This window comes from Bradyrhizobium sp. 61, assembly GCF_023073075.1.
Lineage (GTDB): Bacteria > Pseudomonadota > Alphaproteobacteria > Rhizobiales > Xanthobacteraceae > Bradyrhizobium > Bradyrhizobium barranii.
This window is the reverse complement of sequence record NZ_JADPIU010000093.1, coordinates 1-56,941: the sequence shown is the minus strand read 5'-3', so window position 1 is coordinate 56,941 and position 56,941 is coordinate 1. Positions and strand designations below refer to the sequence as shown.

General features: G+C 61.1%; 54 protein-coding genes and 1 pseudogene (1 of these 55 cut by a window edge). 16 read left to right on the top strand and 39 right to left on the bottom strand.

Annotation, left to right across the window (positions count from 1 at the left end; all coding sequences use genetic code 11):
* Together IVB46_RS38230 and IVB46_RS38225 are read right to left on the bottom strand one after the other, a co-directional pair.
* Nucleotides 1–210: the beginning of a CBS domain-containing protein gene (locus IVB46_RS38230; RefSeq protein WP_247345042.1), read on the bottom strand. 234 nt of this gene lie to the left of the window's left edge; 210 of the gene's 444 nt are visible here — the first part of the coding sequence; it begins with the start codon at nt 208–210; its stop codon lies off the left edge, out of view.
* Nucleotides 211–616: 406 nt separating this feature from the next.
* On the bottom strand, nt 617–1,597 hold the full coding sequence (locus IVB46_RS38225) for a catalase family peroxidase (protein WP_247345039.1): 981 nt from the start codon (nt 1,595–1,597) through the stop codon (nt 617–619).
* Between the two features lie 1,371 nt (nt 1,598–2,968).
* On the opposite strand from IVB46_RS38225, the gene IVB46_RS38220 reads away from it, so the two are divergent.
* Entirely contained in the window at nt 2,969–3,499 is a 531-nt protein-coding gene (locus tag IVB46_RS38220) for a hypothetical protein (RefSeq protein ID WP_135178336.1), read from the top strand.
* A 14-nt stretch (nt 3,500–3,513) separates the two neighbouring features.
* Here the strand turns inward: IVB46_RS38220 and IVB46_RS38215 are convergent, their stop codons facing one another.
* The 6 genes from IVB46_RS38215 to IVB46_RS38190 form a co-directional block, all read right to left on the bottom strand.
* Nucleotides 3,514–3,666 (bottom strand): DUF6745 domain-containing protein, encoded by a 153-nt coding sequence (locus IVB46_RS38215; protein ID WP_208088302.1) that lies wholly within the window; start codon nt 3,664–3,666, stop codon nt 3,514–3,516.
* A 534-nt stretch (nt 3,667–4,200) separates the two neighbouring features.
* Entirely contained in the window at nt 4,201–4,587 is a 387-nt protein-coding gene (locus IVB46_RS38210) for a hypothetical protein (protein WP_247345035.1), read from the bottom strand.
* 30 nt (nt 4,588–4,617) lie between these two features.
* Nucleotides 4,618–4,962, bottom strand: a complete 345-nt coding sequence (locus IVB46_RS38205; RefSeq protein WP_247345032.1) for a hypothetical protein — start codon at nt 4,960–4,962, stop codon at nt 4,618–4,620.
* A gap of 74 nt (nt 4,963–5,036) precedes the next feature.
* Nucleotides 5,037–6,431, bottom strand: a complete 1,395-nt coding sequence (locus tag IVB46_RS38200) for an ammonium transporter (protein ID WP_276010588.1) — start codon at nt 6,429–6,431, stop codon at nt 5,037–5,039.
* 398 nt (nt 6,432–6,829) lie between these two features.
* Entirely contained in the window at nt 6,830–7,333 is a 504-nt protein-coding gene (locus IVB46_RS38195) for an amidase family protein (protein WP_247345029.1), read from the bottom strand.
* Nucleotides 7,334–7,414: 81 nt separating this feature from the next.
* On the bottom strand, nt 7,415–7,789 hold the full coding sequence (locus IVB46_RS38190; protein ID WP_247345026.1) for a hypothetical protein: 375 nt from the start codon (nt 7,787–7,789) through the stop codon (nt 7,415–7,417).
* Nucleotides 7,790–7,969: 180 nt separating this feature from the next.
* On the opposite strand from IVB46_RS38190, the gene IVB46_RS38185 reads away from it, so the two are divergent.
* Nucleotides 7,970–8,716: a C13 family peptidase gene (locus IVB46_RS38185; RefSeq protein WP_247345023.1), complete on the top strand. Its 747-nt coding sequence runs from the start codon at nt 7,970–7,972 to the stop codon at nt 8,714–8,716.
* A 359-nt stretch (nt 8,717–9,075) separates the two neighbouring features.
* A complete protein-coding gene (locus IVB46_RS38180; RefSeq protein ID WP_247345020.1) occupies nt 9,076–10,191 on the top strand; it encodes a serine hydrolase in 1,116 nt (371 codons plus the stop codon).
* Between the two features lie 176 nt (nt 10,192–10,367).
* Here IVB46_RS38180 and IVB46_RS38175 read toward each other — a convergent pair whose 3' ends face one another.
* From IVB46_RS38175 to IVB46_RS38165, 3 genes are all read right to left on the bottom strand, one after another.
* Nucleotides 10,368–11,621, bottom strand: a complete 1,254-nt coding sequence (locus IVB46_RS38175; RefSeq protein WP_247345017.1) for an MFS transporter — start codon at nt 11,619–11,621, stop codon at nt 10,368–10,370.
* Nucleotides 11,622–11,951: 330 nt separating this feature from the next.
* Nucleotides 11,952–12,533 carry a TetR/AcrR family transcriptional regulator gene (locus IVB46_RS38170; protein WP_247345014.1) on the bottom strand — a complete coding sequence of 194 codons (582 nt, stop codon included), beginning with the start codon at nt 12,531–12,533 and terminating at the stop codon, nt 11,952–11,954.
* Between the two features lie 146 nt (nt 12,534–12,679).
* Nucleotides 12,680–14,146 (bottom strand): amidase family protein, encoded by a 1,467-nt coding sequence (locus IVB46_RS38165; RefSeq protein ID WP_247345011.1) that lies wholly within the window; start codon nt 14,144–14,146, stop codon nt 12,680–12,682.
* Nucleotides 14,147–14,409: 263 nt separating this feature from the next.
* On the opposite strand from IVB46_RS38165, the gene IVB46_RS38160 reads away from it, so the two are divergent.
* Nucleotides 14,410–15,474, top strand: a complete 1,065-nt coding sequence (locus IVB46_RS38160; RefSeq protein ID WP_247345008.1) for an IS110-like element ISBj4 family transposase — start codon at nt 14,410–14,412, stop codon at nt 15,472–15,474.
* A gap of 554 nt (nt 15,475–16,028) precedes the next feature.
* On the opposite strand, the gene IVB46_RS38155 is transcribed toward IVB46_RS38160, so the two are convergent.
* The 13 genes from IVB46_RS38155 to IVB46_RS38095 all read right to left on the bottom strand — a co-directional run bounded on the left by IVB46_RS38155 (nt 16,029) and on the right by IVB46_RS38095 (nt 29,206).
* The gene (locus tag IVB46_RS38155; protein WP_247345005.1) at nt 16,029–16,991 is read right to left on the bottom strand and encodes an alpha/beta hydrolase; all 963 of its coding nucleotides are present in this window, start codon (nt 16,989–16,991) and stop codon (nt 16,029–16,031) included.
* A gap of 335 nt (nt 16,992–17,326) precedes the next feature.
* Nucleotides 17,327–18,835: a tetratricopeptide repeat protein gene (locus tag IVB46_RS38150; protein ID WP_247345000.1), complete on the bottom strand. Its 1,509-nt coding sequence runs from the start codon at nt 18,833–18,835 to the stop codon at nt 17,327–17,329.
* A 247-nt stretch (nt 18,836–19,082) separates the two neighbouring features.
* The gene (locus tag IVB46_RS38145) at nt 19,083–19,502 is read right to left on the bottom strand and encodes a hypothetical protein (protein WP_256468696.1); all 420 of its coding nucleotides are present in this window, start codon (nt 19,500–19,502) and stop codon (nt 19,083–19,085) included.
* 226 nt (nt 19,503–19,728) lie between these two features.
* Nucleotides 19,729–20,241 (bottom strand): Phasin protein, encoded by a 513-nt coding sequence (locus tag IVB46_RS38140; RefSeq protein ID WP_247344994.1) that lies wholly within the window; start codon nt 20,239–20,241, stop codon nt 19,729–19,731.
* 170 nt (nt 20,242–20,411) lie between these two features.
* Nucleotides 20,412–21,602, bottom strand: a complete 1,191-nt coding sequence (locus tag IVB46_RS38135; RefSeq protein ID WP_247344991.1) for a PHB depolymerase family esterase — start codon at nt 21,600–21,602, stop codon at nt 20,412–20,414.
* Nucleotides 21,603–21,605: 3 nt separating this feature from the next.
* Nucleotides 21,606–22,025, bottom strand: a complete 420-nt coding sequence (locus IVB46_RS38130) for a CopG family transcriptional regulator (RefSeq protein ID WP_247344989.1) — start codon at nt 22,023–22,025, stop codon at nt 21,606–21,608.
* Nucleotides 22,026–22,485: 460 nt separating this feature from the next.
* On the bottom strand, nt 22,486–23,283 hold the full coding sequence (gene hisN, locus IVB46_RS38125) for a histidinol-phosphatase (protein ID WP_247344986.1): 798 nt from the start codon (nt 23,281–23,283) through the stop codon (nt 22,486–22,488).
* Between the two features lie 309 nt (nt 23,284–23,592).
* Complete coding sequence (locus tag IVB46_RS38120; RefSeq protein WP_247344983.1) at nt 23,593–24,318, bottom strand: energy transducer TonB; 726 nt, start codon at nt 24,316–24,318, stop codon at nt 23,593–23,595.
* On the bottom strand, nt 24,315–24,749 hold the full coding sequence (gene exbD, locus IVB46_RS38115) for a TonB system transport protein ExbD (RefSeq protein ID WP_247344980.1): 435 nt from the start codon (nt 24,747–24,749) through the stop codon (nt 24,315–24,317). Before exbD ends, IVB46_RS38120 begins: the two co-directional genes overlap by 4 nt.
* A gap of 5 nt (nt 24,750–24,754) precedes the next feature.
* Complete coding sequence (exbB, locus tag IVB46_RS38110; RefSeq protein WP_247344976.1) at nt 24,755–25,522, bottom strand: tonB-system energizer ExbB; 768 nt, start codon at nt 25,520–25,522, stop codon at nt 24,755–24,757.
* 78 nt (nt 25,523–25,600) lie between these two features.
* On the bottom strand, nt 25,601–27,997 hold the full coding sequence (locus tag IVB46_RS38105) for a TonB-dependent receptor (RefSeq protein ID WP_247344973.1): 2,397 nt from the start codon (nt 27,995–27,997) through the stop codon (nt 25,601–25,603).
* A 140-nt stretch (nt 27,998–28,137) separates the two neighbouring features.
* Nucleotides 28,138–28,515, bottom strand: a complete 378-nt coding sequence (locus tag IVB46_RS38100) for a DUF2946 domain-containing protein (protein WP_247344970.1) — start codon at nt 28,513–28,515, stop codon at nt 28,138–28,140.
* A gap of 316 nt (nt 28,516–28,831) precedes the next feature.
* The gene (locus tag IVB46_RS38095; RefSeq protein WP_247344967.1) at nt 28,832–29,206 is read right to left on the bottom strand and encodes a hypothetical protein; all 375 of its coding nucleotides are present in this window, start codon (nt 29,204–29,206) and stop codon (nt 28,832–28,834) included.
* 501 nt (nt 29,207–29,707) lie between these two features.
* On the opposite strand from IVB46_RS38095, the gene IVB46_RS38090 reads away from it, so the two are divergent.
* Nucleotides 29,708–30,490, top strand: a complete 783-nt coding sequence (locus tag IVB46_RS38090) for an ankyrin repeat domain-containing protein (protein ID WP_247344965.1) — start codon at nt 29,708–29,710, stop codon at nt 30,488–30,490.
* A 134-nt stretch (nt 30,491–30,624) separates the two neighbouring features.
* On the opposite strand, the gene IVB46_RS38085 is transcribed toward IVB46_RS38090, so the two are convergent.
* Together IVB46_RS38085 and IVB46_RS38080 are read right to left on the bottom strand one after the other, a co-directional pair.
* Nucleotides 30,625–31,182 (bottom strand): cytochrome c4, encoded by a 558-nt coding sequence (locus tag IVB46_RS38085; RefSeq protein ID WP_247345247.1) that lies wholly within the window; start codon nt 31,180–31,182, stop codon nt 30,625–30,627.
* Nucleotides 31,183–31,270: 88 nt separating this feature from the next.
* Nucleotides 31,271–32,983 carry a PQQ-binding-like beta-propeller repeat protein gene (locus IVB46_RS38080; RefSeq protein ID WP_247344962.1) on the bottom strand — a complete coding sequence of 571 codons (1,713 nt, stop codon included), beginning with the start codon at nt 32,981–32,983 and terminating at the stop codon, nt 31,271–31,273.
* An 803-nt stretch (nt 32,984–33,786) separates the two neighbouring features.
* Between IVB46_RS38080 and IVB46_RS38075 the strand changes: the two genes are divergently transcribed.
* Nucleotides 33,787–33,987 carry a DUF6494 family protein gene (locus IVB46_RS38075; protein WP_027548237.1) on the top strand — a complete coding sequence of 67 codons (201 nt, stop codon included), beginning with the start codon at nt 33,787–33,789 and terminating at the stop codon, nt 33,985–33,987.
* A 353-nt stretch (nt 33,988–34,340) separates the two neighbouring features.
* Here the strand turns inward: IVB46_RS38075 and IVB46_RS38070 are convergent, their stop codons facing one another.
* Complete coding sequence (locus tag IVB46_RS38070; RefSeq protein ID WP_247344959.1) at nt 34,341–34,727, bottom strand: cysteine rich repeat-containing protein; 387 nt, start codon at nt 34,725–34,727, stop codon at nt 34,341–34,343.
* Nucleotides 34,728–35,119: 392 nt separating this feature from the next.
* Between IVB46_RS38070 and IVB46_RS38065 the strand changes: the two genes are divergently transcribed.
* From IVB46_RS38065 to IVB46_RS38055, 3 genes are all read left to right on the top strand, one after another.
* A complete protein-coding gene (locus IVB46_RS38065; protein WP_247344956.1) occupies nt 35,120–35,452 on the top strand; it encodes a GYD domain-containing protein in 333 nt (110 codons plus the stop codon).
* 198 nt (nt 35,453–35,650) lie between these two features.
* Entirely contained in the window at nt 35,651–36,454 is an 804-nt protein-coding gene (locus tag IVB46_RS38060) for a protein-L-isoaspartate(D-aspartate) O-methyltransferase (RefSeq protein ID WP_247344953.1), read from the top strand.
* A gap of 416 nt (nt 36,455–36,870) precedes the next feature.
* The gene (locus IVB46_RS38055; protein WP_247344949.1) at nt 36,871–37,080 is read left to right on the top strand and encodes a hypothetical protein; all 210 of its coding nucleotides are present in this window, start codon (nt 36,871–36,873) and stop codon (nt 37,078–37,080) included.
* A 51-nt stretch (nt 37,081–37,131) separates the two neighbouring features.
* Here IVB46_RS38055 and IVB46_RS38050 read toward each other — a convergent pair whose 3' ends face one another.
* The 3 genes from IVB46_RS38050 to IVB46_RS38040 all read right to left on the bottom strand — a co-directional run bounded on the left by IVB46_RS38050 (nt 37,132) and on the right by IVB46_RS38040 (nt 39,553).
* Complete coding sequence (locus IVB46_RS38050) at nt 37,132–37,428, bottom strand: hypothetical protein (protein ID WP_247344944.1); 297 nt, start codon at nt 37,426–37,428, stop codon at nt 37,132–37,134.
* A 444-nt stretch (nt 37,429–37,872) separates the two neighbouring features.
* Entirely contained in the window at nt 37,873–38,982 is a 1,110-nt protein-coding gene (locus IVB46_RS38045; RefSeq protein ID WP_247344940.1) for a hypothetical protein, read from the bottom strand.
* A gap of 283 nt (nt 38,983–39,265) precedes the next feature.
* Complete coding sequence (locus IVB46_RS38040; protein WP_247344938.1) at nt 39,266–39,553, bottom strand: hypothetical protein; 288 nt, start codon at nt 39,551–39,553, stop codon at nt 39,266–39,268.
* A gap of 284 nt (nt 39,554–39,837) precedes the next feature.
* Between IVB46_RS38040 and IVB46_RS38035 the strand changes: the two are divergent.
* The 3 genes and pseudogenes from IVB46_RS38035 to IVB46_RS38025 all read left to right on the top strand — a co-directional run.
* Nucleotides 39,838–40,070 (top strand): annotated as a pseudogene (locus tag IVB46_RS38035) (SOS response-associated peptidase family protein); the annotation flags it as partial.
* Nucleotides 40,071–40,081: 11 nt separating this feature from the next.
* Entirely contained in the window at nt 40,082–40,882 is an 801-nt protein-coding gene (locus tag IVB46_RS38030; RefSeq protein ID WP_247345244.1) for an arginine deiminase family protein, read from the top strand.
* On the top strand, nt 40,879–41,307 hold the full coding sequence (locus IVB46_RS38025) for a hypothetical protein (RefSeq protein WP_247344935.1): 429 nt from the start codon (nt 40,879–40,881) through the stop codon (nt 41,305–41,307). The genes IVB46_RS38030 and IVB46_RS38025 overlap by 4 nt, the downstream gene beginning before the upstream one ends.
* On the opposite strand, the gene IVB46_RS38020 is transcribed toward IVB46_RS38025, so the two are convergent.
* From IVB46_RS38020 to IVB46_RS38010, 3 genes are read right to left on the bottom strand one after another with little or no spacing between them, the layout of a single operon-like run.
* On the bottom strand, nt 41,279–42,313 hold the full coding sequence (locus tag IVB46_RS38020; protein ID WP_247344932.1) for a tripartite tricarboxylate transporter substrate binding protein: 1,035 nt from the start codon (nt 42,311–42,313) through the stop codon (nt 41,279–41,281). The genes IVB46_RS38025 and IVB46_RS38020 overlap by 29 nt on opposite strands.
* Nucleotides 42,314–42,335: 22 nt before the next feature.
* On the bottom strand, nt 42,336–44,423 hold the full coding sequence (locus tag IVB46_RS38015) for an acetate--CoA ligase family protein (RefSeq protein WP_247344929.1): 2,088 nt from the start codon (nt 44,421–44,423) through the stop codon (nt 42,336–42,338).
* 3 nt (nt 44,424–44,426) lie between these two features.
* Nucleotides 44,427–45,218 (bottom strand): enoyl-CoA hydratase/isomerase family protein, encoded by a 792-nt coding sequence (locus tag IVB46_RS38010; protein WP_247344925.1) that lies wholly within the window; start codon nt 45,216–45,218, stop codon nt 44,427–44,429.
* Nucleotides 45,219–45,324: 106 nt separating this feature from the next.
* Between IVB46_RS38010 and IVB46_RS38005 the strand changes: the two genes are divergently transcribed.
* Entirely contained in the window at nt 45,325–46,110 is a 786-nt protein-coding gene (locus tag IVB46_RS38005; protein ID WP_247344921.1) for a helix-turn-helix domain-containing protein, read from the top strand.
* A 100-nt stretch (nt 46,111–46,210) separates the two neighbouring features.
* Here IVB46_RS38005 and IVB46_RS38000 read toward each other — a convergent pair whose 3' ends face one another.
* Both IVB46_RS38000 and IVB46_RS37995 read right to left on the bottom strand, forming a co-directional pair.
* Entirely contained in the window at nt 46,211–47,821 is a 1,611-nt protein-coding gene (locus tag IVB46_RS38000; protein WP_247344917.1) for a gamma-glutamyltransferase, read from the bottom strand.
* 20 nt (nt 47,822–47,841) lie between these two features.
* Nucleotides 47,842–49,152, bottom strand: a complete 1,311-nt coding sequence (locus IVB46_RS37995; protein WP_247344915.1) for an aspartate aminotransferase family protein — start codon at nt 49,150–49,152, stop codon at nt 47,842–47,844.
* 99 nt (nt 49,153–49,251) lie between these two features.
* Between IVB46_RS37995 and IVB46_RS37990 the strand changes: the two genes are divergently transcribed.
* Complete coding sequence (locus IVB46_RS37990) at nt 49,252–50,115, top strand: LysR substrate-binding domain-containing protein (RefSeq protein ID WP_247344912.1); 864 nt, start codon at nt 49,252–49,254, stop codon at nt 50,113–50,115.
* Between the two features lie 99 nt (nt 50,116–50,214).
* Nucleotides 50,215–50,562 (top strand): hypothetical protein, encoded by a 348-nt coding sequence (locus IVB46_RS37985; protein ID WP_247344909.1) that lies wholly within the window; start codon nt 50,215–50,217, stop codon nt 50,560–50,562.
* Between the two features lie 553 nt (nt 50,563–51,115).
* Here the strand turns inward: IVB46_RS37985 and IVB46_RS37980 are convergent.
* From IVB46_RS37980 to IVB46_RS37970, 3 genes are all read right to left on the bottom strand, one after another.
* Entirely contained in the window at nt 51,116–51,838 is a 723-nt protein-coding gene (locus IVB46_RS37980; protein ID WP_247344907.1) for a hypothetical protein, read from the bottom strand.
* 1 nt (nt 51,839) lies between these two features.
* On the bottom strand, nt 51,840–52,664 hold the full coding sequence (locus IVB46_RS37975; protein WP_247344904.1) for an alpha/beta hydrolase: 825 nt from the start codon (nt 52,662–52,664) through the stop codon (nt 51,840–51,842).
* A gap of 62 nt (nt 52,665–52,726) precedes the next feature.
* Complete coding sequence (locus IVB46_RS37970) at nt 52,727–53,746, bottom strand: alcohol dehydrogenase (RefSeq protein ID WP_247344901.1); 1,020 nt, start codon at nt 53,744–53,746, stop codon at nt 52,727–52,729.
* 148 nt (nt 53,747–53,894) lie between these two features.
* Between IVB46_RS37970 and IVB46_RS37965 the strand changes: the two genes are divergently transcribed.
* Nucleotides 53,895–54,836, top strand: coding sequence for a GlxA family transcriptional regulator (locus IVB46_RS37965; RefSeq protein WP_247344898.1), 942 nt, complete (start codon nt 53,895–53,897; stop codon nt 54,834–54,836).
* 208 nt (nt 54,837–55,044) lie between these two features.
* Here the strand turns inward: IVB46_RS37965 and IVB46_RS37960 are convergent, their stop codons facing one another.
* Nucleotides 55,045–55,764: a hypothetical protein gene (locus IVB46_RS37960; protein WP_247344895.1), complete on the bottom strand. Its 720-nt coding sequence runs from the start codon at nt 55,762–55,764 to the stop codon at nt 55,045–55,047.
* Nucleotides 55,765–56,941 lie beyond the last annotated feature (1,177 nt).

Sequence of the window (56,941 nt, the reverse complement as noted above, 5' to 3'; positions counted from 1 at the left end):
CGTCTGCTTCGCATCGAGCCCGGGCAGCAGCACTTTGATGGCGCAGTCACCCTGGGTCACGATACCGACCAGCACGTCATCGTCGATGACCAGCACCGACCGAACCCGGTTGTCGCGCATCTGGCGCAAGGCTTCGATGACCATGTCGCCGGAACGAACATGGATCAGGATGCCACTCTTCTGGGCCAGAGCATTTTTTACTGTGCTCATCGATTTCCTCTCGTGGGCCCTGTCCCGCCCCCCTCGATGGTGAGCATTGAAGGATAGTCGAAATATCTTGCCGCGTCAGCACCGCGCCGATGTCGCCGGCTGCTACGGCTCAAAAGCGGCCCGGTGCTAACCCGCGGCGCCAGGTCTGGTTTCAGATCGCAAGCGGACCTCTGGGCTCCCGCTTGGTGCCCGCCTCCACAGTAAGCAGCACGCCGCAGCAAATCAGCAATGGCAACCTGCTGTCGGCCAGATCAGGGCGGCATCTGCTGTCACGCCGGTGCGTGAGAATTTTTGGTAGCGAAGGTCCGACTCCGTCAAATTCCCTCCCCCAAATCCCTGCCGTTTTCAGTGTTCGCGGCCAAACCAACTTAGCATTCTGAGATAACCTGGTGACTAACCGTGACCGTCAGGGATTGCGCCGCGAGAACGAGATGGCATAGGCGCCGTTGCGGACATCGATCATCGGATCGTCGGACTGCTCGATCCCGTCGGTGAGTTGGCCCGGCAGGAACAGGAGCTTCTTCTGCGCCTCGTCACTATTCGTCACAGCCTTGTCGATCGTCAGCACGCCAAGCTCGACCAGCTTGCGATCATCAGGCCAGGGCTTTGATGGATCCTTGGTGGAGTCACCGGCGGCAGCGAGTTGCGCCTTGAAGCGGAAGGTCACCGGCCCCTGCTTCAATCGTGCGGGCAGCTCCTCCATCAGGAAGTCCGGCGTCTTCTTCGCGGCCTCCGCCTTGTCCAGGTGCACGACCTTCTCGGGGATCATCTGGTAACGGACGGCCTGTCGCTCACCCGCCTTGTTGACGAACACGAACGCATTGATGCCGAAATAGGCCTCGTTGGCAAAACTGTCCGGCGTGGCGACCGTGGCGAAGGCAGCCGGGATGGTGGAGTGGCTTGCCACGAACTGCTCGAACTTCGTCGGCTTGGCCGCGTCCGGCGGGCTCTGCGCGATCGCGACGAGCAGGTCGCGAAACTCCTCGCTGGTCGAGACGGGAAAGAATTTCAGCGAATTAATCACGATGTCCATGTCGCTGCCGTCGGGCAGGTGAAACTTCACCGCCATCCCATGCGGATTAGCGTCGTCGGAGCCGTCGGGCAGATTCGGCACTCCCGTGGAGTCCGAGAACCGCACCGTCGCCGGAACCTCAGTGCCACCGAACAGCACCGCCTTGCTCAAGCCGGCGGCTTCTGGAGAGGCCTTGAACTTCCCCTCGGCCACGACGCCCTTTGCGTGATTGGCGCGGAATCCGGCGTGGACACCGAACACCTTGTTCATCTGGTTGACGATCTGCTCCTCGACCGGCGCGTCCTGCGCGCGGGTGACGGCGGGCAAGGCCAGGCCAAACGCAACCAGCGCGGCGACGAGCTTGCGGTTCATCATCAGCGGCTCCTCCTGTCATGGGCATCGCAGCATAGCAGCATAAATTGACGCATGAGCGACTTTCGTGACGTTCACGGCGGACGCGCGGTAACTCCCTGCTCATGCCGGCCCCTCGACAGGTTGACCGAGTCCGCACATCCTCCGGAAGCGGACGGTTGCGACCGAGACCGGTAGGTCCGCAATGGGCCAATACCGGAAGTAGATGCGGGCGCTGAACGTCGGCGAGCGATGCCCGCTCCGGGCATCAATCTTCCGCACGCCAAGGTGACTACCTATTCAAATGCCGCGATTGCAAGCACAACGGCGGCGAGGATCGGACCTGCATCGGCGACAAGCGGGCCATCATGTGCGCTGACTGCGCCTGCGCACTGCCCGATGATCACAAACCTAGAAATATCGCCACGGACAAGCACGCGCAATCTGTGCGTTAGGAACTTTGTTCAATCTCATGATCGTTCTAATATTTGCACTGCCGCAGACAGGACAGAAGAACCAAGACTCACTTGCGATTACCTTCGGACCCGGACTGGGATTGTAACCGCACATCGTTCGATGACATTGAAAACCGTCGCAAGCATCATAACCCATGAATGCAATTTCAGGGGCGGGATAACCTGAACAATACACTTTCGTTCCAGTCCAGCATTTGCCACCGTCCCCTTCTGAATTACTCTTCACGTATGTCATTCCCAGATCAGTGCAGTCTGCTGGCGACCCAAGGCAAAATGGGGCTGTCCCAATCCACATCCCTGGCTCCGCAAATGCATCCCTGCTTAGCAAGATAGCGATTACTGCGAAGGCTATCCTGAATAGGATCATAGAAGCCTCCCTGTGACAGATGTGGGGGGACTCCAGGGTGGATACCCAGACCCACCGCAGAAGATATTTGAGCAACACCAGACACGCCTGTAAAGAAAGATCCCCATGTCGCATGACTTACCAATGGTCAGTCGCGCGCATTGCTTTCCTTCCTTCATGATCTCGCGGAGAGACTTCGGCCGCGGAGGTGACCCGTAGCGGCCCTCCCACTGGGCCGCGATCACGCCCTCGAAGGGAGCTTCCCCGGAGTGCAGCTCGGCATTCCGCTATCGGTTCTGCCTAGCGTTCGCCGCGCCAGGCCCTGCCACCGAAATGCCCATGCCGATCCAGGTGCTAAATCGAAATGACCATCATACGCTGGATGCGAAGGACCACGACGGGTCGATGTCGCATTTGGGTCGGAAGCGGCCCATCACGACCAGGCAGCGCGACGTCCGCTCTAGACTCCCAAGCGGCCGCACATAAGGACAAACCCCTAGGCCACCTGCAGCACCGACGGGGCCCTCGCGACCCCGTTTTTAATTGCGGCCGATGGTCGTAGCCTCCACGTCCATGATCGCAGCCTTGGACGAGGGACATGTCGGTGGCTATTCGGTCGCTTATGGCCGCGACGATACTTATTTCCCGGTCTACGTCACGGCGGCGCTGGCCGCGATCTTCTGCACGGCCGCGCTTCTCACCGGCGCGCTCTACTGGCTTGCGCTCGCGGCGCTCGCGGCCGGGTTTACCTACTACAACATTCCGCTGCTCGAGACCGGCCGGCCCACGATCGGCGCGAACCAATACGGCATCTTCATCCAGGCCTTCGGCCTGATCCGGTGGCGCGCCATCGAGCGCATCGATCTTGTCGAGATCGCCGAGCGCGCCATGACGGTGCATGAACTCCAGATCGTGCTGAACGCACCGCTCACCAGCGCGCTGGTGGCCGACTGGCGCAAGCAGCCGTTCTGGCGCTGGTTGATGCGCCTGCCCTGGCGGATGAGCCACACCAACATGGTGCGGATCAATGTCGAGCCGTTCGATCAGCCGCCGGACATGATCCATCGCACCTTCCTGCGGATGTGGCGCTACTACCGCAGCTAGCGACCACGCATGCATCACGTCCTCAGCACGAGGTGTGCGTAGGCCTCTGCCCTCATGCCGTAGGTCCATGCGACCGCTTCGCGCGCCGTGCGCAGATTGGCCGGCACCTGGAGGAAGAAATGCCTGCGCGTGCCGTCCGGCTCGGGCGTGGCGTTGACGACCTCCACGGCCGCCCAAGGCGTCCGCGGCGAGCCAGTTGCGGCGCCACAGGATTCCGGTCTCGTCCTCGGCCACACAGGTGGCGCCGCCGAGCGCGACGTAACGTTCCGGCGTCATGATCTCGATCATGCAGCGGCGGACCTGGACGTCGACTTGCTCGTCGATCGCAGCGAGCGTGATCCGGTCCCGATGTTCTATGATCCAGCGGGGCACCTCCACCCCGCGCCAGGCCCAGATCGACCAGCCGTCGGGATAACGCAGTGCCGGACCGCTGGCGTGATGCAGCCGGTCGCGCGCGTCACTCACATGAGGTTCGGTCGCTCCGCGGGCCAGCAGGTGTACTCGTGCGGCTGTAGCCAGCCCACGCTCGTCGCGAGCTGCATCAGGCCGCGCAGCGGCTCCGCCTCTGCGTGCAGACCAAGGACCTCGCGGAGATAGTCATAAGCGCCAAGCCACGACAGATCGTGCGGCCCCGCTGCGCAGGTCGAAAAGCCCCGCGGAGCAGAGAGCGCCTGTAACACGCCGGAGAACGACAGGCCGGTTCAGCGCAGCTGGCCCAGCATGGACAGATTTTGCTCCGGCACGCTGCGTATCACCGCGTCGGCCGCAGCGGCGACCAGCAGGTCGGCGGGATTGACTGCGCTGTCGACTGCGGCAAGCACCTTCCGGTGAACCCGCGCTTCAACCTGCGAAGCTATGCGCCGGCGCAGGCGATCGAGGAGACGAAAGCGCACATTGCCGCCGTCGCCCTGCGACATCCGGCCGGCAAGCCCGGACAGCGCCAGCGGGCTGTCGCACCATACGATGCGGGCCGGCGGCTCCAGTCCTGCGGCCTCATAGGCAAGACGCACGCCCTGCTCCGCGGTGTCGCGATCGGCAGGCGCCGTCGAGCGTCGGATGGCTCTCCACCGCGCGCGGTAATCGCCCAACGCCGCCATCTGCCCGCAGACAGCGCCTGCTCAGTCGGCGAGGACGCGCGCATCCCGAGGCCCCAGTTCACGCTGGCGGCGCACCCCATAGGTCCCTCGCGGCAGCGTCAGCGGCGCATGCTCCTGATGCGTCACCCGCGCATAGGCCGAGGCGATCTGGAGATGCCCGAGATAGAGCCCGGCCGGAATGTCGCGCGCCAGATCGTCGTCGCGAAACAGCGTCACGCGCTCGCGGATCGCATGACAATGTCCCGTGGCCTCACCCTCCAGCAGGACCAGAGGCGCACCTTCGGCGATTTCGGCGAGCGTTCCCGATGGCGCTACATCGGGTACCCGCTCGATCAGCAGGTCACCTTGCGCAAAAATCTCGGTCATCGGGCCTTCTCCCGTGCCGGCGCATCCGCGGGGAACGCGGATGGCCGGATTCGTTCAACATTGCCGTCGGCGATCTAGTGCACGACCTCGCCATGCAGTGCGAGGTCGAGACCGTCGCGCTCCATATCTTCCGACACCCGCAAACCGATAAACAGCTTGATCACGTACAGGATGATCAGGCTGACGACGGCATCGTAGACAAAGACCGTGGCGACGCCGATGCACTGGTTGATGAACTGGCCCGGGTTTCCCTCCAGAGCCCCCGCGGTGCCGCCATATTGCTCGACGGCGAAGACGCCGGTGAGCAATGCGCCGACGATGCCGCCGACGGCGTGGACGCCGAAGCAATCGAGCGCGTCGTCATAGCTGAACATGTTCTTGAGCCCGGTGCATCCCCAGTAGCAGAGGACGCCGGCCGCGATGCCGATCACGAAGGCGCCGATCGGGCCGACGAAACCGGACGCGGGCGTGATGGCGACGAGGCCTGCCACCGCGCCCGAGCAGATGCCGACGACCGTCGGCTTGCCCTTGAGCGACCACTCGACCAGCATCCAGGTGAAGCTGGCGACCGCGGTCGCGATCTGCGTCACCAGCATCGCCATGCCGGCCTGCATGCCTGCCGTCACCGCGGAGCCCGCGTTGAAGCCGAACCAGCCGACCCACAGCAGCGAGGCGCCGATGAAGGTCAGCACCATGTTGTGGGCCGGTCCCGCCTCCTTGCGCTTGCCGAGCATGATGGCGCACATCAGGCCTGCCACGCCGGCATTGATATGCACGACAGTCCCGCCGGCGAAGTCGAGCACCTTGACCCAGGCGGCGTCGTTGCCGGAGGCGAAGATGCCGTCAGGGCCCCACACCCAATGCGCGACCGGCGCGTAGACGAAGATCGCCCACAGGCCGATGAACCAGAGCATCGCGGAGAACTTCATCCGCTCGGCGAAGGCCCCTGCAATCAGCGCGGGCGTGATGATCGCGAACGTCATCTGGAAGCAGATGTAGACGCTTTCGGGGATCGTCGCCGCGAGCGGATTGGGATTGCCGATCCCGCCCTTGCCGATGTCGCTGAGGATGTCCTTCAGGAACATGCGGTCCAGCCCGCCGATGAACGGCGTGCCGGCGCGGAAGGCCAGGCTATAGGTCAGGATCGCGAACAGAATCGTAACTAGGCAAGTCACCGCAAAACTCGTCATCACGGTGTCGCCCACGTTCTTCTTGCGCACCATACCGCCATAGAACAGTCCGAGCCCCGGGACCGTCATCATCAGCACCAGCGCAACGGAGGTGAGCATCCAGGCGGTGTCGCCGGGATTGGGCGTGCACTTCTCGAGGATGTTGCCGCCGCAGGCTGGCGGGCCCGCATCCTCCGCGAGCGCAACGTCGCCGAGGGCGAGGTAGAGCAGTGCAATTCCCAGCAACGCGACCACCAATGTCACGAGCCTTTGGCGGGTGGATGTTCTTGATTCCATCATCGTCCTCCCAAGTCGCAAGAGATGTCTTCTGGGCCCTGTTTGAGTGGAACCGCAGAGACGATCATGCGCGCCGGCGCGACGACGCCAGCGAGATCAGCTCGGATTTTCGGGACACAATGAGCGCGGCTCGGCGCGATGAGGTCGTCGAGCGTCGATGGCTGGAGACTGGCACCGACCAGCCTCATGGCTTATCGGCCTTTCCCTTGTCGCCAGATCGGAAAGCGTCAGAGACGGTTCCAATTCTTGGTCAAAGGACGTGCAAGATTCGCACCAGCGACACGATTCATTCAAGCTACTGAATGCGCTTCGATTCCAGTTTGCTGCTTTGCGGCAACCGCGCCACGCGCTGCTTCACGCAGCAGCCCATCGCCCAACGAATGAGCAGTGGCTGACGATGCCTATGCGGTTCGCATCAAGGGCGGCGCGGTCGGCTTGATCAGCGCAAACGCGATCTCGACGATGCCGGCGGCGAGCCCCACCGCCACGCCGATGCGCCAGGCCATGTTGTAGGAACCGAGCGCGTCGTAGATCAGCCCGCCGCCATAGGTGTAGTCGACCGGCCGCCGCTGCCGCTCCGTCGCCGGGTCGAGCGGGTCTTTGGCCGCCAGCACGTTCAACAGCATCGCCGCGTCGCGCACCGTCCGCGTCATCGGCCCTGCAGTGTCCTGGCTGTGCGCGATCGGCACGATCCCGGCCCGGCTGACCAGCCCAACGGTCGGCTTCACGGTGACGAGGCCGTTTTGGCTCGCGGGATACAGCAGCGAGCCCGACGTCTCGGTGCCGATCGAGGCTGCGCACAGGCCGGCCGCCACCGCGACAGCCGAGCCCGCGCTCGATCCGCCCGGCGGCACGACCGGGATGCCGCGATCATCCATCAGCGCCGGCGCGCAAGGGTTCTTCACTTGACCGCCCATTGCGTGGCACTACGCCAACTGAAGCGATGGGCCAACTGCAGACATGCTCGAGTATGCAAGGTTGGCTAACTACTCGGGCAATCCGGCCGTCTGCAATGCCGCGCCGAGCTTCGTGGCGAGCGCCGGCGCGCAGTCAACATCGCCAAACTGCTGACTGATCCTAAAATTGGGCTGCAATTCAATTACGCGCGCAGCGGCTGCCTTCGCCTCGTCGAACCGGCGGAGCGTGACCAGGGGCCCGATCAGGATGACATAGTTGATGCTGTGCCCTGAATTGGACTGCACCGCCCGGTAAGCCGCCTTTGCCGCCTCATCCGGTCGCTCCAAAAGAAAGTGTCCGAGCGCCTGCGAGCCAAACGCCGCGAACGACCAGGAATCGAACGGTGACAGCCGCAGCGCGCGCTCGCCCCACGCAATTGCCGGTTCCGCTTCGGCGGCCCACATGAGCACATGCCTTCCGGGATATCCCTGAATGCGGACATCGCTCGGTGCAGTTGGCATGTCTCGGACGGGCCATATCCGGACCAATACCCGTGCCGTTTCGAAGGATGAAAATTCACTGGCTTTCGGCTATTTTGCGTTGAGCCGCAGTTCTGTGGCGGCGATCTCGAATCGAGGTTCGCCATGACCTCCAGGTCCTCGATCAGGCGGCTCGTCGCGCCGCTCGTCGCTTTTTTTCTGACCATCTGGCCGTTGGTTTCGCCGGTACATGCTGTTGAGGACACCGGCAAGGTTGGCGTGGTGTCCTTTGGCCTGTTCGGCAATCAAGGCGTGTTTAGATCCGAGGCGACCGGCGCAGCTCAGGTCGTAGCCGGCCGTTTCGAGACTGGCCCGATCAACGTGGAGTACAATTCCAAGAAAGGCGGAAATGCAACGATCGAAGCTCTGACCAGGTCGTTGCAGGCGGCAGCCAACCGCTTGCATACCGAGAAGGATGTTCTCTTTTTGATTCTCACCTCGCATGGCTCTCCTGACGGCCTTGCAATCAAGGCGGGGCGGCTCACAGAAACGCTCACGCCATCTCGTCTCGGCGACATGCTCGCGAAAACAGGTGTGCGGCACAAGGTGGTGGTCATCTCGGCTTGTTATTCGGGGGTTTTTATCCCGCGTCTGGCGAATCCCGACGTGCTGGTCATCACCGCGGCCGATGCCAACCATCCGTCGTTCGGCTGTCAGGACAAGGCCAAGTGGACCTATTTCGGCGACGCTTTTTTCAATGTCGCGCTCCGGAAAGCCGTTAGTCTGAAGGATGCGTTTCTGGATGCGCGCTCAATCGTCCGGAAGCGAGAATTGCGGGAGCATTTCGAGCCGTCGAATCCCCTCATGGCAGGCGGCGCAGACGTGCTGCCATTGCTTGTCGCACGCCCTTGAACAACCGGCCGCGAGCGCAGAGGCTATTGCTCGCGGGCGCATCGCCGTTTCCGGTCTACCCCGATAAGCAGACTGTTTGGCGGCCCGCTTAGACTTCGCATTCGGGCCACTTTCGGACATGTGGCAAGAAATTTGCGTGGCGATTTGCACCGGAGCGTGGTTGGTTTCGAACGTGCCTGACCCACACGCACATGGGCTGAAGTGAGGCATGTTGCGGTGCCTTACTGGGCAGGTCTGGATGAAGCGACAACAACGGTTGGTGGTGAAAGCTGAAGCCGGTAAGAGCTGAGCACACGGCCGGCCAACCGTGCAAATAGCGCAATTGGTGAATAGCGCGGATCAAAATAGAAAAGGTCAGGATGATACTCAAGCCTGCAAGCTTCCTGAAGCCCACAGGGGCCATAGCGAATATCGTAGTCTTATCGTTCGCGACTTTTCTAGGAGCGGCCCACTCTGCTTCCGAGCAGAAGGCGGGTGACGGTGATGTCCGAGAAGTGAGTTCATCACCGCGGTCAAAGATATCAGCGACCATCGCGGAGCAATACCCCTCCGTACGAGCGTTAGCTCTGGTTCAAGGAAACTGCGTCGTTTTCGAATACTATCGCAAAGATATTGACGCCGAGACGCCATCGCCAGTCCACTCAGTGACGAAGAGCGTACTCTCCATCTTGGTAGGTATTGCCATTGACGAGGGTTTTCTGCGCCTCGATGAAAAACTGTCCGAAGTCTTTCCCAAAGAATTTGACGAGAAAGTTGATCCGCTCGCGCGCGACATCACGGTGCGCGATCTCCTGACCAAGACAGAGGGCTTTGAGGAAGGTGACGTCCCTTTCAAAATAGGTGCTGAGGTCAAGGTAGGTGCCGGGGTTTCCGGAAAGTCGGAAATTTGGCGATGGATGCTCAATCGCAGGGTCAAGTATCCGGGCGGCGCTCACTTCCGTTACGATTTAATAGGGTCTCATCTTCTTTCGATCGTGCTGTCCACCGCGATCAAGCAGAGCGCCGCGGACTTTGCGAAGCAAAAACTTTTCGGCCCCCTGCAGATTGACAACTACACTTGGCTTTCCGATGAGGAGGGGTACTTGTATGGTGAAAACGGTCTCTATTTGACCGTGCGCGATATGGCGAAGATCGCTACCCTGTATCTTCAACATGGCCGATGGGGAGATGTGCAGGTCGTGTCGGATGCATATGTGCGGGACTCGACGACCAAGCACAACGACGGCGGACCTCCGGCCAAATCGGCCTACGGCTACCAATGGTGGATAAACGACACCGGTACAGACCCTGCGGCATTTTTTGCGGCGGGGTACAAGGGCCAACTGATCTACGTCGTCCCAAATCGAGATTTGGCTTTTTCTGTTGCGGCAGACTCTATCCCGGGCGGAAGCCGAAAGTTCATCAACAATGTTGTTTTGCCAGCCGCGATCGGGCTGTCTCAACCAGTACAATGCGTGGCACCTGGGGCACAATAGCGCCGTCGCGATGTCTCATTTGGGTCAAAAGCTGCGGTCAGCCCAACGATCGTGTGACGTCCGCTTTCCCGTAGACAGCCGACATCGCGACGCCTCTTGCGCTGGTCAGTTCAGGGCCAGAAGCCGACATCCCGGCTCGCAACGTGTACGTCAGCTTTGCTCTATAAAAGCGGGCCTTACTCGAGTTCTTCGCGAAGTCGGGCATCTATGGGAGGGCCAAGCGGATCGTGCGCGAGCGGCGATGCCTGCGGCGCCAGGATCTCGAATGTTCGTTCCTGGTGTATTGGCGGCGTCGCTAGCAAGCGACGGGCTATGGCCATGAAAGACAGCAACAGGCTGACGGCAGCCATAAAATAGAACAGGCCATCGATGCTGAAGCGCGCCATCACAATTGTGCCGATCAGCGGACCGAGGATCGAGCCCAACCCGCTGACCAATATGAGCTGCCCGCTTACTGCAACAACCTGATCAGCTGGCATTTGGTCGTGCGCGTTGGCGACGCAGACCGGGTAAAGGGTCGACATGAAACCGCCGAGCACGGCGGCGGCGGTCAAGATCACCGGACGAGAGTGTGGTAAATTGACCACCGCGATCGCGGTGGCTGCAAAGCCGAAGCTCAGCATCGATAGCACGACGCGCCGATCGAACCGATCCGAGAACCTGCCGATCGGGACCTGGAACGCGAGCCCGCCGAGCACGGCGATCAGCATGAAGATCGCGATCGTCTCGCGTGCGATGTCTTCATCCTGCATCCACGCAGGAACGAGCGAATAGAAACTGGCGCTGACGAGCCCGCTCACCATGCAGCCGGCAACAGCGACAGGCGCCGCACGCGGCAATCGGCCGAACGGCAGAGTTGTGGACGCGGCCGCGCGGGGCGGTTCGGCCCGTGTCGTGCTCACGATGACGAGCGCCACAGCAAACAGGACGGCGATCCCATTGAAGGGTTCCGCCGTTTCAACCTTCGCCTTGCCGATGAGGAGCTGCCCCAGCGCCAGAGCGAGGAACGTGCCCAGCATGTAGACCGAGAATATCCGCCCGCGCTCTATTGGATCCGCCTTCGCGTTGAGCCAACTCTCTGTGGCGATGAAAAGGCCAGAGCAGCCAAAACCGATGATCGCTCGCAGGGTCAACCAAGCCAGCGGCTCCGGCAGCAGCGGCATCGTCGCGGTCGCGGCGACGACCATTCCTGCAAAAGCGGCATAGGCGCGAATGTGTCCGACCCGTCCGATGATCCGTTCGCAGCGCAATGCGCCCAATGTGAAGCCGGCAAAATAGCTGCTGAGCACCAGACCAGATGTGGTCGCCCCGAAGTCCTCAATGGCGACACGCAAGGATATGAATGTGCCGAAGAACCCGTTGGCGAGCTGTATGATACTCGTCGCGAGTACCAGCACCCCGATCTGCGCTCGCGGCGACTTCGATCGCATGGGCCATCTCCATTGCAACTACTTGATGATTTACGCGGCTGGCGTGAAACCCGACGAGCCTCCCAGGCAAATTGGCCCCGTCGTGATACGCTGGTGGAACCTGGATTGCAGATCACAGCGGCAACGACTTGAGCGTCACAGCAAAAGTTGGTCGTTGAATGTCCGCCTCGGGTCAATCGCGTCGATTTGGCCACGTCTCAGCCATGTCCGAACTCGCCCCGACTGCCGACGTACGGCTGGCCGTCGCGATCTTCGACTTCGGGCCAGAAGCTGACCTCGGATTTTTGGCGGATGACGATCTCCAGGCTGAGCCTCTCCCGGCTTCCTAGTCTAGGAAGATGCATCTCGTGCCAAGTGCAAGGCGGCCTCAACGCCGCCTTCCAAGATCTGCTCTGCCTGCGTAGCATTGGGCATAGCCCGCGCGAACTGAAGGGTGCCCACCATGAGGCCGAAGATGGCGGTCGCGCGGCGGCGGCTCGCTGCTGCATCTGCGTCAGGAAGCAGCGCGGCCAATGTCGCAATGTAGCTTCGCAGCCCTTTCTCGTAGTCTTTCCTGGTGGACAGGGGCTGTCGGGCGATTTCGGGGAGCAACGCTGCCGAGGGGCACCCGCCCGTCGGGTCTTCGAGGTGAGCGCGGTTCAGGTATCTCCGAATCGCGCCCTCAAGGTCCAGGCCCCTCCGCTGATCCTCATCGAGGCGATGTTGCTGGTCGCTGAGCGCGCTTGCCAACACCTCGCGAACGAGCGCGTCTTTGGACTCGAAGTGCGGAGAGAATGCGCCTTTGGTCAGGCCGGCCTCGTCCATGATCCCGGCGATCCCGGTGGCGGAGATGCCGTTCCGGCGCATGCACTTCGACGCCACATCGATGATGTGCCGTCGCGTCGCCGCCTTATGACCTTTCTCGAAGCGCATCTTCTCTCCTCTCCACCAATATCCCGCGGCCCTTACGCTGCGGCCGCTTCCAGCAAAGCTTGGAGGTCGCGATCAAGTTGCTAGGCCACTGGATCGACATCATCGCGGCCAAACCGACTGAAAACGGATGCTGGTCGATCACGACGTTAGATCGCACTCGACTCTGCGCCCAAGATGCCCTCGATGCCGCGGGCAAGGTTTAGAAGCCCTCGGTCGCTCCCTAAGGGGGCATCCAGCTCAAGCCCAATCGGCAGCCCCGCGCGAGACAAGCCAACAGGAAGGCTGACACCGGGCAACCCCACGCTGCTTGCCGACACGGTGTGGTTCGCCAAAGCGAGGTAGCTAACTTCCTGCCCCCCGATATGGACGGTCGCCTGCTCCTCGATCAAAGGCGCCGTGCAGGGCGTGGTCGGTTGCAGAATGACCAGCGCCCCATGAGAGACGAACGCCGTGTTGAGTCGGCGCTGGATTTCCGGCCGGCTCACGTCGAGCGCAGTCTGATAGGCCTCTGCCGAGGTAGCACCTGCGCCACCCGGCAGCACGATGTGCCCCCACGCCTGCCGAAGTTGGGGCTTAAGGCCCTCATAAATGGCCTCGAACGTGGTCGGAATGTCATGGCGGCGAAGAAATTCCGAAATTTCGCCCATCGTCTCATGAGCGAAGATGCCCCATGTTGCGGTTTGGACGAGGGAATTGAAATCGTCGCCAAGATCTACTTCAACGATCTCGGCGCCGGCGTCCTGCAAGCGCCGAACCACCTCGCGGAAGCGGGTCTCGACTTCCGAGTCCACCAGATCCAGGAACTGTCGCGGCGCGAAGGCCAGCCGGACTCCCTTCAGGTCGTAGCCGCCGTTGGAGAACTCCGCAGCTTGTTCACCGGTCACGACCTGATCCACCAAAATGCAGTCCTCGACGTTTCGGGCGAACACGCCCGTCGTATCGAGCGTATGGGAGATCGGCGCAACGCCGTCGCGTGGCCAACGTCCAGTGGTTGGCTTAAATCCCACGACCCCACAGAACGATGCGGGTACCCGGATGGACCCAACGGTGTCACCGCCCAAGGATGCGGGAACGATGCCGGCGGCCACGGATGCGGCGGAGCCGCTCGAGGAGCCGCCCGACACGCGATCTCGTGCGTGCGGATTCTTCACCTGGCCATAACGTGCGTTGTGACCGGTCAAGCCGTATGACATCTCGACGAGGTTGTTCTTGCCGAAGACCAAGGCGCCTGCCCCCTTAATGGCCCGGACAGCGTCGGCATCTTCGCGCGGCACGAAGTGAGCGAGGCCTTCGACGCCCAGGCTGGTAGGTAGCCCTTTCGTCAAATAACTGTCCTTCACCCCAAGCGGCACGCCAAGGAGCGGGGCCGCCGATCCGGCCGCACGCGATTTGTCTGCGGCCCTCGCGGCCGCGAGCACCCCGGCCTCGTCGATGGTGATGAAGGCGTTCAGTTCGGCAAGCGCTCGGGCGCGCTGTAAGAGCGCCGCGGTGTAGGCCTCCGAGGTGATGTCGCCGTTGCGAATCGCTGCTGCAGCGATTGCGAGCCCAAGCGAGTCGACGTCTGTGGTTTGTCGCGATGCGACGTGGCGTGAGGCCGTGGTCGTGTCGTCCATGAAATCCTCGCTAGGAGCTGTTTGGCGGCACCCGGCCGCCGCCCAACAGCGGCTCAGCTCGATGCCATTACGGTCACAATATTAAATTACGATCGTAATTCAATAGAATTGGTGGCCTCGCCGGGGACACATGAGCGTGAGGTGCCGATGGATTGCGGGCAATGATTGGTTTCAACGGCGATTTCTGCTAATGGGATGGTCCGGCCGTGCTCCTGCCCCGCCAGCGATAAGCTGGCCAGGGGCGCCAAGACAGGGAGCACGCCATGTCCCAGACACCCAGTACCGCGATCGCCGTGATCGGCATCGATATCGGCAAAAACTCGTTCCACGTCGTGGGCCACGATACGCGCGGCACCATCGTGCTGCGGCAAAAGTGGTCGCGTGGCCAGGTGGAGGCGCGGCTCGCCAATATGCCGCCTTGCCTGATCGGCATGGAAGCCTGCGTCGGCGCACATCATTTGAGCCGCAAACTCGCATCGTTAGGTCACGATGCCAGGTTGATGCCGGCCAAATATGTCCGCCCTTATAGCAAAGGACCGAAGAACGACTTCAATGACGCCGAAGCGATTGCCGAAGCCGTGCAGCGCCCGACGATGAAGTTCGTGGCGACCAAGACCGCGGAGCAACTCGATCTGCAGGCGCTGCATCGGGTGCGCGAGCGGCTGGTGTCGCAACGCACCGGCATCATCAACCAGATTCGCGCCTTCATGCTGGAACGCGGGATCGCGGTGCGCCAGGGTATCGGCTTCCTGCGCACAGAACTGCCCACCATCCTTGCGACGCGCACCGATGCCCTGTCGCCACGCATGTTGCGTGTCATCGAGGAGTTGACAGGCGACTGGCGTCAGCTGGATCAGCGCATCGATAGCCTCTCCGGCGAGATCGAAGCACTGGCCCGTCAAGATCAGGCATGTTCGCGCCTGATGACGGTGCCTGGCATCGGGCCGATCATTTCGAGCGCCATGGTGGCCGCGATCGGCACTGGAGACGTCTTCTCCAAAGGCCGTGACTTCGGCGCCTGGCTCGGACTGGTGCCCAAGCAGATCTCGACGGGAGACCGCACGATCCTCGGCAAAATCTCACGGCGCGGCAATCGCTACCTCCGCGTTCTGTTCGTCCAGGCGGCATGGGTGGTGCTGGTCAGGATCAAGAACTGGGAACGTTACGGACTCAGATCCTGGATCGAAGCCGCCAAGAAGCGATTGCACCACAACGTGCTGGCGATCGCACTCGCCAACAAGCTTGCCCGCATCGCCTGGGCGGTGCTGGCTAAAGGACGCGCCTTCGAGCTGACAAGGACCAACGATGCAGGCGTCCGACCCGCTTGATCCTCGCGCCGTGCTCGGCGCGGTCAAGGCGCGGCCTGGCAACGCCGGAGCCAGCCGCAAGCAAAGCGCAACGGCCGGCCTTGACCGCCCGTGCGCGCGACGCGACGCACGTCCTGCGGGCCGGGACGAAGGAACGGCCCCTGGCTCGAACACAGGAACTGCGAGGTAGGAGGAGCATGCGATGACGTAACCCCATCAACAGGTTCCAGCCGAGGTCTGCGAGAGGATGAGACGAGATGGAGGTTCGGTCTTCCCGGCGCATGCGAACACTGGTGACCCAAATGGCCCAATCGAGGCCTGTCCGCTAATGAGAACGCACGCGCGCTGATATCCATGATGGCCCGGAGAAAATGCTCCAATCAAAGGCCGGATACATTGATGCAAGACCACTCACCACCTGATCGACGAACCTCTTGCTACGCACGGCCGGACCATACATTTGGGTCAATCGCGTCGGTTTCGCGCTCAGCTGCGAACTTCCGGTCTGCCCCATGAACCGACATGTAGCTGCACCACACCAGCGAAAGCGATGGGCCATCAACGGACTCAGTGCATCAGTTCTGTTTCAGGAATTCCAGGAGCGCATTGTTTACGTCTTTGGCCCGCTCTTGCTGAGTCCAATGACCGCAACCTTTCAAGACTATTGTCTCGCGAAGCAAGGGCACGAACTGTTTCAGGCTAGGGATGAGATGGTTCCAATTCGGCGATCTGTAAACCCCGTCTCGATCGCCAACGACATAGAGTGCCGGGACCTGAACCTTTGCGCCAGACCATGGTGCGAGCAGTTCCCAATTCCGATCAATGTTGCGATACCAATTCAAACCTCCTCCAAAGCCGGTGCGCTTGAACTCCTCGACGTAAAATTCGATGTCATTGTCCGTGAGCCACGTCGGCAATGATTGGGTTGTAGGCTTCCCATCAAGCCACCCCCCCTCACTAGGAAGCATCGCGAGCGACGCAGGATCTTCAACCGGCGCATCGCCAGATAGGGCAAACAATGTTGTCTTGATTGCGTTGTGGACGTCTTTTTCGAGTTCTGCCTCGGCAATGCCCGGCGTCTGGAAATACAGTTGATAGAAGCGCTGCTTTTCGGTCCTCGGCATGACGGTGCTTGGTCGGTTGGGACCACGCACCTGAAACGGCACGCTCAAGCCAACGACGGCCCTAAATCGATCCGGTCTGAACAGAGCGCAGCGCCAAGCGACCGGCGCTCCCCAATCATGTCCGACAACGACTGCTTGATCCGTGCCGATCGCGTCGAGCAATCCGACCATGTCTCCGGTCAAATGCAATAGAGTGTATTGATCGATCGCATCCGGTTTGTTCGTCTGCCCGTAACCACGCATGTCAGGCGCGATGGCGCGATATCCGGCGGCAGCGAGCGCTTCCAATTGGTGCCGCCACGAATACCAGCACTCCGGAAAGCCATGGCAGAGAAGCACGGTGGGACCGCTCCCTGCTTCGGCCAGGTGCATTCGAATGCCATTTGTCTCGATAAATCGATGCGAGATCGTCATTGCCAACCTCCGCAAGATCATTGATCTGATAGCTAATCAGTCACATTGTGAGCTCCAGCCACAACCGAAGCGGCTCCGCCGACACCCTGTCGGACGGCGGACCGCCAAAACGACATGCTCTGCGATTTATTGTCGAGCCCGCACCGCGCCTCCGGCAGCATCGGCGCAAGGTCGGCTTCGGGTCAATCGCGTCGTTTTTACAGTCGGCCAGCTACTTCCGGTCTAACCTCAACTTCGGACATGTCGCAGCACTGCGCCAACTGACGCGATGGGCCAATAGGTGACATTCGAGATGAAAGAGGCCGTCAACGTCAGCAAGCGAATAGCCTTGCATTTTATTGCTCCCGGACCCCTCCCTTCCTCAGCCCATCGAGAATGTCATCGATCTCTCGACGAAACTGCGGGTTGGTTGACATCGAGTAAACGAGATCACGGTACCAATGGATCGTGAAGTCTGGTCGCAGCTTGTTCAATTCAGTCAAGGTCCGCTGTGCCTGTTCCAATTGCCCCGTGGCTCCATAAGCCGATGTCAGATCTACATAGGCGTACAAGTGCGAGTTGTTCAGATTGACCGAGCGCCCGCATTCCTCGATGGCTTCTCCATATTGGTGCAGGTGCAAGTGTGCATGGCAGAGCCAGAAGCGCCATTGGAAAGCAAAAGGATCTCTGGGACTGAGACGGAGAGCCAACTGGACCGGCGAGAAGGCTTCGCGCGTACGCCCCGAGACGACGAGTGCTATTGCTTTAGCAGCGTAGGCAGCTGGATTATTTGGATCAATTTCGAGCGCCGCATCGAATTCAGCCAATGCCTCCTCAGGACGTCCAAATACAAGAATGCTTCCCTTGGTCGTATGAGCACTCGCGCTTGCCGAGCTTTTGGACAGAACTCTGTCGATGAGGTCGATCGCTTGCTTTTTGTCTTCAACAACGGACGCAGACCATCGGTTGTTCACACCAACCGCTAGACACCGCGCTTTGCCAATCATGGCCTCAACGTTGTCCGGATCGAGGCGCAGCGCACTATCGAATAGGTCCTTTGCCTGACCATTTTGGATCTTCGACTGCGGCCCATAGAGCTTTGCCCAGCCGCGCATCGTGAAGTCCGTAGCGTCTGGATTTCTCGATCGGTCCACTTCGCTGCGACGGCTTTCGGCTTGGATCAGTTCAATGTTAAGCGAGCGAGCGAGCCGCGCTGTGATCTGGTCCTGCAAGGCGGCGAGGTTCGTACGATCGCCGTCGAAACGATCGGACCAGACGTCCCGACCGCTCGCGATATCCGTAAGTGATACGTTGACCCGGACCTGATCTCCGTTGCGCCGCACCGCGCCCTGGACCGCCCAGCGGATGCCAAGGTCCTTGCCGAGCGTCCTGAAGTCGATTTGCTTGTTCTTGTATGTAAACGCCGTTCCGCGTCCGATAACGAACGCGCCGGGCATTTGCGCGAGGTCGGTCGTCAGGTCAGTCGTGATGCCGTCGGCGAAATAGTCCTGCTCCAGATCGTTGCTGACGTTTGCGAACGGCAGAACGACAAGTGACAAGCGGGGAGCAATGTCGGGCCGGGCCGTAGCCTCCCTCTGCGTCTGTTGCTTGTCCGGAAACACGTCGGTGCGGAGCGTCTTCCACACAGTCCAATAGCCGACGAGGCCACCCGCGATCGCGCCGATAGCCGCAATCGAAGCGAGCGCCCCGCCGATCAATTGCAATCGCACCCGGAAGCGACCCTTAAAGTTACGAGTCGATGCCGGTTGGTCCGGAGGCTCGTCATCAGATGGCGTTTTGTTCAGTAAGTTATCGGATGCCGGTTTATTCGGTCGGTCGCTGGAGACTTCTGAGTCCGTCACCATTGCCTCCCCGCACGGGCCAAACGCCCGGACGCTCGAACCTAGCAGATTTTTGCGGCTTTGCGTTGGTCAAGGTTGCTGACTATGTTCACGGCTCTTACAAGTTGTTGCGGTGATGTTGAGTGGACGTCCGGTTCGGGTCAATTGCGTCGTTTTGACCGTCGACCGGTCACTTCCGCTCTAGCCTTACAAGCAGACGATTTCTGAGCCGGTTCGAACTTCGCATTCGGGGCAAGAAGAGAAGTGCGATCTAGCCGCTCGTCGCAGCGCGATAGAAGGCTTCTACCTTGCCCAGGTCTTTTGAGTGAGTGCCCTCTCGATCCGTTCTTGTTTTCGAATCAACGCCGGCAGGTCGCACCGACCGAATAGCTTCTTTGACATTGTCTGGTCCGAGGCCACCGGCAAGTATTACTGGGGTGCGAACACTCTCCACTATCGTTCGACTGATGCTCCAGTGGTGCGTCACGCCCTGCGCGCCGATCTGCACATCACCTGTGCGATGACTGTCGAGCAGGATCCAATCGACAACGCCATCATATGCTTGCGCCACACCTACTGCTTCAGGTCCCGTGACCGGTACGCTGCGCATGAATGTGGTCTTCGGCAGGGACTGTCGCAGCTGGGCCTTCCAATCACTCCGCCAAAAACCAGTCCTGGGATAGACGCGCAAATTGACCGGAGACGGTCGAGAGCAGCTTCAGTTGTGAATGGTGTCAACCTATATTCGCGATGGCGGGTACCTCGGATCAGCGGCACCGTGCCCACCAAGATGGCCGGCGCTGATTCCGCTCCCTCGCTGTGAGCCGCGCTCCCCAGCCGAAAGCAAGCAACCGTGATCGGCGCGTGCGTGATCCGCATTTGCGTCCATCCTTTGCCGCAGCGGGTACGGCTTGCAGTTATCGTCCCGGCAGAGCCGTGAGCTCTCGGGGCGGCTTGATGCGCCAGAACGGATATGCCGCCAGTTCTTTCGAATGCTGCGCGAACATATCGACCCGTCTGCTTGTAAACTCCGTAAAGACGCCGAAAAATTCAGTTGGTGACCTGATCGTCGCGAGTCTCAGGCCAAGTTCAAAAGCAAATTGCGCGTTGGCCTCGGCTATCTCAAGAAGCTTCGCCTGATACGCCTGCATGTTTGCCGTCGCTAAAGCAAAGCCTTTCGTTGGATCGCTATCCGTCATTCTCTGACTGAGGTCATCTACTAAGGCATCCGCCCGAGGCTCAATGATAGGAACCTCGTGTTTAGGATCATCATGAAGCTCAGGAGGCGGTTCGACCGAGACTGCCGCAGCAAAGTGAAGTAGATTCTCTTTCGGGCTTCTAACAATGGCCTGCTTGTTCCGTTGGGCCCGCGCGGCCATTTTCGGATTGCGGGCGCGCTTTGGCGCTGTCGCCGGTTTGCGTTTGCTCATCTGACGCTCCAAAAAAATGGGGGTGCGACCACAACGGTCATTTCTGAAAGGACAACAGGCTTTGTGACGTGGCGTTCCAAACCGTGCATTGTTGGAGTCCCGCATGAACTGAGATCAATCGCACGTTCTGCGGTGTCGACGATGATTTTAGGTAGCAACTCCAACCCAGGCTACCCACCGAGCGAATGCTCGAGGAAGAAGCGCAGCATTTCCCTCGTCGCATCCGGCCCTTGCGGATCAGTGTAGGACCCGGCGGGGCTGCCGCCTGACCACGCGTGTCCGGCGCCATCGATGTTCCAGTGTTCGGAAATCGCCCGACCGGCCCCGTCGATCAGGACGGTGCGAGTATAGGCATGGCCGTGGGGTACGCGTCCGCGAAGTACCTTCGTCGTCGGCCTCGTTGCCATGGCGGACTGCTCGATAATCTGATCGCCATTCTTTGGATGCACCGTAGTGTCGCGATCGCCATGGAAAACGATGGTCGGCACAGAAGTTTTGCCGTCCGCAATTGCGTTGGAGCCGCCTCCCTGCCGCATGGCGACGAACGCGGAGGGAAGATCGCTCGCGGCTCCACACGCGAGGCCTGAATGAATACCGACGGCCGCGTACAGGTCGCTATACGTTGCGCCCATGATGGCGGCGGCGGCCCCGCCGGCCGACAGACCCGCGACGTATACGCGCTTCGGATCGATCACATGGTCGCGCATGATCTGGCGGGTAATGCCGGCGATCATCGAGGGCTCGCCCCCGCCGCGGCGCTGGTCGCTCGTGCGAAACCAGTTCCAGCACTTCGACTGGTTGGCTCCGCTCGGCTGCTCAGGATAGACCACGAAGCAATTCTGCTCTTCCGCTAGGAAGTTCATCCGGGTGCCGGCCGCGAAATCGTCCGGCGACTGGGTGCAGCCGTGAAGCATGACGATCAGGGGAAGCCGTTGTCCCTGACAGCGGCTTGGGATGAACAGCTTGTAGGTCCGGCTTCCCGCGGCGTTACTGAAGGTACCGGCGATAAACCGCGTGCCCTCTGGCACGATGTCCGATGGGGACAGAGGAGCGCGCGTGATCGGACTTCGCAGGCCGAGCCCGGAAAAATCCCGCATGCCGTCGAGCGGTAGGGAGCGTCTGCGTCCCTGAGCAGAGCGGGCCGGCGCAATCTGCGGAGCTTCCCGCTCCTCGACAACTTCGGCCGTGGCGTCGATGGTAAGCGGATGGAGCCGCGGGTGCCGAGCCTGAGAGGCGCTGCGAGACTCCGGTCTTGGAGCGCTACCGCCCTGGAGCATGCGCTGCAGCAGCGCGGTGGCCTCGACCAGTTGGCCGGCCCGCGTGAGGCGGGTTGCTTCGCGGACTATGTCTTGATTCAGCATCGTTCACCTCGTTCTGTCGGCGAGAGCGGCCTTGACCGCGGGAGTGGCGTGAAGGGCCCCCAGCACCGAGACCGACGCGATTGTGGCGCGAGCCAACTCGGGAGTGACGTCCTGGGCGATGGTGGCTAAGCCCAAAACATTGATCTGCAGCATCTCGCCGACGCGCCGCGCCGCTTCGAGATCCTCGCGAGTGTAGTTGCGCAGGCCGAGGTCCAGTTTCTTCCGGGCCGTGGACTGTCTGACGACCTCTACGTGTCGCTCGAGCTGGTTCCGGATTGCTGTCCGGATGAAATCGGTCCGGTTCGAATAGAACCCTTCCTGCACCATAAGATCGACGTGACCGAGGTCGACATAGCCAAGGTTGATCGTGATCTTCTCGGTGTCGGGGGCCTTGGATCGCAGCTCGTGCACATTATCGGCCATAGCTAAACATCCATTTGACATCCATCTGGATGGTCTATGGATGTTATCTAGATGCTCCCCGGCGCCTTTCAAGGGATGGAGCCACCCAACGACCCAGGACGAGCAGCTCGCGCAGGCGGGCTGTCTCAGGTCGAGAGCGGTCGCCGCATCGTAGAGGGCCAGACAAATTCCTGGCGAAACTCGCCTCTCCGATCATCGCAAGCCCAATGGCCAGCTCGTTCAAAGGCTTCAAACGGAAACAGGTTCGTCGTGCTCCCACGCCGGGGAGCAAACCAAAATCGAGAGCATCGTCCGGTACCTGGGAATTGAAGTCGACGATGCACTCGCAATAGCAGAGCAGGTCGACGTCTGAACTAACTGCGCAGAGCGGACGCGCTCTGCCCCTCATTTGCAGCCGGCTTCGGGCCATTAGCGCACTTATCTTAACTGTAAGCGACGGCAGATCCGTCCTCGTCAGCCTTTAAGCCCGCGCGCTAACCCCGTTATTGAGGAGGTGAAGGGCCTGTGCATGAAGACCGGCAGTTGCCGAAGCTAAGACCGAGCCACCCTCCTCGGCCCGCCCGCCATCAATCCGCGTCACCACTCCGCCCGCCTTTTCGATGATCGGGATCAACGCGACGATATCGTAGGGCTGGAGCGAAGGTTCGACGGCGAGGTCAATGCGGCCAGCAGCGAGCATTGCCGTGGCATAGCATTCGCCGCCGTAGCGGGTCATCCGGACCGAAGCGGCAAGGCGATCGAAGCCCTGCTTTAGCTCACCATGATAGTGCTCAGGCGAAGTCGTATGCAGGATGGCCCGCGACAGCGGGCCGACGTCTCGCGTAGACAGTCGTTGGCGCTTGCCTGCATGTTCGCACCAGGCCCCATCGGCGGTGGCCCAGAAACGCTCACTCGTAAAGGGCTGGCTCATTATTCCCTGTTCGGCTCGGCCATCGACGGTGAGACCGATCAGGGTGCCCCAGACAGGAAGGCCGCAGATGAAGGGACGAGTCCCATCCACCGGGTCCAAGACCCAGCGGCAAGAACCGCTTCCGGTTAGACCGAGCTCTTCGCCCAGAATGGCGTGGTCGGGATATTCGGCTTCGATCGCTGCTCGAATCGCAATCTCGGCTTCCCGGTCAGCCTCGGTCACCGGGTCAAAGTAAGCCTCCCCAGTTTTGGAATCGACGGCAAGGTCGGTTCGAAAGCGCGGCAAGGTTTCGCGATCGGCAATATCTGCCAATCGATGAAGGAAATCGGCGCTCGGCAGTCTCGGCATCAAATATCTCCATTCGTGCACGCTCAGCGCCGTCGTATCCGGATGGGCGTCGAATTACACCCTATAAACATGCATAAACAGTCCGGTTGTGATCTTGGAGGTCGTCGCCGAGAAGCCCGCCGGACCATAGGGCGAGACCAGAAGAATGGACACCGTCAGGGCTGGCTGCGATGTCGCAAACGGGTCAAAGGCGGACATCAACCGGGGTCGTCGCGCAGGTCCGCTAAGGGCCAATAAGCGACGTCAGCTTGGATAGACATCGCAGCCTATTCCATCAGTCCATCGGGATGTCACGATCTCGCGTTCGCACTAGCGCGCGAAATTCACCGGTGCGATGTAGCTATCCTGAGACCCGGGTTTGGCCCCCGGAAATGGCGGGAAGGGACTGGCGCGGCGCAGGATTTCGAGCGCCTCGCGATCGAGCACATCATTGCCTGACGATTTCGTCACTGCGCTCTCCATCACTGCGCCCGTACGGTTCAGGACGAATCTCACCACCACCGTACCCTGTGCCCCTCGCGCCGACGATGGATAGCGCTTGAAGCGCTGCAGGTGCCCAAACACCAGCGCGTTGTAGGCATTGGAGCCGGCTTGAGTGAACTGACCGACATGCTCCGTCTTTGGCGGCGCGCGCGTTTCTGGTGCGGGAGGCTGCTCTTGCGGCTTCGGCTTTTCCGCTTCTTTCGGCTCGATCTGCGGCAGCGTTATCTCGGCCTGCTGTGGAGGCGACGGCGGTTGTATCACCTGCTCCAATGGCTTCTCCTCGACCTTGGGCGGCTCTATCGGCGCGGCTTCCGCCTGTTGCATGGTCGGGCCGACCGCGATGTCCTGGTTCTGAACCTGGGGCGAACTGGCCTCGACCGGTGCAAGGGTTACTGCGATAGCTGGAAGAATATTCGGTTCCATCGGTTTGCGGGCATACCAGAACGCAACCACCGCCACGATCGCAGCGTGGGCGATCAAGATCGTCAAGCTCGCCAACGTCCAGCGGGAAAGCCCGTGCCTTTCCGGCAGATGCAGTGCGAACGCATTCATTGCTTGGCCGCTGGCGTTTCCAGCCCGACGAGGGCAAGCTTGAGATATCCGGCATCACGGAAGGTGTTCATCACCTCCATAAGCGCGCCATAGCTCAGGGTCTTGTCCGCGCGGACAAAAATCGTCTCGTCCTTGTGGTTGTTCGTCGCGGAATCGAGCGCGGCCGGAAGCTGCTCGCGCGGGACCACGATCTCGCCGACCGCAATGGTCTCGTCAGGCTTGATGGTGACGAACACTGGCTTGTCCGGACGCGGCTGCTCGGGAGCAGTGCTGGCGGGCAGATTGACGCCGATGTCCACAGTTGCGAGCGGCGCCGCCACCATAAAGATGATCAGCAACACCAGAATGACGTCAATGAAGGGAGTGACGTTGATCTCGTGCTGGATTTCGAGATCGTCGCCGCTCGAGCGTGTACCAAGACGCGTCGCCATCTTCGTCACTCCGCGGCGCGCGGCAAGGGAGCAACTCGGCCCCTGTGTCCGCGGCTGACCATCAACAAGAGTTGCGCCGAGGCATCCCCCAACAGGGTGCGGTAGCCGCTGATGACGCGCGCGAGATGGTTGTAGATCACGACCGCCGGAATGGCGGCGACGAGCCCAAGCGCGGTGGCGAGCAAGGCTTCGGCGATACCGGGAGCCACCACCGCGAGATTGGTGGTGTGGGATTCCGAAATGCCGATGAAGGAGTTCATGATGCCCCAGACCGTACCAAACAAGCCGACGAACGGGGCTGTGGCGCCGATCGTTGCCAGGATGCCGACGCCACGCGAAACCTGTCGTGTCATCGCGGCCTCGACGCGCTCCAGCCGCAACGCGACGCGTTCCTTGAAACCTTCGTCGATGACGCCGTCGGATAGCTCGGCTTCTCGCGCAGTGGACAGGACAAGCTGCGCGACGGCGTCCCTATCGGTTTCGCAAGCGCGGACCGCATCTTGAAGACTGCCCCCGCTTTCCAGCATTTTGAGCCGGCGACGCGCGAGCCTCTGCTGGGCACCGAGCTCGATGGTTTTGGCAAGCCATACCGTCCAGGTCACCAGCGAAGCGAAGGCAAGCCCGATCATGACCACTTTCACCACGATATCGGCATTGAGGAACATGCCCCAAGGCGACAGGTTTCGCGGCAACAACGGATTCGGAGACTGGGCAAGCGCGGGTTCTGCCGTCACCGCGAGGCAGACAAGAAACCCCGCGAACCTCGCAATCATTCCGCAAAATTTGCCACCGTGCCTGCTATGCCACATGTGGTCCTCTCTTCGACAAGTGATCCGGACCCTTGCCCCAGCTCAGAGTTTCTGCGAAACGCCGACAAAGAAACCGCGCCGCGGTCCGAATTGCGGGGCGAACACGCCGATGCCAGACCCGTCCCTGATCTCGTAGATCTTGTCGAACAGGTTGACGACATCGAACCGCACTGTGGTCGGTTTGTTCGGCGCAACAATGTTGAAATCGTGCGACACGCCGACATTGACCTGGGTGTAAGACGGCAAGTGATCGGTATTGGCGAAGCCGGAACGAAGTCCACTGCCGTAGATCATCGAAGCACTGAAGCGCGTGCCGTTCCACAAATAGGAAGCGCCGGCCGATCCGGTCAGGACCTGGGCGTGGTCAGTGTAGATATAGTGAGTAGCGATGTAGTTCAACTCGTCCTGAGCGAACAGGAACTGGTTCGACACGATGTTAGTGGCGACCTGCTTCGCCCAGGCGAGGTTTGCCCAGGCGCGGAAGTTGCCGTTTGTGTAAGTCGACTTGAGTTCGAGGCCGATATTCTGGCCGCGATCGTAGTTGAAACCGTTCAGCACATAGGCCGCGCCGAACTGGCCGTCATCGAGCAGATTGCGTGCGATCTTGTAGTAGCCGTCGATGCCGACTTCGAGACCGGGTACGGGATATATCTTCTGAACGACACCGACATCGAAGACGTGAGAGCTTTCCGGTAGCACCGGACTGTTGACGGGCACCTCGGGCGTTTGCGTGTTAGCGGGCGCGGTAGGAGGCGTCACCAGCGCAAGGTTGGCCGGCGCAGCGATCACCTGCTGTGGCGGCGTGAAGTTTCGCGCGTAGCCGGCGTGGAAGGTGGTTCCGTCGTACGGCTTCCAGGTCAGACTGATGCGCGGACTGAACTGGTTGGCATCGACATACTGATACATCTGGTCGAAGCGCAATCCAGCGTTCAAGGTTAGTTGGTTCGTGATCCGCCACTCGTCCTGAACATAGGTGCCGAGTAGCCAGCCGGTCTTGGAGCTGGAGTCGAACACGCTGAACGGTGGACCGAACGGATTGCCGGTTATGGGGTCGACCTGGTTGCCGGTTGCGGGATCAACTGGCAGCACCGTGGATACGTTGTTGACCAAAGAGCGCTCAGCGCTCACGGAAAATCCAAACCGCAGCGTATGGGCAAAGCCGACGCGCCAGGCGGTATCTTCCTGAATGCCGTTGACGAAGCTCTGACGGTAGACGTCCGACGACACGCCATTGAAAATCAGATCTCCGAGCGGGTCAGGAAAGAAGTGCAACTGGCTGTAGCGGTTGAAGTAGGAAATCTGGTAGTCGATATCCCCCGCCGATTTCTGGTAGGCAAAAACGTTGAACTGATTGAACTCGTTCTGGTGCTCGTTGAGCGTTGAGGAATTGAAGTTGGTTATCCCATTGACGTTAAAGTTGGGCATCTGCCCCGGACTGTTGGGAATCTGAAACGACGCATTCGATACGCCGCTCATGAATGTCAGGCGGCTGGTGGGATCGAGTACGGTCGAAAGATAGAGAAATCCCTTTTCCTGCGACGTGCGGTCGTGAATCGCTTCGTTCGAAGGCGTCGGATTTTCTATTCCCAGATTGTTCTGCAGGAAGCGCCCGGACGCGAAATATTGGGTCTGTCCGACCGTGCCGCCATATTCAAAGCTCGGCGTGATGGTGCCCTGGCTGCCGCCATAGACGCTGACGCTTCCAGTGTTGTTAAAGGCGTCCGTCTTGGTCTGGATGTCGAGCACGCCCGCGGTGCGTTGACCGTATTGCGCCGGCAGCGCACCAGTCAGGAGCGCCAAGCTGCCGATGATGCCGGTATCGAGGATTTGGCCGAAGGCACCAACACCGTCGGGCAGCATGATGCCGTTGATGCGGTATTGGATATTGGCGTGCTCGTTGCGCACATGCAGCTCGCCGCTCGCGGCTGAATCCTGCGTGACGCCGGGGAACTGCAACAGCACCTTGTCCATCGTCGCATTGTTTCCCTGCGGCTGCGCCTCGATCGCCTGGTGGCTGACTTCATAGGAGGAAGCACCGACCGGCGCCAAAATGGTTTGCCGGGCTGCGTCGAACTTCTGGTTCTGCTGGTTCACGACCTGCGCCTGTGTCGGTGTGGGCGGGGCCGGCTGGCGGGTCACCACCTGACCGGGTGGCGGCGTTCGCGTTCGCGGTCGCGGTCGCTGGGCTGGCGCGACTACACGCGTCTCGGGCAGGACATTGCCGCCGGTCGCCTGTTGTGGCGTTTCGGGTGCCGGCGCCTGTTGCGGTACGGGCGTGGCGCTCTCCTGAGGCGCGGGGGTAGCGACGGGAGGCTGCGGCACGGTCGTAGCGGCCGACGGCGGTGAGGTGGTGTCGTTCTGCGCCAGAACGGGCGCATTCGATGCGGCAAGCAAAGCCAGCGACCATGCGGAGCAGAGAATCCGCCGCGTGATGCGCAAAGAGCGGGAAACAAACATGGCCGAATCCTGACTTCGGATTGCGCTCGCGGCGACAACGCGCCGTCCACGCGGGAGCCTCGTACCCCATCGCAGCAACGCGCTTCGGCACGCTACGCTAACAGGGAACCGCAACAGCGATGTCAGGAAATCGGTGGCCCGCGCGGTTGAAATGCGCCCCGTGATCGCCCGACGAGGGCAAGCACGTCTTCAATCTTACGATCGACTGTAATGCTGGCAGGCTCTAACGGCAGAGCAGGCGGCGCCGAGGCGAGCGCGTTCGCCATCGCGGTCGCGGCCATGCAGATCGGACAGAGATAGTCGGCATGGCCATCGTTGGGATGTCCTTTATTCTGGCTATCGTCCGGCGACGCGATGGACGCTGCCATTGCGGCAATCCCACGCCCGGAAGCCTTGCCGTCGATCGCATGAACGTGACCAAAGGACAGCCCAAAGTTCATCGCCAGCGCAATCAGCGCCAGCCACGTACTTTGCCTGATTGTTTCCTGAAACCAGCGCATTCGAGCGGTAGTGTCCCTCGGCTTTCAGCCGCAGCGCAATCTTATCTGAGCTACGACCTCCGTCAATGTAAGTCCGTGGTCACGCCCCGCCCGATCTCCGAGCAGCCGCGACCAACCTGCAAATGTCTGCAGCAAACCGGGCAGTCGGGCGTGGCGATCAGCTCCTCCAAGGTGCCGTCCCGCTCCGCCCGTCGCCATTCGACGACGCAGTGGCGATCTGCAGCCGGCCACAGACCTTAGTCAGTCCCATGTCTGTCTTGGTCGTCCCTTGGGGTTGCCCGTAGCTGGCGGGGCTATTTTGCTATGAGCCGGCGGATCAGTCATTATTGCGGCCGTAGTAGGTTTTCTTGAGCCGATAGTGGCCTCCGGTAGAGACATATTCCTGGCGAAGGCAAGTACCTTCCCTGCAAAATGTTGCCTGCCCCCCACAGTGCAGATGTTCGAAGTGCAGCTTCATCACGTGTGAATTGTCGATATAGGTCGCAAAGTAGTGACCGGCGCGCGGTGGATCTCGGCACATGCGAATGACAGCAGTCCGAACCTCGGGAGGCAGACGATCGATACGTTCCGAATTCCAGGGATCGTCGTGTCCAACCTGGCTGCCGCGAGCCAATGCATGCGTCTGATTGCAAAGTAACAACACGACAGTCCCAGCCGCGATTGCAGAAATCCGCGAGTGAAAGGTCCACATGCAAGCACCCAATTTGCGGTGCAAGACCTGCCGGATGCACATCAAAGAATATCAGGAATGCCAACGACCGCCAACGACAAGCTGTCGGAGGTGCGGTGCATCAATCTGATAAATTTCCTTGGCCATCGATGTCCGCCTAGGGTCAAGAGCGCCGTTTTGACAGCCGGTCTGATACTTCCGGTGTCCCCCGATTAGCGGACGTCCTCAGGGTCAGGCAGCATGTCTCAAAGGGGCCACAAGCAGAAGTTGGCGCTTCCATAGTCTGGTGCACTTTGAGGCGGCAGCTTTGGTGATGTCGGCCAACTTGGCATCGACCGCGCGCCGTGTCATCTTGCATGAAGAAATGGCGAGGGAGGGTGTCTCTTGTCCCGGCACGTTGGAGCTCTATGTTCGGCCGTATTTCTCGTACTTGGCACTTCGTCGGCGGCCCTCGCCGTCGCCTCGGAAAGATGTCAGGAAATCGGCCGTCGGTTTCAACCCACGCAATCTCAGATCACTGCAATGGAGGTATCCCTACTTCTATTCTCAGCAGCGGACGAGAATTGTACCGAGCTGGCTACCGGGCTGCTGGACTATGGCGCGTCAGTGGACGCGCGCGACCGGTTTGGAGCCCGCCCGCTCAGCCACGCCGCGCGAGCTGGCCATCTGGAAATGGTCGATCTTTTGCTTGCTCGTGGCGCTCCAATTGATGCGCGCAATCTCGCGGGCGCAACCGCGCTATACTTCGCGGCCGAACGCGGCCATATCGCGGTCGCCCAGCGACTTGTTGAACGCGGCGCCGACGTCAAACTCACCGGACGCAGTGGAGTATCCCCGGTCGGGGCCGCCGCTTATGCAGGCAGCGACGCAATCGTCGAAACGCTGCTGGCGCATGGCGCTGACCAAGGTGTGCCCGACGACACCGGAAAGCCGCCAATTGTCTACGCCGCGGCCCGCGCCCGGCTTGACATTGTGAAGCACCTGCTTTCGCGAAACATCGATATCAATGCCCGCTATCCGAATGATCTGACGCTGCTGATGTGGGCTGCGGGTCCGGATGAAAAAATTCCGGAGACGGAGGCCGTCAAGGTTGTGAGGTATCTACTGGATTCAGGCGCGTACATCGATGATCGCGATGCCCGCGGCCGGACGGCTCTCATGATCGCCGCCGAAGGTGGGCACGCTGAGATCGCCAGTCTGCTGCTTGTGCGAGGCGCCGATCCCTCGCTCAAGGACAACGCGGGCAAACGCGCCGCGGATCTCACCTCACTATCGTTGTTGCGTGATCGACTGGCCACGCCGTAGCGAGGCACGTCCTAGAGCATGATCTGGAAAAGTGTGAAGCGGTTTTCCTTCGCGACAAACGAGGAACGCGTTTGCGCGGAGTTCATGCTACTAAAGCGCGATGATGACTCTTCGCAATCTCATCGCGCTTTAGTCTAAAGACCAGCGAGATATTGCGCGAGCGCTGCAAGATCGTCGACAGGCGTGGCGAGCATCAGATCAGTCATGCCGGGGTTGTTGCCGCGCGTACGGGTGCGGAAATCGGCGATTGTCTTGGCAAGGTATTCCCGGCTCTGTCCGGCCAAGCGAGGTGTCGTGCCACTGCCTTGAAACCGATCGAGATGGCAGCCGGTGCAGCCTACCGAGTGCTCGGCGCTGATCGCCTGCTGGGCTATGTGCTTCGGCGCGCGGGGTTGGCCCAGATCAGGCCACGGCTTTTGCGCGAAATACTCCGCGATCGCCAGCATGTCGACCTTCTCGAAGGACGACACGGTCGGGTGGATCTCGTTCTTGCGATCCCCCCGTTTGAAGTCGCGCAGTTGGATGTAGATGTAGCCTGCTTGCTGTCCCCAGATGATGGGAATCGACTTGTCGCCCGGCCTGCCGTCCTGGCCGTGGCAGCTCGCGCAGGCCTCCACTTTTTCCGCGATGCTTTGTGCAAAGGCGGGGGCTGCGGTCAATAATGCCCCGAGGATCATCCCGATCGAAATCACCCGGTTCAAATTGCAGACCGTCGAATTCCGGTGGGGTTTACAGAAGCGGGGCCGACTCCGGCCCCGCTTGGGTGATGGCGACGTTCGTTCAATCGAGCGTAAAGGCGATGATGTTGTTGCCACGCCTGAAGTTCACCTGAGTGTTACCGCCTGCGCCGACCACGATATATTGCTTATCGCCCACCGAATAGCTGGACGGCGGCGCATTGACGCCCGCACCGGCGCGGAAGCTCCACAATTCTTTGCCGGTGGACGAGTTGTAGCCGGCGAACTTGCCGTTGCCTTCACCAGCAAAGACCAGGCCGCCCGCGGTGGCGAGAATACCGCCGATCATCGGCTCTGACGTGTTCACCTGCCATCTGATCTTGCCGGTGTTGTAGTCGACGGCGGTGATATTTCCCGCCTGCTTCTCACCAGGAATGGCCGTGAAGGCGCCACCAAGCCAGAGCTTGCCGTTCGGATAGGGCGAGTTCTCGACCCGGTAGTGCATGGGCTGATGTAGATTGATGGCGTAGGCGAGCCCCTGTTCGGGGTCCGTAGCGATCGGCGACCATTCGACGCCGCCATTTGCCCCTGGAAGCATGCGCGCGCCTTCCTTGGTCGGCAAGGTCCACATATTCTCCTGCGGCACCATCGCCTCGGAGAACCGGATCAGGCTGCAGTCTTTCCGGTCGTGAACATAGATGTGACCGGTTTTGCCGGCATGGATCACGCCCGGAATGGTCTTGCCGTCCTTGTCCTTCACATCCACCAGCACCGGCGGGCTCGCGGCATCGAGATCCCAGACGTCGTGGGCAATATACTGAAGGTGGCAGACGAAGTTTCCGGTATCCAAGTCAAGCGATACCAGCGAGTTGGTGTAGAGATTGTCGCCGGGGCGCGGCGCACCGTCGAGGTCGGGAGACGGATTGCCGACCACGAAATAGATTCGGTTGGTGGCGAGATCGACAGCGGGATTTTGCCAGACGCCGCCGCCCAGCTTCTTGTAGGGGTCGCCGATCTTCGCGAGTTGGTCCTTTTCAGCCTGGATATCGCGATGCATATCGCGCCCCGTAGCGTCCTTGGTTGCCCAGACGCCGACGGAATTTTCGGGGATGGTGTCGAAATTCCAGACCAGCTTGCCGGTCTTCGCATCATAGGCCCTGACAAAGCCGCGGACGCCGTATTCGCCACCGTTGGTGCCGATCAAGACCTTGTCCTTGACGACCGTCGGAGCCATCGTCTCGCTGTAGCCGAGCTCGGGATCGGCGATATCGCTGCTCCAGACGACATCGCCAGTCTTCGCATTCAATGCCACCAGCTTGGAGTCCAGCGTGGCCAGATAAACCTTGTCACCGAGAACCTGGACGCCGCGATTATTGGGACCGCAGCAGTAGGTCGTTATGGGCCCCATCTTGTGGCTATAGTGCCAAAGCTGTTCGCCCGTCTTGGCGTCGATCGCATAGACGTGGCTGAACGATGTCGTCACGTACATCACGCCATCGATCACGATGGGCGACGTTTCCATGGATTCCTTGACCTCGGCCTGGAAGATCCAGGCGACGTGCAGGTTTTTCACATTGTCGCGGTTGATCTGCTTTGCGGGATGAAAGCGCGTTTGAGCGTAGTTGCCATTGGTCAGCAAAAAGTTCGTTGCATTCTTGTCCGCTGCATTGAGCTGGTCTTGAGTGACCGGAGAAACCTTCGCCTCGCGCGGAGGCGACCATTCATCCTGCAGCTTGACTTCTTGCGCTTGACTTGATGCTGCGAGCGTGCAGCCCAGGCCGAACAACGTGGCGTATGCAACAGAATATCTTTTCATGGCTCAGCTCCGTAATTATTCGAATTATCGGAACAGGCGCTCATGTACGTCTGCTCTTGAACTCTGATCTTGCGAAACCTGTTTGACAAGCAGAAAGCCATAGGCGTGCGCGGGCACGAAATCAGCGCGCGTTGCAGTACCCAAATCCTGCGATTCGCTAGGCGAGTGCGGCAGCGCGGCATGCATTTCAGAAGGACGCAGCTGCACACAAGCGTGCACTGCCGATCAGAGATATGTCGGCAACCAGTAAGCACCCTTAGGTCATGGTCACTGGCATAAATTCAGCGGACGCTCTTGTTACCGCCGAGGTATTGCCGCCAGACGATCGCGCGCCCGATCCAGAGCGACTCGGTGATAGCCTTGTCGTCGGGTACCACGATCCATTGCCCACAAAGACGACCGTGACAAAGCTCATTATCGCTATGGAAGCACCGTTCGGCTGTCGCCGAGGTGGACAATTAGAGCAAAAAAGCAACAGAGAACCAATAGAGATAAAGCAACAAAGATAGAGAGGGCGATGTGCGAGTTGGGTCACGCACAGAAGAACTCAGGTTGAGCATATCGAGTCCGCGTGGCCCAAAAGAGCGGACATCTAGCGGACATGCCGGGTCGGCCGCTTGGGCCACGAGCGGAAGCACTCCACTGAGTGAGACTTTCGCTTCCAGGTGTAGTCTTCAGCTTCGGGCCGAGGTTGCAGGCAATCAGGTTGAGGAGGAAGTCGGCGGCGACGCGAGCGGGGCCTCGGTGTTTCGTCATTGCTCGCCTCGTGTTAGACTTTACCTGCCCGATCAGGGAGAACAGCCATGACCGCCGAGTTCGATGAAGACCGCTTCAATATGGCTATCCGTAAATTTCTGAAGCATGTCGGAGTTACATCGCAGCGTGAAATTGAGAACCTAGTGCGTAGCGGGGAGGTGAAGGGTGGCAAGCTCAAACTGCGAATGACCCTGTCCGCTGAGGGGACGCCGCTGAAACATGTGGTCGAGGAAACAGTCGCGCTCTGACGATTGTCCCGGCTGTGGGAAGTCATGGCCCTGATCCTCACGAAGGCTATCATTGCGGTCGCCGGCCGAACGTCGCCTTCGGGTCAATAGCGTCGGTTTTGCGCTCGGCGGCAAACTTCCGGTTCGCAGCTATGAACCGACATGTGGCTGTGCCGTGTCAACGGAAGCGATGGGCTAGTTGCAGACGTCAAACCATTTTACTCCGCTGCATTTTGTCAATCAGGCGTTTGTCTTTAGCTTCTGTGTTTCTTGGGTAGCTCTGTTCGCCGATGCAGGCCTGACACAATTTGTGCCCATTGTAGTGAGGGCCCCGTTGATCGCCGCTGGTGGGGCGCGCTCGCGGGCAAGGATATCTAGAGATCCCCTCCTAGGATTTTCCTGCCCGCTGCGGTCTGGGACATCGTATCCTTGCAGGGATCACTCAACTCCGCCATGTGCGATTTTATGCAGGCCCTGATACCGCCGGTGCCCGGCACAATACCAGCACACAGCTTAGCAACGTCGGCCTTGCAGACCTTTCCGGCCACTGCAACCGTGAGCAAGCGTTCCTCGCAGGCTGGCGACAGGTCGGTCAAATGCGACTTTATGCAGGACTTGATCCGGCCCTCGCCGGGCTGAATGCCGGCGCACAGTGTCTTGATATCGCCGGCGCAGGGCTTGCCCGCTTGCTGTGCCACGGCGGCAGAGCCTGACCAAAGCAGCGCTGTCAATATAACAAGCCCGGATCGCATTCCTGTCATCTTAGATTCCTCTGAGATTCAAAAAGGGCAGATTGGGGGTAATATCCGAAAGCCGACCGCGGCGCGAGAACGACGCCGCTGGGACGCTGTAGGCGGTTTGTGAAGATGGCGCAAAGCGTGGCGCGCGAAGGCGGCCCGTCTGGCCAAGCGCGGACTCATGCATCGCAGCAAACGACATACATGAGTTGCACTTAAACTTCACTGCGGTGATGTGCTGGCGGTACAGAAGCGATATAGTGATTTTTCGAGTTGCCAGTTGGACGTGCCGAAGTTCCCTTCTTGATATTTCAATGGCAACCTGCATGCCGTCGGCGGGCATCGATCTAGGCCCGGATTCCGGGTGCATCGAAATGTAAAGTGCATCTTCAGACAACCTTCGAACGGAGGAGAAAATGCCTTTATTCATCACCTACGCCTCGTATTCCAACACTGGCATTAAGGGCATTATCGATAAGCCGATCGATCGCACCGAGCCGATCCGGACGCTGGTCGAGAAGGCGGGCGGCAAGCTTGTAGCGGCCTATATGACGACGGGCCCGCATGACGTGGTGATCGTGACCGAGCAGGCTGATGGATCGGATGCGGTCGCCGTTGGAATGGCCGCAGCTGCAAGCGGCGCCGTGGCCAAAATCGAAACGGTACGTGCCTGGACGCTTGCCGAGTTCAAGAGCATCGCCGAAAAGGCGTCCGGTTTGGCTGAAGTGTACGTTCCGCCTGGGCGGTAATTGCGCGTTTGCGAGGATGCCGGAGGCATCCTGGAGCGGCCGTGATTGCCGCAACCGATCAGTAGGGTAGACGGCCGTAGCGGATAGCCGGCTAACAGCGACGCGGCGTTCAAGGTTCGGAAAGAGGCCCGCGAGCTATCTGACGCGAGCCAAGCCTGCGGTATGCCAAACATGTCTGGGTGCCCGCGAGGGTTGCCAATGCGACCAGAAGACATTGAGACCTTGCGTAAAGACATGCTCGCGATCATCGCCGCCGGCGCCTCTGCGCTGCGCGACATAATCGGCAAGGACGCCTTAGATGAACGCGTCATGACGGCCATGGGCAAGGTGCCGCGGCATGCATTTGTGCCGATTGAACTTCAGCCCTATGCGTATGAAAATATTCCACTTCCAATCGGCTTCGGAAAGACGATCTCGCAGCCATTTATCGTCGCCTTGATGACCGATTTGCTCGACATCAACGCCGACGACAGTGTCCTCGAAATCGGGACCGGTCTTGGCTATCAGGCCGCCATCCTCGCGCAGCTGGCCCGCAAGGTATACTCCATTGAAATCATCGAAGAGCTTGGCCAGAAGGCGAAACAACGGCTCCGCGAGCAGGGCTGCAGCAATGTCGAACTCAAGATTACCAATGGCTATCACGGTTGGTCAGAGCACGCGCCCTTTGACAAGGTCATCGTGACGGCCGCTCCCGATCTCATTCCTCCTCCGCTGATCCATCAATTGAAAGCAGGTGGGAAAATGGTCATACCGGCCGGCCTGCCCAATGCACAGCAGCTCATTCTCGCGGAGAAGCTCGCCAACGGCAGAATGACGATGCAGGAGATTTTGACCGTCCGGTTCTCTCAACTCGCCCGCTCCCTAACGGTGGGCGGGGGCTTCGCTTTGGCATCCGTTGGACATCATGTTCCATGCCGCTGTTTTCGTTCAAGCTCATCAATTCCCACTTTGTCTCGGATTTTGGAGTGCATGACCTGCCGAGCGAAACAGACGCACAGATAGATGCAATCAGGCTTGCTCGGTCACTGCGCGAAACTCGCCCGGAGCTGGTCGGCCATCGCTATTCGATCTTCGTCAGTGACGATGATGGCAGAGCCGTGTGCACCATTCCCCTGGATGTTATCTTGTGACGGGGCTGATCGGGCCCGCCAGCTTGGACCGGCGGGTGCGAAGAGGTCGCCAACCGAGGGCGGCCGTACCCTCGCAATCGACGTCGCCGCTCCACCTCAGCGACAGCCTCGAATATTGCGACGATGGCCGCGACCAAGACCAGGCCTGTGCTCAGCGTGATCAGTATCATCTCAAGCATGATGGTCTAGATAACACCGGATCCGCCAAAACCATCCGGACCTCAGGTCGGACCCGGGGTATCGTCCTTCTTCGGCGCACGCAGCCCCGGCGAGTTAAGCCAATCGTCGATGTGGGCCTCCGTTTCCACCTGCCGTGCCTTTTTCAACGCGGCGTCGCGAACCAACCGGGATGCAACTTCAGAGGTCGCCGACGCACTGGCGCAGCGCGCAGCCGATACCGACGCCGAGGTCTCGTCGGCACTGCAAGACTTCATCGCCGCCAATGCCACAAAGCGCTTCGACATGCAGCTAGCGCTGCCCCTGCGCGGGCTCGCCTGATGCCCAGCGAGGATAAGCCACTGGCCGCCGGTGCGATGACCGCGACGTGCATCAACTGTGACGACCTCGGCTGGGTTTGCGAGAATCACCCGGACCGCTGCTGCGCTGAAACACATTGAACGCGTTCGCCGCATAGGAACGGGGAATTTGAGAAACAAGCAGCGGCGAGAACACAACGAACGAGTTGCTGGCGTGAAGTTCGATCACATAGAGGAAGTGATCGATGATCTTCGTCATTTTGGCTTTGGCAAGCCTGATCCGTTCTGGTCTCGGCAGGTCGTTAATTTCGATCTTCTTCTTTTTCTGCTTTTTCTTCTGCTTCATCTTGACCCGGCTTTGCTTGGACATGGCGAAATGGGGGCCTAAGCCCGGAGGGCTGACAACAGACCAGCACGGTTCATCCCCGCGTTTCTAGCCTCCGTTGTGCCCGACGCGCTATCCACCGCAATCTGTAGCGGCTTGCCTGCCCCGCGCGGCGCGACGATCCTGTCTCCACATGGGCAGCAAATCACGCGAGAGCATCTACGGCGCATCGGTCCGGGCGGCAGAGCGTTGACCCGGCTGCCGCCGCATGATGTTTGCACCGACTTTCAGGCGTGCACCGACTTCATCGCGCGATCCTCGCCCTCGGGCGCGTAGAGCACGAGGGTGACAAGGAGAACCGCAGCACCGTTCACCCAGTAATACCAAGCGTCCAGCCCGTGGAAGCCGAGCACAGAACATGAGCGGTGATTCTGAGCAGGAATTATTTTGCTGATGGCATGGTCGGTTGCTTGGTTTACATTTCTGCCGTCATGAGCGACCGAATGTACGGCGCGAGTAGCTTGAGATTACAGACGTGACCCGTCTGCGAAAATCTCGCACGTCGGCGGGTTCCCTGAAATGCGCATCCTTGATCACGGGCGTCAGCTCGTTGCGAAGGGCTTCAGGCAGTGCGGCCATAAGTTCGTTCAGCGGTCCGTGAGGTGGAATTCGGACTGAATGTCCCCCAATTATTGCTACCCCGGGACCGCAGTTGATCACGCCCCAGAGGATGATCGCGATAATATCGTCCCGCTTGCCGCGCGGAATTCGGAGAGGTGGGGGGCTCAACAAGAATCCATGTCCGGCGGAGGAACCAGCGTTGGTATGTAGTTCACCCCAGCCGACAATTGCCCCGGAATCATTCATTTGAATTGCAAAGTCTGGACTCCAACCGGATCCGGACGGGAAGAGATCGCTTACTGCTGTGATAAACCCTCCGCTTTGAAGATAGTAGTTAAATTCGTGCTCCAACAAGATTTGACCGTTAGCATTGAGGTCAACAATGCGGCCATTTGAGAATGGCGTGAGTGTGTCGGTGGTGGCATCGTAAATTGCCTCTACTTCGGGGCCGCCCCGACCAAAAAACCAAACCCACAGCTTGTCGTCGTTGGTGATGCGAATTCCATTGGACATGAAGGCGGGATTTGCCACCGCGCTCAGATTTGCACCATCGTAAAAGACGGGCACTTCGAGCTGATCGAAGCCTAGTACCCACCCTTGAACTCCGATCGTGTGGCCAAGATCGTTGATATCTTTCAATTCAAGGAAGGCCGTCGATGCGGGTGGTTGCGACGGTAACGTTGGCAACACCCAAGTAACCGCCTGGGTGTTGCGGTTGAAGATAAAACCTCTCATATCATCCGAGACGTCCAGGCTCTTTGCCGCTGTTCCCACCACATCGCCGGAATTGTTCAGCGCCGGCTGTACAATTGTGGGATAACCCGGAATTGCGATCGGCTCGGTCGTATTCGTTTCAAGATTGTAAAGCGAGTACTCCCGCGCGGTGGAGCCCTGCACGAGGGCGAGGACAACGCGATCGTTGTTGATGGCCCGTACAGCTATGATCTCAGATGGAAGAGTGATGAGAGTGCCGTCCACGAGACGGACAAAGTTTGGCGGGCTCGATTGCTTATTCCTTGTGGCTGCATCGGACCAAGATCTACGACAGAATAGCCCATGGGGTGTCTCTTGCAGATTGCAAGTGTTTCTTAGCACGGTCTGGTCGAGGGCACTTTGGGATTTTGCCGGCAGATGCCCGGCGTGTTTCCTGATTATCCGGCTCCGGCGGTGCGCAACACCGACATCGGGCGCAAGTTGAGCATGATGCGCTGGGGCATCCGCCACCACCGCAATCCCCTTTCGCCATCCGGGACACCGACCGTCAGGCAGCAGCTTTGTTCTTGATTGCACCAATGATCGCAGTGAGTATGGCTCCGCCAGCGCCACCGGCAACTACTTGCGAGATAACGCCGCCGACAGTCAGATTACCCGACTGGGCTGCGGCTACGACCGATGGCAGTAACAACGTCACGACCTGCCCGAGAACCCCGCCTCCGACCAGACCAGAAATGATGTTACCAGCGGTCCCAAGATCAAATGTCGGCGATGACTTGCCTGCGCCAACGCCGCCAAGCGCTCCTGCAACAAGGTTTATCAAAATCTGCTCCATTTCGATCTCCTGTGATCTGCAGCATTGGTAATCTCACACAAAGACGAGACGGCTCCGACGCGGGGTTTAGGGGGCGAGCGTCGGAGCCGTCCCGCTCCGCCGACCGCTCGCGTGCGGGTAGTCGATCCAAATGGTCGTCGGTGGGGTTGTAGCAAGCGGCAGGATCGCCCAACGACCATTGATTTATGTCAACGCACTAAGGCAACCGAGACCACGGTCGGAGCGGCTAATAGCCGAAGCGTATGCGAATCGCCATAAGACTTGGGCTTGCGGCATCAGCGTAAAAGGATGTGGTCTGGTTCGTACTGAATGAGCAGCGTCTGCTGTTTGCCTTCGCTGGCATCTGGACGACGTTCAGCGGTGATCGCGGCACGAAGTCGAAGCCGGTGCCGGGGCCGCATCAGGTCTACGGGTTTCTCACGACATCGCCCAACGCGGTGGTCGAGCCGATCCATCCAAGGCGATGCCGGTGATCCTGACGACCGACGAGGAGCGCGACGTTTGGATGCGCGCGCCGCACCAGGAAAGATGAAGAGCGTCTATACCCGTGAAAGTGTCATCGCCGTGGGCGGCGGCGCCATCGTCACACGCCTCGGCCCGCCGATCCGCCGCGGCGAGGAGCTGCCGGTGACCCGGACGCTGGCCAATCTCGGAATGCCGATCCTGCGGACGATTTCCGACGTCGGCCTGATGGAAGGCGGCAGCTTTGCCTTCATCACGCCCAAGTTGGCCGTTGTCGGGCTGTCGAGCCGGGTCGACGAAGAAGGCGCGCGCCAGCTCGAGGACGTGCTGCGCACCCAGGGCGTCGAGCTGCTGCGCGTTCACCTCACCGGATACCGTCTGCACATCGACGGCATGTTCGTGATGATCGATCGCGACACCGCGTTCGTGAACCCGACGCTGCTGGTTCTGGTTCCTCGAAAAGCTCAAGGAATTGAAGATCCGCCAGATCGAGGTCTGCCCCGACGACCAGAATTGGGTGATCAATTGCCTTGCGGTTCGTCCCGGGCACGTGATCGTGCCGGAAGGAATTTCGCCGCGGACCATGGAGAAATTCGCCAAGGCCGGCGTGACCACCCGCGTCGTCGCTTACGACAAGGTCGCACTCGGCGGCGGCGGCATCCATTGCTCCACCCCGCCGTTGATCCGCGACCCGCTCTGACGACGGGTCGAGAACCGACCAGCCGGTTCCCTTGCGGGCGCACAGCGACGAGCGTGCGCCCGATCCGCCGAAAGCCGATTCGGTTTCACGACCGCGCGCTGCAAGGGCGGCCGGAGCCGGAAAAAATGGCTGAGCGACCGCCAGCCGCCCCCATCCCGGGCGATTGAACGACCTGCTGCACATCATCTATTGCGGCGCCGGCGGGACGTTGAGCGCGCGACACTGCGCCGCGATGCTGCGGCCAGACCTCGTCAAGGAGAATATCGACGGCGAGGCCATCGAATGGGCCGCGTGGCGTTTACGCCGGCGCGAAGAAAGGCGGAAACATCTGATCGTGCTGTCCGACGGTGCGCCGGTCGACGATTCCACATTGCAAGCGAATGGCGACGGCTATCTGAACCACCATTTGCGTCGCGTCACCGGCGAGATCGAGCAGGCCGGCGACATCAGACTTGCGGCGATAGGCATCGGCCATCCGGTCGAGCGGTATTACAAGGAAGGCATCACCATCAGCTCTCCTGAAGAGTTGGAGAGCACACTGATTCAGCTCATCAACCGGCTACTTATTGCACCTCGATGTTCGCGTCCTTGACCAGCTTGCGCCAGCGGTCCTCTTCCTGCCCGACATAGCGATCGAGCCCTTCCGGAGAGCCCCCAACCATGATGAGGCCTTCGTTCGCCTCGAGTTGCTTGAAGCCACCGGACTGAACGGCCTTTGCGACCGCCTGATTCAAGCGTGCAATCACGGGACCGGGTGTCTTGGCCGGAGCGTACAATCCGTACCACGACTCGGCGGCGTAGCCGGGCACCCCCGCCTCCGCGACGGTCGGCAACTGCGGAAACGCGGTCGAACGCTCGGCGGAGGTGACCGCCAGCGCCCGGAGCTGGCCCGCCGCCACCAGCGAGGCCGCGCTTGCCACGGTGGTAAACATCACGTCGATCTGCCCACCCAGGAGATCGCTGATCGCAGGCGCCGCGCCCTTGTAGGGCACCGCCGTCATCTTGACCTTCGCCATCGCATTGAACAGCTCGCCAGCGAGATGAGCCGAAGTGCCGGTGCCGAACGTACCGAAATTGAGCTTGCCCGGATTGGCCTTCGCCTCGGCGATCAAATCGGCGATCGAGTTGATCTTGGATGTGGGGTTGACGACGACGATATTGAAAGATCGCGCGATCAGCGAGACCGCCGCGAAATCCTTGTGCGGATCGAACGGCAGCTTGTTGTACAGGCTCGGGTTGACCGCGTGTGCGAAGGTCGCCATCAACAGCGAATAGCCGTCGGGCTCGCTCGTGGCCACAGTCTGGGTTCCGATGATGGTACCGGCGCCCGGCTTGTTCTCGATGATGACGGATTTGCCGAGGTCCGTTTGGATGTCCTGCGCTGTCGTTCGCGCGATGATGTCGGTCCCGCCACCGGCCGCGAAGGGCACCACGATCTTGATGATCTTTTCGGGATATTCGGCGCGCGCCGGCGCGACTCCCAGTCCCGCGACCGCCGGCAAGGCGGCATAGGCGAGGAGGGCGAGGTTCAGCCAGCGCCGCGCGGCGAAGCCCTTCCCGCGAACGCCGTCGTGATTGATGATTTCGCCAATGGCCATCTGGAGCTCCATCCGATTTCGTTCAGACATTGAGAACAACCAATCCGTCGGCCGCCTTCACGCCCTGGCTCGCCGGCAGCACAAACACCGGGTTGATTTCGGCTTCGGCGAGGCGGTCGCCGAGTTGCGCAACCATGCGCGAGAAAGCGACGATCGTTCCTGCAAGCGCTTCGACATCGCATTTCGGCCGTCCCCGAAAACCGTCCAGCAACGGCCATGTGACGAGATCGCGCGCCATCGCGCGGGCCTCGGTCAGACCGAGGCCGCCTTCAGATGGAAGCAGACGCATCGTCGTGTCCTTGAGCAGTTCGGCGGTGACGCCGCCCATTCCGAGAAGGATCGCGGTGCCCAGGGGATCGCGATGCATCCCGAGAATGATTTCAACGCCGCCCGAGATCATCTGCTGAACCAGGAACCGTTCGGCTCGCTTCCCGGTCCTGGCCGCGACCTCCTCCGCCATCACGCTCAGGCGGCCGCCAATCGTCTCGGCAGTCAGGTTGACCGCGACGCCGCCGACATCGCTTTTGTGCGCAATCTCGCGCGAGAGAATCTTCAGCACGACCCGGCCACCGAGGTCGCGCGCCGCCTGTTCCGCTTCGCCTGATGTTGCGACCACCTTCTCCGCCACGATCGGAACGCCGAAACGGGCGAACAGGGCCTTGGCCTGTGCCTCGTCCAGCGATCCCGCCGGGAAGTCGCTGATATCGGCCGTCGTCTCGATCGAGCCGGATGTCTGGACCTGTTCCGGCAGTCCGGCCTGCAAGAGCCCATCGAGCGCAGCGGCGCAGCTCTCGGCGGACGTATAGGCCGGGACGCCTCGCCGAGTGAGGACGGAGACCACGTCGGGCGCGTAGGGACTCACATAGGCAATGACGGGCTTGTCACTCATCGGCAGGCAGTCGTGGATGGCATCGGCCATCAGAGTCGGCGATCCCACGGCTGACGAGCCGACAATGATGGTGAGCGCATCGTAGGAGGGACTTGCGAGCAGGATGCGGATTGCGGCGCGAAGCAGATCCGGCTGCAGACCGGCCAGCGTCACGTCGATCGGATTACGATCGAGCGTGGCGTGCGATCCCGACTGCAAGGCGCGCAATTGCGCGGCCGTCTCAGTGTCGGGAGCGGGTGTCGCAAAGCCGGCGACGCCGAGACTGTCGGACACGATTGTGCCGGCGCCGCCGGTCGAGGTCAGGATCGCCACACGCCTGCCGGACAGCTTCCGTCCCGCCGCAAGGGCCGCGGGAATGTCGAGCAGGTCATCGAACGTCTTGGCGCGGATCACGCCGAGCTGCCCGAACAAGGCGTCGTACATGCGGTCGGAGCCCGCAAGCGCCCCGGTGTGCGAGACGGCCGCCTGTGCACCCGCCTCCGATCGCCCGATCTTGAAGGCGACGACGGGTTTGCCGGCGCGTCGCGCCTTGAGGACCGCCTGGCGAAAGCGAGCCGGATTGCGGATCGCCTCGATATAGAGCGCAATGACCCTGGTCGCGCTGTCGTCGGCAAGAAAGTCGATGAAATCAGCGAGCTCGAGATCGGCTTCGTTGCTGGTCGACACCAGCTTCGACAGCCCCACCCCGCGCGCGGCGGCGCGCGACAACAAGGCCCCGAGAATGCCCCCGCTTTGCGAGACCAGCCCGATCGCGCCGGTCGGGAAGTGATCCATCGCCAGCGCGCCGGATGCCGAAAGCACGATATTGTCGGTGAGATTCACCAGGCCGATCGTGTTCGGCCCGAGCAGGCGCATGGATCCGGCGGCTTCCATGAGCTGCTTCTGGCGTTCGGCGCCTTCTGCCCCGGTTTCGGTGAAGCCGCTGGCAAGAACGATTGCCGCGGCCGCGCCCCGCTCCGACAATTCGCGCACCGCGATATGCGCACGCTCGGCACCGAGCAGGACGATGCCGACATCAGGCACATCAGGCAGCGAAGCGACGTCGGCGTAGCAGGCCAGACCGCCGATTTCCGCGACCTTCGGATTGACGGGATAGATCTCGCCCGCAAAGCCGTGCTTCTGGAGATAAGAGACCGGTCGCCCCGCCGTCTTGGTCGGGTCCGCCGATGCACCGATGATTGCGACGCTGTGCGGCCGGATCAGGCGTTCGATGGCATCCATCGCTCAATCCTTCGACGAGGATTGCGCGAGGAACGCCGTCACGGCGTCCCGGTGCTCCGCGCTGGTGTAGCAGATGGCCTGCGCCTGGCTGCCGAGACTGAAGATGTCATGCGCAGAGTGCTCGAAGGTCTCGTTCAGGATCTTCTTGCCTAGCGCCAGCGCGGTGGGAGATCCCTGCGCCAGCTCAGTCGCCCAGGCCCGCGCCGCCGGCAGCAGCTCGGTCGAGGCCACCTTGCGATCGACGATGCCGAGCGAGAGCGCTTCATCGGCCTCGACGACGCGCCCGGTGAAAATCAGCTCCTTTGCCTTCGCAAGCCCGACCCGGCGAGGCAGGAAATACAGGCCGCCGCCGTCGGGTATCAGGCCTCGCTTGATGTAGGACCAGGTGAATTTCGATCGTTCCGTTGCCATGACGAAGTCGCAGGCAAGCGCGGTGTCCGCACCGAGGCCCGCCGCGGCGCCGTTGACGGCGGCAATCGTCGGTTTCGGCAGGCCCAGCAGGAACGACTGCACGTGGTGCACGCCCTGCTGACGGCTCCATCCGTTGAATGCGACTTCGCCCTGCGGCGCTTCGAGCCGGCGCTTCATTCCGCTGATATCGCCGCCGGCGCAGAAGGCGTTGCCGCGCCCGGTCAGCACCAGGGCCTTGATCGCCCTGTCGCGGGAGACGGTTTCGAGCGCACTGACGAACTCGGTGCGCATGTCGTCGCTCATGGCATTGCGCCGTTCCGGCCGGTTGAATGCGATCGTCGCGACACCGGCGTCGACGGAAAACTCGATGAGCTGATAGGACATGGCAAGCTCCGTGGTTGGAGTTCTTCTTCCCGGTGCCTATAGCGGCTTGCAACCTCCGCAACATCCCCCTAATTCCACTGAGTGGAAATGCCGCGGGAGGCTGGATGTGGTGCGGGCGCGCAGATATGCGGGCGGGGTTGATGGCAACCGGTCGCTCGAAAGGGGCATCGAAATCCTTCGGGCTTTCCGGCCCGGCGTCGACACGCTGGGCAACGGCGAGATTGCGGAACGAACCGGATTGCCGCGATCGACGGTCAGCCGGCTGACACGAACGCTGGTCAATTCCGGGATGCTCGACCAGGTCCGCACCGAAAGGGCCTACCGCCTGGCCGCGTCCGTCATCAGTATCGGTCACGCGATGCGGACAGGATCACCCGTGCTCAACGCGATCGGCGCGATGATGCGGGCAGAATCGGCGAAGCGCCGGCTCAACGTGGGGCTTGCGACCGCGGATCGAACCATGATGGTCTACCTCGAATCGATCCGCTACAGCCCCCGCGCGGCGCTGCGCAACGTGGTCGCCGGGCAGCAGGTGCCGATGGAGTTGACGTCGCTCGGTCGTGCCTATCTGGCCGGCATTGCCGGGGCCGAGCGCGAGCGATTGCTAAGACTGTTCAAACGGCGCAGCGATGCGGCCACGAAGGCGCTGCTTGCGGACGTCAGGACATCGATCAGCTCCGTCGAACGCGACGGCTATTGCGCGGTGTCGTGGCAGCCTGCCGTTCTTGCCGTCGCAACGCCCATCGTGCTCGACGGGCTTCCGGTCTACGCACTGAACATGAGCCTGCAAAATGTCGATCGGTCCGATGCACTGGCGAGCGAGATCGGCTCGTACCTCAACGCCTTCGCAGCCAAGTGCAAGGAGGCGCTGGCGGGTCGTGAATCCGAATGACGCGATGGCCGACGAAGAGGGGCGCTATCGCATCTCCGGGGCTCCTCCGGCCGTCGAGCGAAAAATCAAAAAGCGAATTTCCCTTCTGATTGCGTCCCGTTCACAGGGCGACGACATACCCGTCCCGCCTCGGATCGGCGGCACCCGTCATCACTCCGGTTTCCGGATCGAGCGCGATGGCCTGCATGCCGCCGCAGAGCATGGTCCACCCGGTGTCCAGGATCTCGATCTCGTGGCCGCGGCCTTTCAGTTCGGCGATCGTTTCCGGCGCGATGCGGTTCTCCGCTTGAATGAAGCGGCCATCCCAAAGCCGCGCACGCGGCGCCTCGATAGCCTGCTGCAGCGGAAGGCCGAACTCGACATACTGCACGAAAGCCTGAGCCTGGGTTTGCGGGATGCCGTAGCTGCCGGGCGTACCCAGCGCGAGCACCGGACGGTTGCTCCGCGTCGCGAGCGACGGCGCCATGGTCACCGGCAATGCGTCGCCTGGTTTGGCCAGGTTGGGGCTTCCCGGCTGCACATCAGCCCAATGGAGATGATTGTTGAGGCAAACGCCGGTCCCGGGCACCACAACGCCGCTGCCGAACGGGCTGCCGAGACTCTGCGTGATGCAGATCAGATTGCCCTCGGCGTCTGCGATCGAGAACGAGGTGGTATGCCCGGGATCGGCACGATCTTGCGGCATCCATTGCTCGGTGGGGCCAGTGATCGGCTGGCCGTCGCTCACGCGCTGCCGCAGCCGCGCGATCACCGTGTCGGACAAGGCGCCGGCTGCTTGATCCAGTCCCAGATTGCCGTGTGCGATCCGCTCGCCGGCTGCAAGACGGATCGCGCGATAGACCGTGTCGAGATGATCCGCGCCGTCCTTCGGCAGGCGCCCAAGGTCGTAACCTTCAAGAATTTTGAGGGTCAGAGCCAGTTGGAAACCGCCGCATTGCGACGCCGGGACGTGAAGCTCGAGCCCTCGATACGACACGGTCAGGGGATCGAGCCAATGCGGCTTGACGGAAACGAAATCGGCCAGTGTCAGGCTGCCGCCGAGCGTACGGAGATAGTCTATGATCCGCCGGCCGAGCTTGCCGCCATACAGATGCTCCGGCCCCAATTCGGAGATCTCCGCAAGCGTCCGCGCGAGTTCAGGCTGAGGGATGATGCTGCCGAGCTTCACCGGTATGCCGTCCGGCAGGTAGTTCTTGACCAGCGCTTTGTGTAACTCCGGCCAGGGCTCGAGCAGCGGCACTTGCTCGTTGATCTCATCGCGACCGAAATCCGAAAGAGCAAAGCCGTCGCGCGCCAGCGTCATCGCCGGAGCCAGGACATCGGGAAGCGATTTGCGTCCATAGCGCGAGAGCAGCTCACACCAGCCCGCGAGATTTCCGGGCGTTGAGGCCGCCTGCGCGCCGCGCTCGAGCTCGAGGCGGCTGGTGTATTTGCCGACCGGGAAGCTCGCGGGCGTCGGCGGCGCGAAGTCGAGCACGCGAACGCGCTTCTCGCTTACGACCCAGATCGTGGCCAGTCCAAACCCGGCAAGGCCCGACATGAACGGTTCGACCACATTGAGGGCGGCCGCGGTGGCAACGGCCGCATCGAAAGCGTTGCCGCCCTGGATCAGGAGTCGTGCACCAGCCTGCGCCGCAAGCGGATGCGCGGCAGCGACCATGCCGTGCCGCGAGAACAGCGTCGGACGCCCATATGTCCTGGCGAGTTGCACCTGTTCAGGCTTCCCCGCGATCAACGACCGCTCGCCGCTGCCTGGATCGCCTCCGACATGATCTCAAGACCGCGATCGATTTCGGCCTCGGACACCGTGAGCGGCGGCGCGATTCGGAACACCCCGCCCATGCTGGGCAGCTTGACGATATTCATGCTGAGACCACGACGCATGGCTTCCTCCATGATCCGCGCGCCGAGTTCGAAGCCCGGCGCCTTCGACTGCCGGTCGACGACGATTTCAAGGCCGAGCAGAAGCCCGCGGCCTCTGACGTCGCCGACGCATTCGAACCTTTGTTGCAACGACAGCAATCCATCCCGGAGCCTGTTGCCCCTGGCGGTCGCCTGCGCGACCAGCCCGTCGCGCGCGACCACGTCGAGCACCGTCACGCCGATCGCGGCGGGCAAGGGATCGGAGACATGCGTAGTGTAGAACAGGAAGCCGCGCTCGAACGCGGTTTGCTCGATGGCCTGGGTCGTCATGACAGCGGCGAGCGGCAGGCCGGCACCGAGCGTCTTCGACAGCGTAAGAATGTCCGGCACTACGCCGTCGCGCTCGAAGGCAAACATGTGCCCGGTGCGGCCAATTCCGGTCTGGGCCTCGTCGAGGATCAGCAGCATGCCGCGCTGTTCGCATTTTCGCTTCAGTACAGCGAGATAGCCGAGCGGCAATTCCAGAATGCCGCCGCTGGACAGGATCGGCTCGGCGATGAAGGCCGCCAGATTGCCGGTCGACTGGCTGTCGATCAACGCGAACGCATCGTCCAGCTCGGCCTGCCAGTCGTTGCTGCCATCGGCGTTCCTGAAACGAGGGCGATAGGCGTTCGGCGCGGGAATGACGAACGATCCAACCGCAGCCGGTCCGTAACCGCGTCGGCCGGCGCTGTAGGTCGCTGATGCCGCAGCCCCGGTCATGCCGTGCCAGCTTTGCGCGAAGGCAACGATCTCGTGCCTGCCGGTCACGAGCTTTGCCATTCGGATCGCCGCTTCGTTGGCTTCCGCACCTGTCGTCAGCAACTGCACGCGCTCGAGGCCGGGAGCAAGCGCGGCGAGGCGCTCGGCCAAATTCACCACCGGGCGCGAGAGCATGCCGCTGAAGAGATGAGCGACCGCCCCCATTTGCCGCGCGACGGTGGCGACGATATCGGGATGCGTGTGCCCCAGCACGGCACTCATCTGACCCGAGGTGAAATCGAGGATGGCTCGTCCATCGGCGTCGTACACGAAACTGCCGGCCGCCCGCTCGATAATGACGGGTTCGAAACTCGGGCCGTAGCGGGTCAGATGCGTGTTGGCGGAAGCCCAGAAATCGGGATCGCTATTCAAGGTCATGACAAGCCACCTGCATTCGGGATGCCAGACCTCTAGCCAATGATTTGACTTCAGGCTAATTGATATAATTCAACCTGGATATCAATCTGACTGATACGGATGCTGGATCTCACCCTTCTGAGAAATTTCATCATCGTGGCCCGGGTCGGTTCCATCAGTCTGGCCGCCCTGCAGATCGGCCGGACGCAGTCCGCGCTCAGCATGCAGATGCAACGGCTGGAAGAGACGATCACGCAGCCGCTGTTTCACCGCAGCGGGTCCGGAATGAGGCTGACTGCGGCCGGCGAGAAACTGCTCGCCCACGCCGAGACGCTGCTGGCGCAGCACGACGAGATTCTGGCCGACATGAGCGGTGAAGGGCTCAAGGGGACGCTGAGCCTGGGCTGCCCGGAGGACTATTCGATCGCCTTCCTGCCGGCGCTGCTGAAGGGGTTCTGCGCGCTCCATCCCAATGTCGAACTGCGCATGGTCTGCGCCCCGACCTCCGAGCTGCGCCCCATGCTGGCGCGGCGCCAGATCGACATGGCGCTGGTCTCGCTGTCTGACGCCGGTGCGAGCGATGTGATCCGCCAGGAGCGCTTCGTCTGGGTGGCGAACGAGGCCGAACCGAAAATACTGACGCAAGACGTCCTGCCTCTGGCCCTGGCAGCACCGATGAGCCTGGACTACCGCGCAGCCTGCGCCGCGATGAACGCGGTCAATCGGCGCTACAGGGTCGCTTACGCCAGCAACAGTCTCGCCGGCTTGATCGCGATCGCGCGGTCCGGTCATGCGATCAGCGTCCTGACGCGAACCGCCGTTCCGTTCGATCTTCACATCGTGTCGGCCGGATTGCCTCTGCTTCCGACGATCGGCATCGCGCTTGAATTCTCGGAGGCCAAGCCGTCTTTGTTAACGACAACGCTAGCCGAGCACGTTCGCACCGTGCTGCCCGGACTGAAGACCAAGGCAGAGATCGATTGAGAGGGGTATCGGGAGAGGACGTCGCTGGTGTCCCGAAGGAGCTTGTCGTCAGCGACCAAAATGTTCGCAGCTTTGTAGGAAAATGGCGCGCTACGGCCGATGAAGATGGGCACTACTGCTTCGCCGCGGCGCTATGATGCAACCTTCAATTTTGCTCAACTGCTGCCCAGGGCGGACGTGAACGTCGAAGACCGGCCGCGTCCACCGCTATTATTGTTGTTCCACCTGCAGCCGAAAAGGAAAGACGGCTTGCAAGGCCGGTCGGTCCGTATGGAAAAGTTGGACGAATTGGTCACCACGCACTTGACTGAGCGACTGTTTCAGCCGGAGCGGCTGGCGACGATCGACTTTATCCGTCGACGTGATGCCTATCTGTCGAGCGCCATGTCTGCCTTTGTACGGTCAATCACAAAAGAAAAAATCCCGACGCAGGAGGCGGCCGAATAAGAGCGGTTCGTCGACCGCCGACACCTTCCACGGAAAGCCCCCTCAGGCTTGTGCGACGGTGCCATCTGCGACCGCCTCCAAAAAGTCTCGAAAAGCCGTCGCTGTCGTGCATGTCGTTGAATTTGCCGAAAGGTGACGGACGCACGCTCATCCGATCGACACGCAGCCTCCGACCGCGTCCGAGAGGTCCAAGATTCGATCCCTTGTGCGCCCACCACTTCCATATCGGTCTCAGAGACTTAATGACTTAGTTCCCTCGCGGCGTGCCCCAGAGGCGCTACGGCACAACACGGGCACGTCGCCAAAATCGCTCAAGAGAGCGGCGGTGGGCTCGTGACGAAATTAGAGCTCACGGTGGTGGAGTTTTGCTCGCCGAGAAAGGTAGGACCGAGCCCGTTTGCCGAAGAAAGCTGGTCTTGGTCCAGATTGAGGCATGGTCGGCCGAGACCGGCAGCATGAATCAGGCTCGTTGGCGGCCCCCATCCGGCTCGCCGGATACAATCCGCAACAACCCAAGGATCTCGATCGCTGGAAGCAGTGTTTCTACCCAACCTCACTCGAAGCGATAATCTGTGATGTCGACGCCAACGATGAGCGGCTCGGCGGCCGGCGTATTGTCCGACTTTCTCGGATAGACTCGAAATTTGGAGGCCAGCACGATGCCCTCGACGACCACGGGTTCGAGCAGATAGCGCGCCGCTGCGTTGTTGCCCTGAATCTCGACCTCGTAGTCGTGACGTCGGATCAGGCCGTTGGAGTCGACATAGAACGTCTGCTCCCTGCTGTGTGTCGCGATAGTTTCGGGAAAAGTCACCCTTAGCCGCCGCCAGGTCTCGCCCTCCTCCGGCCAGGGCGCGATCTCTTCGGCCACGACTCCCGGCTGGGCCAGTATGAAGGGCGATGTCAGATAGGTCCACGTAGTGTAGCCCGCGAAATAGGCGAGTTGGGGGTCGCTCCAATGCGTCTCCATCGCGAAGCCAGCGAAACTCGCGCGCGGCTTCGGCAAGCTGTCGACGACCTCGCCGTCCGGGGTCTCGATCCTGACCTCGTCCGGCGTGAAGCGGGAGCGGTTCGGTGTCGGGTGGAACGGCCAGTGCGACACCTCCTCTTTGCGGAGGTCGACCCGGACATTGGCATGAGTGAGGACATCCGGCTTTCCTTTGATATCCCAGAGGACACCGAACTGGTGAAGCCGCGCCGTAAGGTGCGAGAACTGCCGGAACTGAACGAGGCCGCCATGGGCCTCGATCACGTGCTGCTGAATCTGTTTCTTCACCTCACTCGTCCAGGAAGGTTCGGCAATGGGCGACGAACCTCGCCGGATATTGGAACAGCGCGCCGTGGCCCGAGTCGGGATAGATGATGAGCTGCGCGTTCTTCGTCGCTTTGAACATGTTGTAGGCGTTAATGCTCGGAAACATGGTATCGTCGCTGCCGTGCACGATGAGCGCCGGCTGCCCGAAGGCGCGTAGCGTTGCGTCGCCTTCATCCTTGCGCGCGCACCAGCCGATGATTGCCTTCGCCTGAGGCTCGCTGACAGCGTCGCCGCTGTCCGGATCACGACCTTCAGAGCGGGCCGTTGCGCGGGCAACGAAGGCACGGCCGGCGCGCTGGCTTTCTTCGGAAGGCGTGAAAAACAAGGGCAGACGCACATCCGGCGCACCTCGGGAGAAGGCGTCGTCGACCACTTCGAGAAGGTGTTCTTCGCCACCCCGTGGTGCCGCGCCGGCGATGACGACCTTGCCGATCAGGTCGGGGTGCTGCACGGCGAGGACTTGGGCGAGCATACCGCCGAGGGAGAAGCCGAGAAGATCAATCTTCGACAGACCAAGGCCCCGCACGAATGACTCGGCATCGGCCGCCATCTGTTCCACCGTGTCGGGCGTCCGGCCAGTCGAAGTGCCGATGCCGAGGTTGTTGAACGCAATGACCGGCCGCGTTTCGGCAAGGCTGTTCATCACTTCCGGATCCCAGGAATCCATCGTCCCGGTGAAGTGCTGCAGCAGGATGAGCGGTGTCCCGACCGTCGGGCCAAGTCGCCTGAAGGCAAAGCCGACGTCGCCGACGTTCAAGTATTCTGTTCTTGCGGTTTCGAGTGACATGATTGTTCCTCTGTGAGCTGCCTCGCCCGAGGCAAGGTCGATCCGGATGATTGGCGGCGCATCTACATGGTGAGGACGATGCGGAAGCGGGCTTTCCCCGCCATCATCTTGCGATAGGCTTCCGGCGCGCGTTCCAGCGGCATCGTCTCGATCATGGCAGTGACGCCGGCGAGCGAGCTGAAGCGCAATGTGGCGTCGGCGGTGGCCGGGTCACCGGTCAAGGCACCCTCGACAGAGCGCCCGCCGAACAGAAGGTCCGAGGTTGCGATCTCTACGGGTTCGGGAGATGCACCGAGTGCGATGATCCGGCCGCGCGGCCTAAGCCCCTTCACCGCGTCGGCCACGGCCTTGCCGCCCGACGCGGTGACGACGACAAGATGAGCGCCCCCCAGATCTTGCAACGCCGAAGCAACCGGGGCGGTCGAGCTGTCGATATAATGATGGGCGCCGAGCTTTCCGGCGAGGCCATCCTTGTCCGGCCCGCGTCCGATTGCCACGACCTCGAAGCCCATGCGCCGCGCGAACTGCACGGCCAGATGTCCGAGGCCCCCGATGCCGATAACGGCGACGAGGTCGCTGGCGCGTGCGGGAGAGTTGCGGAGCGCGCTGAAGGTCGTCAGTCCCGCGCAGAGCAGCGGAGCAGCGTCTTCCGAGGCGAGACCATCGGGGATCGACACGAGGCCGCTGGCGCGCGTGAGCATGTATTGCGCGTAGCCCCCATCATGATGAATGCCGGTGAACTCCTGGTTCCGGCAGTTGACGAGATCGCCGCCGCGGCACTCTGCACAATGTCCGCAACTGCCTCCGAGGAAGCCGACGCCGACACGCTGCCCGAGCGTCCAGCCCTCGACGTTATTGCCGACCGCATCGATCACGCCTACCGCCTCATGGCCCGGCACGCGCGGCCATTGGATTGGGAAGGCCCCTTCGACCGTCGCCGCGTCGGAGTGGCAGACGCCGCAGGCCTCGACGCGAAGGCGGACCTGCCCCGGGGCGGGATCGACAAGCGGCTTTTGCGTCAGTTCGAGCTGTCCCGGCCCGACGGCCTGGACGGCGGTGTATGTTGTCGGACGGTGCGACATGAAAGCTCCAGCGTCTGAAAAGCTATCAGAGCGCTACCAGCGGCCTCCCGAAGTCGACAGGACGTAGATGCCGTCATTCCGGCCATGAACATGGCGAAACGTCGCCGGAACAACCATCTAGGCGGGTAGCAACCGTCACGGAGAAAGCATGAAGATTGGCCTTGTCCTTTGCCCGAATTTCCAACCCATCTGCTTCGGGGCCGTTGCGGCGTTCGACGTGGCCAACAAGCAAGCCGGCGAGACGCTCTACGACGTGCGCGTCCTCTCGGAGGAAGGAGGGCTGGTCGCCTCGTGGGCCGGCATGCAGGTCATGACGGACCCGTTCGACGACGCGCCCTATGACACGCTGATCGTCGCCGCGGGCCTTGAGATACCGACGTCGTCGCCGGGATTGGTCCGGCTGCTCCGCGCCGCCGCTCGCGACGCGCGACGGGTTGCCGCCATCTGCCTGGGCTCGTTCGTCCTAGGCGATGCGGGTTTGCTCAACGGCCGGCGCGCCACGACCCATTGGCGTTACGCCCAGGCGCTGCAGGACCGCTTCCCCAGCTGCAAGGTCGATATGGACAAGATCTTCATCGCGGATGGGCCGATCTGGACGTCGGCCGGCATGACGGCGGGAACGGACCTCGTCGTGGGCATGATCGAGCGCGATCATGGATCCGACATCGCCCGTTCGGTCGCGAAGGGCATGGTCATGTACCATCGCCGCTCTGGGGGCCAGTCCCAGCATTCCACCTTGCTGGATCTCAGTGCCAACGAAGACAGGGTCCAGCGCGCGCTGAACTACGCTCGTCAGAATCTTGCGGAAAGTCTGACGATCGATGACCTCGCTGAGGCCGCGTGCCTCAGTCCCCGGCAGTTCACGCGACTGTTCCGGTCAGAAACGGGCACCACGCCGGCGAAGGCGGTCGAAGCGCTGCGGGTCGAAGCCGCGAAATTGATGCTGGAGCAAAGCCGGTTGCCGATCGAGGTCATCGCCCGCGAGGTGGGGTTCGCGAACCGGGAGCGGATGCGCCTGGCGTTTGCCCGCGTGCATGGGGAGGTCCCAAGGGCCATCCGCAATGACGCCGGACCTCTCGCCACGCTTTAGCCGCCAGCCCGGAGAAGCACCGCTTCCAGTTCGCTGTCGGGGTAAGGACCGACTTGCCGGACACGGTCATCGCCGAACTGGCCGAACAACGACGAGAAACGAGCGCATTGGAACACTGCCGGGTGAGACGGCAACCTAAAGCTGATCATCCGCCATCAGTCCGTCGGATCATCTCGCAATGTTGCGCTTGGACTCCCAAGGCTCATGGCTAGCTGAGGGCGATGTTGGAGAGATCGATCGAGACGACGAGCGGCTCGGTGCTGAAGCTGCCGTCCGGCTGACGAGCATAGATCCGACGCTTCGTCGGGAATTTGATGCCAAAGACCTCTGCGTAGCCTTCGATGATGTGCGCGCCGGGCGTGTTGCCGGCGATTTCAACGTCGTAGTCATGGCGCTTCAACAGCCCCTCGGCATCGAAATAGAGCGTCTGCACGGTGCTGTGCGTCGCGATCCCGGCCGGAAACCGCACGGCGAGGCGGCGCCAGTCGCCGCTGTTGGTCGGCCAGGGCTCCAGTTCCTCGGTCTCGACGCCCGGCCAGGCGAGCAGGAACGGCATGTTCAGATAGGTCCACATGGCGCAACCAGCAAAATAGGCGAGTTGCAGTTCCGTCCACGGCGTTTGCAGCTCGTGGCCGGCGAAGCTTGCCCGCGGCTGAAGCAGTTCTTCGAGAACTGTTCCGTTCTCGGTCTCCAGGGCGACCCGGCCAGGCTCGAAGCGGGAGCGCCGATTGCCAGCGCCGAAAGGGGCGTGAGACGCCCACTGCTTCTTGAGACCCACGGTGACGTTGGTCTGCTCGAGGGTGACGGCCTGCCCCTTCAAGGACCACAGGGCGCCCCCCTGTATGAGATCGGCGGAGACCTGCTCGAATTGCCGCCACTGGTCGAGGCCCCCATGAGCTTCGATGGCAAAATCTTTAAGTTGCTTCATTGGTGCGCTCCTGCGAGAGCCACGCGAGAAGGCGCGACTTTATCGCTGAAGACTAGGCGCTCGGTGAAGCCTGCCGGAACGCCTTAGATGCCTTGTTTCTGGCCATAGCCGCCATGAGATGAACGCTGGCATCGTTTCCGCTGGGCGGCTGGAAAACTATCCCTGTCGAAAGCGCCGTTGTGCCGGGCAGTGAGATCGGCTTTGAGGAGCAGTCCCCGCCATCGGATCTTCGGGAGACCTGCTAGACGTTACGCGCTTCATCGCGCGGGCGACGTCAGTGTTGCATCACAATGTTGGCCGGGACGGCGCTGGGCGACCGGTAGACTCAACGTTTCCATAGCTGTTTCTACACCAACCTGCGGTTTCCGGCTCGAGTTCTGCGAGCGCGCTCCGAAATGGTGACCACTCTGATCGCGCAGATGTCCAATTTGCTCGCCCCCAATATCCAAATCTACGACGCTCACGTAGTCGACTTGCACCAATGGGCCTGTGCGCGGTACCTCGTTGGTGTGGAGGCTGCAGAAACAAAGGCGCGGTTGAACTCGGCTCTCGACCGAATTTCAGAACGGATCACGCTGGCGTCCGAACTCTGTCCCGCCCAGAGGCAATCCGCGGGCCAAACATCGACCTTATGTTTCAATGAAATGGCGGAGAGAGTGGGAGTCAAACCCACGATTTTCGATCATTCCACTTCGAGCAATTGAGAGTACTCGTTAGCACTCGCCGGCCTCCTGCCCTCAAAAATGCAGATCCGACACATGCGCTACAAGCCTGCTCACGTTGGCTGTGGTGAGATTTTTCTTGATCTCCCGGTGCACACGTCGTGCACACGCTGCCTTCTAAGCAATTGAAGATCCTAAACTCTCGCTCCAATCCATCATGGGGGCTGTGGAGAATCTCCAGCGTAAGTCTTTCATTATATTGATCTATTTTTTCTCCACTCGATCCTATAAGGGATTGGACCGACTGAAGAATTTCGCGCGACCAAGCTTCCGCACATTGGTTTCTCTAAGATCATATCCGACCAGATTGGAAGCGAAAATCGCGCTTTTGCATTCTCAGTGCACACGAAAGTCGAAGTGCACACGCGTGGCGCCTACGGCGAATACCCAATTGCCATCGATCACAACGCGTTCGTTGACCGACGCCGCGCCCTGCCGGCGAGCAGCCGCAACAC

Bases quoted from the DNA above. Each gene is read 5' to 3' on its own strand.
- IVB46_RS38185 (WP_247345023.1), top strand. From the start codon at position 7,970: ATGACCTCCAGGTCCTCGATCAGGCGGCTCGTCGCGCCGCTCGTCGCT.
- IVB46_RS38075 (WP_027548237.1), top strand. From the start codon at position 33,787: ATGACCGCCGAGTTCGATGAAGACCGCTTCAATATGGCTATCCGTAAA.
- IVB46_RS38205 (WP_247345032.1), bottom strand. From the start codon at position 4,962: ATGACCGAGATTTTTGCGCAAGGTGACCTGCTGATCGAGCGGGTACCC.
- IVB46_RS37990 (WP_247344912.1), top strand. From the start codon at position 49,252: ATGCTGGATCTCACCCTTCTGAGAAATTTCATCATCGTGGCCCGGGTC.
- IVB46_RS38190 (WP_247345026.1), bottom strand. From the start codon at position 7,789: ATGTGGGCCGCCGAAGCGGAACCGGCAATTGCGTGGGGCGAGCGCGCG.
- IVB46_RS38140 (WP_247344994.1), bottom strand. From the start codon at position 20,241: ATGAGCAAACGCAAACCGGCGACAGCGCCAAAGCGCGCCCGCAATCCG.
- IVB46_RS38090 (WP_247344965.1), top strand. From the start codon at position 29,708: ATGGAGGTATCCCTACTTCTATTCTCAGCAGCGGACGAGAATTGTACC.
- IVB46_RS37985 (WP_247344909.1), top strand. From the start codon at position 50,215: ATGAAGATGGGCACTACTGCTTCGCCGCGGCGCTATGATGCAACCTTC.
- IVB46_RS38225 (WP_247345039.1), bottom strand. From the start codon at position 1,597: ATGATGAACCGCAAGCTCGTCGCCGCGCTGGTTGCGTTTGGCCTGGCC.
- IVB46_RS38030 (WP_247345244.1), top strand. From the start codon at position 40,082: ATGAAGAGCGTCTATACCCGTGAAAGTGTCATCGCCGTGGGCGGCGGC.
- IVB46_RS37970 (WP_247344901.1), bottom strand. From the start codon at position 53,746: ATGTCGCACCGTCCGACAACATACACCGCCGTCCAGGCCGTCGGGCCG.
- IVB46_RS38160 (WP_247345008.1), top strand. From the start codon at position 14,410: ATGTCCCAGACACCCAGTACCGCGATCGCCGTGATCGGCATCGATATC.
- IVB46_RS38010 (WP_247344925.1), bottom strand. From the start codon at position 45,218: ATGTCCTATCAGCTCATCGAGTTTTCCGTCGACGCCGGTGTCGCGACG.
- IVB46_RS37975 (WP_247344904.1), bottom strand. From the start codon at position 52,664: ATGTCACTCGAAACCGCAAGAACAGAATACTTGAACGTCGGCGACGTC.
- IVB46_RS37965 (WP_247344898.1), top strand. From the start codon at position 53,895: ATGAAGATTGGCCTTGTCCTTTGCCCGAATTTCCAACCCATCTGCTTC.
- IVB46_RS38065 (WP_247344956.1), top strand. From the start codon at position 35,120: ATGCCTTTATTCATCACCTACGCCTCGTATTCCAACACTGGCATTAAG.
- exbB (WP_247344976.1), bottom strand. From the start codon at position 25,522: ATGATTGCGAGGTTCGCGGGGTTTCTTGTCTGCCTCGCGGTGACGGCA.
- IVB46_RS38155 (WP_247345005.1), bottom strand. From the start codon at position 16,991: ATGACGATCTCGCATCGATTTATCGAGACAAATGGCATTCGAATGCAC.
- IVB46_RS38070 (WP_247344959.1), bottom strand. From the start codon at position 34,727: ATGACAGGAATGCGATCCGGGCTTGTTATATTGACAGCGCTGCTTTGG.
- IVB46_RS38165 (WP_247345011.1), bottom strand. From the start codon at position 14,146: ATGGACGACACGACCACGGCCTCACGCCACGTCGCATCGCGACAAACC.
- IVB46_RS38020 (WP_247344932.1), bottom strand. From the start codon at position 42,313: ATGGCCATTGGCGAAATCATCAATCACGACGGCGTTCGCGGGAAGGGC.
- IVB46_RS37960 (WP_247344895.1), bottom strand. From the start codon at position 55,764: ATGAAGCAACTTAAAGATTTTGCCATCGAAGCTCATGGGGGCCTCGAC.
- IVB46_RS38200 (WP_276010588.1), bottom strand. From the start codon at position 6,431: ATGATGGAATCAAGAACATCCACCCGCCAAAGGCTCGTGACATTGGTG.
- IVB46_RS37995 (WP_247344915.1), bottom strand. From the start codon at position 49,152: ATGACCTTGAATAGCGATCCCGATTTCTGGGCTTCCGCCAACACGCAT.
- IVB46_RS38055 (WP_247344949.1), top strand. From the start codon at position 36,871: ATGTGGGCCTCCGTTTCCACCTGCCGTGCCTTTTTCAACGCGGCGTCG.
- exbD (WP_247344980.1), bottom strand. From the start codon at position 24,749: ATGGCGACGCGTCTTGGTACACGCTCGAGCGGCGACGATCTCGAAATC.
- IVB46_RS38015 (WP_247344929.1), bottom strand. From the start codon at position 44,423: ATGGATGCCATCGAACGCCTGATCCGGCCGCACAGCGTCGCAATCATC.
- IVB46_RS38100 (WP_247344970.1), bottom strand. From the start codon at position 28,515: ATGCGCTGGTTTCAGGAAACAATCAGGCAAAGTACGTGGCTGGCGCTG.
- IVB46_RS38175 (WP_247345017.1), bottom strand. From the start codon at position 11,621: ATGCGATCGAAGTCGCCGCGAGCGCAGATCGGGGTGCTGGTACTCGCG.
- IVB46_RS38060 (WP_247344953.1), top strand. From the start codon at position 35,651: ATGCGACCAGAAGACATTGAGACCTTGCGTAAAGACATGCTCGCGATC.
- IVB46_RS38050 (WP_247344944.1), bottom strand. From the start codon at position 37,428: ATGTCCAAGCAAAGCCGGGTCAAGATGAAGCAGAAGAAAAAGCAGAAA.
- IVB46_RS38120 (WP_247344983.1), bottom strand. From the start codon at position 24,318: ATGAATGCGTTCGCACTGCATCTGCCGGAAAGGCACGGGCTTTCCCGC.
- IVB46_RS38170 (WP_247345014.1), bottom strand. From the start codon at position 12,533: ATGCGCTTCGAGAAAGGTCATAAGGCGGCGACGCGACGGCACATCATC.
- IVB46_RS38040 (WP_247344938.1), bottom strand. From the start codon at position 39,553: ATGGAGCAGATTTTGATAAACCTTGTTGCAGGAGCGCTTGGCGGCGTT.
- IVB46_RS38080 (WP_247344962.1), bottom strand. From the start codon at position 32,983: ATGAAAAGATATTCTGTTGCATACGCCACGTTGTTCGGCCTGGGCTGC.
- IVB46_RS38220 (WP_135178336.1), top strand. From the start codon at position 2,969: ATGATCGCAGCCTTGGACGAGGGACATGTCGGTGGCTATTCGGTCGCT.
- IVB46_RS38095 (WP_247344967.1), bottom strand. From the start codon at position 29,206: ATGTGGACCTTTCACTCGCGGATTTCTGCAATCGCGGCTGGGACTGTC.
- IVB46_RS38130 (WP_247344989.1), bottom strand. From the start codon at position 22,025: ATGGCCGATAATGTGCACGAGCTGCGATCCAAGGCCCCCGACACCGAG.
- hisN (WP_247344986.1), bottom strand. From the start codon at position 23,283: ATGCCGAGACTGCCGAGCGCCGATTTCCTTCATCGATTGGCAGATATT.
- IVB46_RS38180 (WP_247345020.1), top strand. From the start codon at position 9,076: ATGATACTCAAGCCTGCAAGCTTCCTGAAGCCCACAGGGGCCATAGCG.
- IVB46_RS38150 (WP_247345000.1), bottom strand. From the start codon at position 18,835: ATGGTGACGGACTCAGAAGTCTCCAGCGACCGACCGAATAAACCGGCA.
- IVB46_RS38135 (WP_247344991.1), bottom strand. From the start codon at position 21,602: ATGCTGAATCAAGACATAGTCCGCGAAGCAACCCGCCTCACGCGGGCC.